We start from the raw sequence: 55,437 nt of genomic DNA, 5'->3' as shown, positions 1-55,437 counted from the left end.
ACGTTGTCCGGCATCACGATATCCATGAATGCGCGGGCCTGATCGTGGATCTCGTTCGTATCGATCAGGATTTCGCCGATATCGGGCTGGAAATAGTCCCGGATCGCGCGGATCACGAGGCTCGATTCCAGGTAGATCAGCATCGGCTGGCCGGCGTTGCCGCTTTGCGACGCCGCTTCGATCGCGCGCCACAGTTGCAGCAGGTAGTTCAGGTCCCACTGCAGTTCCTCGGCGCTGCGGCCGATGCCCGCAGTACGGGCGATCATGCTCATGCCGTCCGGAATCTGCAGTTGCGCCATCGTTTCGCGCAGTTCCTGACGCTCGTCGCCTTCGATCCGGCGCGACACGCCGCCGCCGCGCGGGTTGTTCGGCATCAGCACCAGGTAGCGGCCGGCGAGCGAGATGAAGGTGGTGAGGGCGGCGCCCTTGTTGCCGCGCTCTTCCTTCTCGACCTGGACGATCAGTTCCTGGCCTTCGCGCAGTGCATCCTGGATGCGCGCGGAGCGCATGTCGATGCCTTCCTTGAAGTACTGGCGGGCGACTTCCTTGAACGGCAGGAACCCGTGGCGGTCTTCGCCGTAATTGACGAAGCACGCTTCGAGCGACGGCTCGATGCGGGTGATGACACCTTTGTAGATATTGCCTTTGCGCTGTTCGCGCCCGGCGGTTTCGATGTCGATGTCGATGAGCTTCTGCCCATCGACGATGGCGACGCGCAGCTCCTCCTGCTGCGTCGCATTGAACAGCATGCGTTTCATGAACGGCTCCAGGCGGCTCCGCTGCCGGCGCCTCGCGGTTGTCAGTCGCGAGGGCGGGAACGACGGCAGGCCGCACCTTGTTGTGTTGTCACAAGCACGCTGGAGCGGGAACGATGGCGGGGAGAATTGCCTGAAGAGGCGCTTGGGCCCCGAAAGACGGGGCCGGCGGCCGTAGGGCACCTGCGAATACGGCTTCAAAGCACGGCGTTCACACACCGCACGCTGCAAAAGCGCGCTAAGCCTGTCCGGGCATTGCCACGGGCGCGCGCAATGCGTCGCGCGCGCCGACGGGCGGCAGATGCTGCGGCTTGGGCCGCAGCGGGGAGTATCGAATCCAGCCCGACTTTCCCGCTTGGGGTGTACTTCCCTGGTTTGACGTCGCCAAGTCCCGCACGCTTCGCGGAACCAAATCGGGCGCAACGCCGTAATTTTCGCAACCGGCAGCTTGCGGACGCACTTCGCGCCGTCGGGCTGCCGATCAAATTCTTTTCAACCAACTTTCCGTTACCGCGGCGCCTTGCCGACCGAATCCGCCTGTGGGCGCGATCCTTGCCGACGGGCGGCGCCGTGCGTGCAACTTGCTGCATCTCTTTGATTAGGGGCGAGCAGCGGACCCCCGGCGCAAGTAAAATAGCGGTTTGCGCTTGCGCCTTGCCCGATTCAGCCGGGGCCGGCCGATCAGGCCACCCACAACGTCAGGCTGGGCAAAATTATATTCAGTATGAATGAGTTAGGCAAAATATCCCAGAATTCGGTCGCAAGCGGCCAGGTATCGATGATCGAGATCGACGAAAACTCGGCCGGTCAGCGGATCGACAACTTCCTGTTGCGCGTCTGTAAAGGCGTGCCCAAAAGCCATATTTACCGGATCCTGCGCAGCGGCGAAGTGCGTGTGAACAAGGGCCGGATCGACGCGCAGTACCGCCTCGAACTGGGCGACCTCGTCCGCGTGCCGCCGGTGCGCGTCGCGGCGGCCGACCTCGCGCGCGCCGACACGCCCGTCGTGCCGCCCGCGAATTTCCACGTGCTGTACGAGGACGACGCGATGCTCGTCATCGACAAGCCGGCGGGGGTCGCGGTCCATGGTGGCAGCGGCGTCGCGTTCGGCGTGATCGAGCAGATGCGCCAGGCGCGCCCGCGCGCGAAGTTCCTCGAACTCGTGCACCGGCTTGACCGCGAGACGTCCGGGATCCTGATGCTCGCGAAGAAGCGCACGGCGCTCGTCGGCCTGCACGAGCAGATTCGCGAGAACCGGATGGACAAGCGCTACTTCGCGTGCGCGCACGGCGAATGGCAGCCCGACTGGGGCCGGCGCCGCGCGGTGAAGGCACCGCTGTTCAAGTATTCGACCCCGGAAGGGGAGCGCCGCGTGCGGGTGCAGGACGACGGGCTGCCGTCGCATACGGTGTTCAACCTCGTCGACCGCTGGCCGGACTACGCTCTCGTCGAAGCGGAACTCAAAACGGGTCGGACCCATCAGATTCGGGTGCACCTCGCGCATCTCGGCCTGCCGATCGCCGGCGACGCCAAGTATGGCGATTTCGCACTGAACAAGGCGCTGGCGCGCGCGAATGCGCAGCCGTCGCTGAAACGGATGTTCCTGCATGCGCACCGGCTGAAGCTCGCCCACCCGCTGACCGGCGAGGCGCTGCAGTTCGACGCGCCGTTGCCGGACGAATGCCGGCGCTTCCTCGACCAACTCAGCGCATTGCGCGATACCGCCTGAACCTGAACCGCATGGCTCGACAGCAATTTGACCTGATCGTCTTCGACTGGGACGGCACGCTGATGGATTCGACTGCGCACATCGCGCACAGCATCCAGGCCGCATGCCGCGATCTCGGCCTGCCCACGCCGTCCGACGAGGCGTCGCGCTACGTGATCGGCCTCGGCCTGCGCGACGCGCTGCAGATTACCGCTCCGACCCTCGATCCGTCCGACTATTCGCGGCTCGCCGAGCGCTACCGCTATCATTATCTGCTCGACGACCAGCGCATCGAGCTGTTCGCCGGCGTGCGCGAACTGCTCGCCGAGCTGCGCGACACCGGTTATCTGCTCGCCGTGGCAACCGGCAAGGGCCGGGTCGGGTTGAATCGCGTGCTCGACCAGTCGAAGCTGACGAGCCTGTTCGATGCGACGCGCTGCGCGGACGAGACTTTCTCGAAACCCCATCCGGCGATGCTGCACGAGTTGTCCCGGGAACTGGGGCAGGATCTTTCCCGCACCGTGATGATCGGCGACACGACGCACGACCTGCAGATGGCCGCGAGTGCCGGGGCAGCCGGCGTCGGTGTCGCATACGGTGCGCACACGGCCGATGCGCTGGCTGCGCTCACGCCGCGCTTCGTCGCGCCGGACGTCGAGGCGCTGGCCGCGTGGTTGCGGGAGCACGCATGAGCGCGGCGCCGGATGCGATGCGCGTGTGTGCATCGGATGCCCTGGCCGACGGCGGTGCCGGCGTGCGCGTCGACGCGACGCTGCGCGGCGAGCAGGCCGTCGTGTTCTTCGTGCGCTACGAGGGGCGCGCATACGGTTACCTGAACCGCTGCGCGCATGTGCCGATGGAGCTCGACTGGGCCGAAGGCCAGTTCTTCGAATCGTCGGGCCTCTACCTGATGTGCGCGACGCATGGCGCGATCTACGAGCCGAACACCGGCAAGTGCGTCGGCGGCCCGTGCCGCGGCGGCCGGCTGCGGCCGGTCGAGGTCGACGAGCGCGACACGGCCGACGGGCGTGCGGTATTCTGGGTGCCCGACGCCGACCTGCGTCCCGCCGTTTCCGCCAAGACCGACTGACGACAATACCGCATGGCCGACCAACCGAATTCCCCGGAATCCTCCTCCCGTCCCGACAGCCGTGAACCGAACTGGGAGCGTGCGGCGCTCGAGCGGATCGCGCTTGCGGCCGTCAAGGAGCAGCGCGCGGCACGGCGCTGGAAGATCTTCTTCCGCTTCGCGTTCCTCGGCGTGTTCGTGCTGCTTGCGTTCGCGCTGATCGATTTCTCGAGCGATGCGAAGTTCTCGGCGAGCGGGCGGCATACGGCGCTCGTGACGATCGACGGCGAGATCGCCGCCGGCGTCAACGCGAACGCCGACGACATCAACACGGCGCTCGACGCCGCGTTCGACGACGACGGTACGGCCGGCGTCGTGCTGCGGATCAACAGCCCGGGCGGCAGCCCGGTGCAGGCCGGGATGGTCTACGACGAGATCCGGCGGCTGCGTGCGAAGCATCCGGACAAGCCGCTGTACGTCGTCGTGACCGACATGTGCGCATCGGGAGGCTATTACATCGCGTCCGCGGCCGACAAGATCTTCGTCGACAAGGCGAGCATCGTCGGGTCGATCGGCGTGCTGATGGACGGGTTCGGCTTTACCGGCCTGATGGGCAAGCTCGGCGTCGAGCGGCGCCTGCATACGTCAGGTGAAAACAAGGGCTTCTACGATCCGTTCTCGCCGGAGACGCCGAAGATGGACGCGCACGCGCAGGCGTTGCTCGACCAGGTGCACGCGCAGTTCATCAAGGCAGTGAAGGATGGCCGCGGCAAGCGGCTGCACGAGACGCCCGACATGTTCTCGGGCCTGTTCTGGACCGGCGAGAAGAGCGTCGAGCTCGGGCTCGCCGACGGCTTCGGCACGACCGACACGGTCGCGCGCGACGTGCTGAAGGCGCCCGATCTCGTCGACTATACGGTGAAGGAAAGCCTGACGAACCGCGTCGCGCGCAAGTTCGGCGCGGCCGTCGGCGGCGCCGCGATGAAGGCGCTGACGGCCGGCGGCGCGGCGGTCAGCCTGCGCTGACGGAAGCGGGCGGGCCGCGATGGCCCGCCGATCGGCTGCCGGGCAGCCACCGGTCGCGGCTTCAGTTCGCCAGCAGCAGGAAGATCGCAGGGCGCTTGTGCAGATTCGGCGCAGGCGCCTTTTTCCAGTCCGTTACGGTGCGGCTCGCGATCGTCTCGGTCGCGAGGGTCAGGTCGGCCGCGACGCAGATCTGCGTGGACGGTGCGCAGGTCGCGACGAGCGTGTCGAGCATCGCCTGATTCCGGTACGGCGTTTCGATGAAGATCTGCGTCTGGCGCGCCTTGCGTGACAGCTGCTCGAGTTCGCGCAGGCGTTTCGCGCGCGCGGCCGCGTCGACCGGCAGGTAGCCGTTGAACGCGAAGCTCTGGCCGTTCAGGCCCGATGCCATCAGCGCGAGCAGGATCGAGCTCGGCCCGACGAGCGGCACGACCTTCACGCCGCGCTCGTGTGCGCGGCGCACCAGCAAGGCGCCGGGATCGGCGACGGCCGGGCAGCCGGCTTCGGATACGAGACCGGCATCCGCGCCGGCCAGCACGGGTGCGAGCAGCCGGTCGATCTGGCCGGCCGGCGTGTTGACGTTCAGTTCGCTGATCTCGATTTCCTGGATCGGGCGCGTCGTGCCGATCTTCTTCAGAAACGCGCGCGTCGTCTTCGCGTTCTCGCCGATGTAATAGCCGAGCGTGCCGGCGCGTGCCTGCACGGCCGCGGGCAGGACCGCCGCGAGCATCGATTCGTCGCCTTCGCCGAGCGTGTTCGGAACGAGATAGAGCGTGCCGGCCGTCATGCGCGGTCTCCACGGGTGGTTGCAAACAGTGGATATTCGGCGGCGCGCAGCATCCGTGTGAGCGCGACCAGCGGCAGGCCGACGAGTGCCGTCGGGTCGTTCGAGTCGATCGCGTCGAGCAGCGCGATGCCGAGCCCTTCCGACTTGGCGCTGCCGGCGACGTCGTACGGCGTTTCCGCGCGCAGGTACGCATCGAGTTCGGCCTCGGGCAGCGAGCGGAAACGCACGCGCGTGACGACGTCCTCGACCTGCGCTTCGCCCGTGCGGCTGTCATACAGGCAGAGCGCGCTGTGGAATTCGACTTCGCGGCCCTGCATCGACACGAGTTGCGCGAGCGCGCGCTCATGCGTGCCGGGCTTGCCGATCTGGAGCCCGTCGAAGGTCGCGACCTGGTCGGACCCGATCACGAGCACGCCGTCGGGCGCGTCGATCGTCGCGGCGACGGCGCGCGCTTTCGCGCCTGCAAGGCGCAGTGCGGTCGCGGCCGGCGTCTCGCCGTCGTGCGGGGTTTCGTCGAGGTCGGGCGACACGACGTCGAAGGGGATGCCGAGGCGCTCGAGGAGCGCGCGGCGGTAGCGTGAACTGGAGGCAAGAATCAGCCGCGGCGGGCGGCAAACGGTATCCGGCATGGTCGGTGGGATCGGTGAGTCGTCGGGTGTTGCGCAGCGTTGCTGCGGACGCAAGCTTAAGTGATTGACTGCAAAAGGTAAAACAGGTATGCTTTCCCGCTTTTCGTCGGCAGGCTTCCGTTGTGGTGGCGCCTGCCGGGTCTTCGGAAGTAAAGTACGGTCACCCGTACGCGAGCGGCACCAAGTCGGATCCGCAAGTCAGCCTGTAGGCAGGAGCGCACATGAACACTTCTTCTGGCAAACCTGCTGCGGCGCCACTTGATCCGCATGCAGTCGACCTGTTCGAGTTCGCCCGCAGCGGGCGGCAGGCAGCAGGCGCGGTGCACCTCTCGCAACTGCCGCGCATGTTAAACGAAGTGCCTGCGGACGCGCCAGATCGCGACACGGTCTTCACATGGCAGGCGGAAGGGTTCACCCAGAAGGAGTTGCAGGACGACGGCGCCGACGGGCAGCAGCCGTATCTGCGCCTCGCGGTGCACGGTCATGCGTGGCTCACGTGCCAGCGCTGCATGACCCCGTACGACCAGACGTTCGACGTCGACATGACGTACCGGGTCGTCGCGACCGAAGAAGAAGCTGAAGAATTTCCGCTCGACGACGATGAAGCCGATGTGATCGTGGGCTCACGCCAGTTCGATCTCGTCGACTTGATCGAAGAGGAATTGCTGCTTTCGTTGCCGCTCGTGCCCAAGCACGAGGTTTGCCCGGCAGTTCACGAAAGCCTCGTGTCGGGTGCGAGCGGTCCCGCGGAAGAGACGGACGAGGAGTCCGACGAAGCCGGGGACGAAGGCAAACGGCCGAATCCGTTCGCAGCGCTGGAAGCGCTGAAGAAGGGCGGTGACGGCACCAAGAAACACTAAGCAGTTGTGGCGCGGGAAGGCGTAAAGGCTTTGGGCCAGGGTAGTTAAGCGCCGGATCGGGCTGTGTTAGAATCCGGAAAATTATTTAGGAGTTAGTCATGGCAGTCCAGCAAAACAAGAAGTCGCCGTCGAAGCGCGGCATGCATCGTTCGCACGATTTCCTGACGGCAGCGCCGCTGGCAGTCGAGCCGAGCACGGGTGAAGTGCACCTGCGTCACCACGTCAGCCCGAACGGCTACTACCGCGGCAAGAAAGTCGTCAAGACGAAGAACGACTAAGCGTCAAGTCACGCGTTGCGCGCTACGTTTGCCGTTCGCGTGACAACTGGTTCGCTTGACACTTTCCTGGCTCAACAAAAAGGCGGCATTCAACTGCCGCTTTTTTGTGCCTGAAATTCGTCGCATTCCATGACCGTAAAGCTCACAATCGATTGCATGGGAGGCGACCACGGCCCGTCCGTGACCGTTCCCGCGGCAGTCAAGTTCGTCCGCGCGCATCCCGATGCGCACCTGATGCTCGTCGGCATCGAAAGCGCGATCCGCGCTCAGCTGAAAAAGCTGAAAGCCCTCGACGATCCCGCGCTGACCATCGTTCCCGCCACCGAAGTCGTGGCGATGGACGATCCTGTCGAAGTGGCGCTGCGCAAGAAGAAGGATTCTTCGATGCGCGTCGCACTCAACCACGTCAAGGAAGGCGCGGCGCAGGCCTGCATCTCCGCCGGCAATACCGGCGCGCTGATGGCCGTTTCCCGTTACGTACTCAAGACGCTGCCCGGCATCGAGCGGCCCGCGATCGCGTTCGCGCTGCCGAACCCGACCGGCTACACGATGATGCTGGACCTCGGCGCGAACGTCGACTGCGAACCGCAGCACCTGCTGCAGTTCGCGGAAATGGGGCACGCGCTCGTGGCCGCGCTCGAAGGCAAGGAGCGCCCGACGATCGGCCTGCTGAACATCGGCGAAGAGGTCATCAAGGGCAACGAGACGATCAAGCGCGCAGGCGAACTGCTGCGCGCCAGCACGCTCAATTTCCGCGGCAACGTGGAAGGCAACGACATCTACAAGGGCACGGTCGACGTGATCGTGTGCGACGGCTTCGTCGGCAACGTCGCGCTGAAGACGTCCGAAGGGCTCGCGCAGATGCTGTCGGACATCATCCGCGAGGAGTTCGGCCGTTCGCTGATGTCGAAGCTGATGGCGCTGCTCGCGCTGCCTGTCCTGATGCGTTTCAAGAAGCGCGTCGATCACCGCCAGTACAACGGCGCGGCGCTGCTGGGGCTGAAGAGCCTCGTGATCAAGAGCCATGGTTCGGCCGATGCCTACGCGTTTGAGTGGGCAATCAAACGCGGGTATGATGCCGTCAAAAACGGCGTGCTGGAGCGCCTCACGCGTGCGATGGCGGATAATTCGGTGTCGCTCGGCGACGGCGAACACAACGCGGGCGGCGCGGGCCATGCAAGCCCCGCCGCAGGCCATCACGCCGAACCTTCCGCTGCGCAATCCTCTAAAGCATAAATGGCCCAATCGACTCTCTATTCCCGCGTGCTCGGCACGGGCAGCTACCTGCCGCCCGACCGCGTCACGAACCAGCAGTTGACCGATCGACTTGCGACGGAAGGCATCGAGACGAGCGATGAATGGATCGTTGCGCGCACGGGCATCCATGCGCGCCATTTCGCCGCACCGGACGTCACGACCAGCGACCTCGCGCTCGAGGCGTCGCGTCGCGCGATCGAGGCCGCCGGCATCGATCCGCAGTCGATCGACCTGATCATCGTCGCGACTTCGACCCCCGATTTCGTGTTCCCGAGCACCGCGTGCCTGCTGCAGAACAAGCTCGGCATCAAGAACGGCGGCGCGGCCTTCGACGTACAGGCCGTGTGTTCGGGCTTCGCGTACGCGATGGCGACCGCCGACAGCTTCATCCGCAGCGGCCAGCACCGCACCGCGCTCGTGGTGGGGGCGGAGACGTTCTCGCGCATTCTCGACTTCAAGGACCGCACGACCTGCGTGCTGTTCGGCGACGGCGCGGGCGCGGTGATCCTGTCCGCGTCGGAAGAGCCGGGCGTGCTCGGCAGCGCGCTGCACGCGGACGGCAGCTACTCGAACATCCTGTGCACGCCGGGCAACGTCAATCGCGGCGTGATCGACGGCAGCGCGTTCCTGCACATGGACGGGCAGGCCGTGTTCAAGCTCGCGGTCAACGTGCTCGAAAAGGTCGCGATCGAAGCGCTCGCGAAGGCGAATCTCGCGCCCGAGCAGATCGACTGGCTGATTCCGCACCAGGCCAACATCCGCATCATGACCAGCACCTGCCGCAAGCTCGGCCTGCCGCAGGAGCGCATGGTCGTGACGGTCGACCAGCACGGCAACACGTCGGCCGCGTCGATTCCGCTGGCGCTCGACGCCGCGGTGCGCGACGGTCGCATCCAGCGCGGCCAGCACGTGCTGATCGAAGGCGTCGGCGGCGGCTTCACCTGGGGCGCGTCGGTCTTCCGCTACTGATCCGCGGCGCGCGACTGCTGCGCGCGGATCCCACCGGCGCGCCATTCGTGCGCGCCGTCCGAATCGATTCAATTGGGGACGATATGAAATTTGCATTCGTATTTCCGGGGCAGGGCTCGCAGGCGGTCGGCATGCTCAACGCATTCGCCGATCTGGCCGTCGTGCGCGAGACGCTCCAGGAAGCGTCCGATGCACTCAATCAGGATCTCGGCAAGCTGATCGCCGAAGGCCCGGCCGAAGAGCTGAACCTCACCGCCAACACGCAGCCCGTGATGCTGACCGCGGCCTACGCGTGCTATCGCGCGTGGCAGCAGGCGGGTGGCCCGGCGCCGTCGATCGTCGCCGGACACAGCCTCGGCGAATACACGGCGCTCGTCGCTGCCGGCGCGCTCGCGTTCAAGGATGCCGTGCCGCTCGTGCGTTTTCGCGCGCAGGCGATGCAGACGGCCGTGCCGGTCGGCCAGGGCGGCATGGCCGCGATCCTGGGTCTCGATGACGACACGGTGCGTGCGGTATGCGCGGAAGCCGCGGAAGCGGGTGTCGTCGAGGCAGTGAACTTCAATGCACCTGCGCAGGTCGTTATCGCAGGCAACAAGGCCGCGGTCGAAAAGGCCTGCGAGATCGCGAAGGCGAAGGGCGCGAAGCGCGCGCTGCCGCTGCCGGTGTCGGCGCCGTTCCATTCGTCGCTGCTCAAGCCGGCGTCGGATCAGTTGCGCGACTACCTCGCGAACGTCGACGTGAAGGCGCCGCAGATTCCGGTCGTCAACAACATCGACGTCGCCGTGGTCAGCGATCCGGCCGCGATCAAGGACGCGCTGGTGCGCCAGGCCGCGGGCCCGGTGCGCTGGGTCGAGTGCGTGCAGCACATCGCAGGCACGGGCGTCACGCACGTGATCGAATGCGGTCCGGGCAAGGTGCTCGCCGGCCTGACGAAGCGCATCGACGGCAACCTGACGGGTGCGTCGGTGTTCGATCCGGCGTCGCTCGACGAAGCGCTCAAGCTGGTGACCGCCTGACGCGGCGCCTTTTCTCAAGAGACGGATATTCGATTCATGGACAAGACTCTCGATAAACAGGTTGCGATCGTTACCGGCGCATCGCGCGGCATCGGCCGTTCGATCGCGCTCGAACTCGCGCGCCTGGGCGCGACGGTGATCGGCACGGCGACGAGTGAGTCGGGCGCCGCTGCGATCACCGCGGCGTTCGCGGAAGCGGGCGTCACGGGTCGCGGTGCGGTGCTGAACGTCAACGACGCGGCAGCCGCCGAGGCGCTGATCGACGCGACGGTGAAGGAATTCGGCGCGCTGAACGTGCTCGTCAACAACGCGGGCATCACGCAGGACCAGCTCGCGATGCGGATGAAGGACGAAGACTGGGACGCGGTGATCGACACCAACCTGAAGTCGGTATTCCGCCTGTCGCGCGCGGTGCTGCGCCCGATGATGAAGGCGCGTGGCGGCCGCATCATCAACATCACGTCGGTGGTCGGCTCGGCCGGTAACCCGGGTCAGGTCAACTATGCAGCCGCGAAGGCGGGCGTCGCGGGCATGACCCGTGCGCTCGCACGTGAAATCGGCAGCCGCGGCATCACCGTGAACTGCGTGGCGCCCGGCTTCATCGACACCGACATGACGAAGACGCTGCCGGAAGAACAGCAGGCCGCGCTCAAGACCCAGATTCCGCTCGGCCGCCTCGGCAGCCCGGAAGACATTGCCCACGCCGTCGCGTTCCTCGCATCGCCGCAGGCCGGTTACATCACCGGTACGACGCTGCACGTGAACGGCGGCATGTACATGTCGTAACGATTTTCGTTTACCATCCGCGCCGTATCCCGTTTTTCAGGCGGATCGGCGCTTGATCGACCATCAAGCCAACGCGCGTTTTGGCGTCAGCAAACCTGATAAAATGCGCGCACTTGTAAATCTGAACTTTCCCTCGGAGGGGTAATGGACAACATCGAACAACGTGTCAAGAAGATCGTCGCTGAACAACTGGGCGTCGCGGAAGCCGAGATCAAGAACGAAGCTTCGTTCGTGAACGACCTGGGCGCCGACTCGCTCGACACCGTCGAACTGGTGATGGCTCTCGAAGACGAGTTCGGCATGGAAATCCCGGACGAAGAAGCAGAGAAGATCACGACCGTTCAGCAAGCGATCGACTACGCTCGCGCAAACGTCAAGGCGTAACAGGCGCCTTTCGCGCTTGTCCGCCACGTCGCCGCGATCTTCGCGATTGACGCGCCATCCTGCCGGCCTCGCGCCGGACGGACTAACAGCCACAGGGCTCGCAGGGCTGGTTCCTGTGGCCACTGTGGCTTTTGTTTTTGTCATCCAATAATGGAAAAGAGGTTACCGTGAGCCGCCGTCGTGTTGTTGTTACAGGCCTGGGGCTGATTTCGCCTGTTGGCAATAATGTTGCCGACGGCTGGGCCAATCTCGTCGCCGGCAAGTCCGGCATTGCCACCGTCACGAAGTTCGACCCGTCGAACCTCGCCGTCCATTTCGCGGGCGAAGTGAAGGGGTTCAGCGCCGAGGAGTACATCCCGGCGAAGGAAGCCCGGAACATGGATACGTTCATCCATTACGGCATCGCCGCCGGCGTCCAGGCCATCAAGGACAGCGGGCTGGAAGTGAACGAAGCCAATGCCGAACGCATCGGCGTGCTGGTCGGTTCCGGCATCGGCGGCCTGCCGATGATCGAAGATACGCACCAGACCTACGTCGATCGCGGCGCGCGCCGGATTTCGCCGTTCTTCGTGCCGGGTTCGATCATCAACATGATCTCGGGTCACCTGAGCATCATGTTCGGCCTGAAGGGCCCGAACCTCGCGGCCGTCACGGCCTGCACGACCGGCCTGCACAGCATCGGCCTCGCGGCGCGCCTGATCCAGGCCGGCGACGCCGACGTGATGGTCGCGGGCGGCGCCGAATCGACGGTGTCGCCGCTCGGCATCGGCGGTTTCGCGGCAGCGCGTGCGCTGTCGACCCGCAACGACGATCCGGCCACCGCGTCCCGACCGTGGGACAAGGACCGCGACGGCTTCGTGCTGGGCGAAGGTGCGGGCGTGATGGTGCTCGAGGAATACGAAGCGGCGAAGGCACGCGGTGCGAAGATCTACGCGGAAGTCTCGGGTTTCGGCATGACGGGCGATGCGTACCACATGACCGCGCCGAACATGGACGGCCCGCGCCGCTGCATGGTCGCGGCACTGCGCGACGCCGGCGTGAACGCGGACGAGGTCCAGTACCTGAACGCGCATGGCACGTCGACGCCGCTGGGCGACAAGAACGAATCCGACGCGGTGAAGGCGGCCTTCGGAGAGCATGCGTACAAGATCGTCGTGAACTCGACGAAGTCGATGACGGGCCACCTGCTGGGCGGCGCGGGCGGCCTCGAGTCGGTGTTCACGGTGCTCGCGCTGCACAACAACGTGTCGCCGCCGACCATCAACATCTTCAACCAGGACCCCGAGTGCGATCTCGATTACTGCGCGAACACCGCACGTGACATGAAGATCGACGTGGCCGTGAAGAACAACTTCGGCTTCGGCGGTACCAACGGCACGCTGGTGTTCAAGCGCGTCTGACGCCGCAGTCACTTGACGAGTCCATTCGATGCGCCGGCCGGGCGTCCGCAGCGCTTTGCGTTGCGGGCCTCGGCCGTGTCATATGTCGTGCTGGCCGCGTTCGTCGCGTCGGCCGCCGCGTCGGCCTACCTGTTCTGGGCGCCGCGCGCAGGCGCCGCCGCGGGCGCATGCGTGTCGGCCGTGACGGCCGCGCTGCTGGCCGTATGCGCCGCACGGGCCTGTGCCCGCCGGCTGCCGGCCGAGCTGCGGATCGACGCGTTCGGGGAAATCGCGGCGTTCGGCCGCACCGGGCGCCTGCTGGCCCGTGGCCGCGTGACGGGGCATGCGCACTGGAGCAGCCTGCTGCTGGTGCTGTCGGTCGGGCAGGGTGCCCGGCGAGCCCGGCCGCTGCTGATTCCGGCCGATGCGCTCGACGCCGCATCGTTCAGCGCGCTTTCCGTGCTGGCGAAGACGGCGGGCGCGGTGGGGCGGGCATGACGGCGGCGCGGTTACGTACCGTAACCAGCGTCCGGCGCGGGAACGTTACAATGACGCTCCGCGTTGCATCCCTAGTTAACGGATTTGTCAGGTGAGTGAAAAAGAAATCGATCAGGCTCTGGTCGAACGCGTACAGAAGGGCGACAAGGCGGCGTTCGAACTCCTGGTCTCCAAATACCACCGCAAGATCATTCGGCTGATCTCGCGCCTCGTGCGTGATCCCGCCGAGGTCGAGGATGTGGCCCAGGACGCGTTCATCAAGGCGTATCGTGCGCTGCCGCAATTCCGCGGCGAATCGGCGTTCTATACGTGGTTGTACCGAATTGCCGTCAACACGGCGAAGAACTACCTTGCGACGCAAGGCCGCCGGGCGCCGACCTCGACCGAGGCCGATGCGGAGGAAGCGGAAACTTTCTCCGACGCAGACCAACTAAGGGATATCAACACGCCTGAGTCGATGTTGATGAGCAAGCAGATTGCCGAGACGGTCAACGCTGCCATGGCTCTGCTGCCCGAGGAACTGCGCCAGGCAATTACGCTGCGCGAGATCGAGGGCCTGAGCTACGAAGAGATCGCGGAAATGATGGGCTGTCCGATCGGGACGGTCCGGTCGCGGATCTTCCGTGCACGCGAGGCAATCGCTGCCAAATTGCGTCCGCTGCTCGATACGCCCGAAGGCAAGCGCTGGTAAGCGCGACAGGCGGAGCGACGCGGGTCGGGGTCTAGTTACGGTTAGAGTCGTGAAGTCACGACGGGGTGTGCAAGATGGGGAGCATCATGGGGTCGGTCAATACGCAGTCGCAAGCGTGCTCGCGCGGCGAGCGCCTTTCCGCGCTGGTCGACGGCGAAATGTTCGATGGCCCGGACAACGGGCAGTTTCTGGCTGAGCTCAACCGCGCGGATCGCGCTGCGTGGGCCCATTACCACCTGATCGGCGATGCGCTGCGCTCGGACGAACTGGCGCTGTCGCCCGCGCTGAGCGTCGCGTTCACCGCGCGCATGTCGGCTGCGCTCGAAAGCGAGCCGCACCTGCTCGCGCCGGCGGCCGCGCCGGTCGCGCGCAAGCTGCTGTCGCTGCGCCGGCGCGTCGTGCCCGCGTTCGCGGTTGCCGCCGCGGCGGCCACGCTGACGTGGATCGTCGTCCCGCAAATGCAGACGGCCGGTGCCCCGGGCGCCGTCCAGGTCGCGTCGGCCGGTGCGCCGCAAGGCGGCAACCTGCAGCGCGTGACGGTTGCGCAGGCATCGGCCCAGCCGGGGCTGCAGGACGTCAACATCATCCGCGACGCCAGCCTCGACCAATACCTTGAAGCGCACCAGCAATTCGCGCAGCAGCCCGTCGTCACGGGTTCGATGCCGCTGATCCGCGCTGCCGTGACCACCACGCCAGGCCAATAAACCCGATGCGGACATTGCAGTTGAATCAAGCCATCTCCGGATGGAAGCGGCTGCCGGCCCTCCTGCTTTGCGCAGCCGCCCTGTTGTCCGTTCAATCCCTTCCTGCCAGCGCCCAGCAACCGGACGATCCCGTCGCGACCCGCAAGGGTGCCGCGGACTGGCTCGACCGCGTCCAGCAAGCGGCGCAGCAGCAGAGCTACGAAGGCACGTTCGTCTATCAGCGCGGCGGGTATGTGCAGTCGTCGCGCATTGCGCACGTCGCGTCCCGCGACGGCGAGTTCGAGCGCATCGAGACGCTCGACGGCAAGCCGCGCAAGCTGCTGCGCCACAACGACGAGCTGTACACGTTCGTACCCGAGCGCAAGCTGTGCGTGGTCGAGCGCCGTCAGACGCGCGACTCGTTCCCCGCGCTGCTCGGCGCGAGCGGCGAGCACGTGATGTCCGTCTACGACGCGAAGTCGCTCGGCAAGGATCGCGTCGCGGGGATCGACGCGCAGGTCGTCGAACTCGTGCCGAAGGACGCATACCGCTTCACGTACAAGCTGTGGGCCGACGCGCGCACGGGGCTGCTGCTGCGTTCGCAGACGCTCGACGCGAACGATCATGTGCTCGAGCAGATCGCTTTCTCGCAATTGCAGACGGGCGGCGCAAGCGGCGACAAGGCCGCGATCGCGGCCGGCATGCGCAACCTGAGCGGCTGGACGGTCGTACGCCCGCCGGTCGCGACGGTCGACATGGAAGCACAGGGCTGGCAACTCGCACCGAGTGTTGCCGGTTTCCAGAAGATTCGCGAAGTGCGCCGGCCGATGGCCGCGCGCGACGCGGGTGAGCCGCCGATTCCGGTCGATCAGGCCGTCTTCACCGATGGTCTCGCGACGATCTCGGTTTTCATCGAGCCGGCCGAAAAGAATACGCGCAAGGAAGGCGCGGGCAGCACCGGTGCAACGAACGTTCTCGTGAAGCGCCGCGGCGACTACTGGATCACCGTGCTCGGCGAAGTGCCGCCGGCGACGTTGCAGCAGTTCGCGTCTGCCATAGAATACAAGGCTTCCAAGTAACGCTACGGCTTCCGACATGATGAAACTCACGCTGCGCAAATGGCTCGCGGCGGCGGCGCTGTCTGCCTGCCTGCCGCTCGTGCCACATACCGCGGTCGCGGTGACGGCTCCCGCTGCCAGCCTGCCCGACTTCGCCGATCTGGTCGAAAAGGTCGGGCCGGCCGTCGTGAACATCCGGACCACCGCCAACGTGCCGACGAGCAGCGGCCCGCGCGGGATGCTCCCGCCGGGCTTCGACAACGGCGACATGTCGGAATTCTTCCGGCGCTTCTTCGGCATTCCGCTGCCGCAGGCGCCTGGCAACGGTGGCGGCAATGGCGGCGGTAACCCGAAGAACGCGCCGGCGCCGGACAATCCCCCCGACACCGAACAGAATCGCGGCGTCGGCTCGGGTTTCATCGTGTCGGCCGACGGTTACGTGATGACCAATGCGCACGTCGTCGACGATGCGGACACCATCTACGTGACGCTGACCGACAAGCGCGAATTCAAGGCGAAGCTGATCGGCGTCGACGATCGCACGGACGTCGCGGTCGTCAAGATCCAGGCGTCGAACCTGCCGGTCGTCGCGATCGGCGATTCGAACAAGGTGCGTGTCGGCGAGTGGGTCGTCGCGATCGGTTCGCCGTTCGGCCTCGACAACACGGTGACGGCCGGCATCGTCAGCTCGAAGAGCCGCAACACGGGCGACTACCTGCCGTTCATCCAGACCGACGTCGCCGTGAACCCCGGCAACTCGGGCGGCCCGCTGATCAACATGCAGGGCGAAGTGATCGGCATCAACTCGCAGATCTACAGCCGTACCGGCGGCTTCATGGGCATCTCGTTCGCGATTCCGATCGACGAGGCGATGCGCGTGGCCGACCAGCTGAAGGCGACGGGCAAGGTCACGCGCGGCCGGATCGCGGTGGCGATCGGCGAAGTGACGAAGGACGTGGCCGATTCGATCGGGCTGCCGAAGGCGGAGGGCGCGCTCGTCAGCAGCGTCGAGCCGGGCGGGCCGGCCGACAAGGCGGGCATCCAGCCGGGCGACATTATCCTGAAGTTCAATGGCCGTTCGGTCGACACGGCGTCGGATCTGCCGCGCATGGTCGGCGACACGAAGCCGGGCACGAAGGCGACGGTCAGCGTGTGGCGCAAGGGTCAGGCACGCGATCTGCCGATCACGATCGCGGAAACGCCGGCCGAATCGACGGCGAAGGCCGAGCAGCGCAAGAACGCGCCGCAGAAGCCGCGCCAGGCCAACTCGCTCGGTCTGACGGTCAGCGACCTGACGGCGGAGCAGATGAAGACGCTGAAGCTGAAGAACGGCGTGCAGATCGATGGTGTCGACGGCCCGGCCGCCCGTGCGGGCCTGCAGCGCGGCGACATCGTGCTGCGTGTCGGCGACACCGACATCACGAACGCGAAGCAGTTCGCCGAAGTGACCGCGCAGCTCGATCCGCAGAAGGCGGTCGCGGTACTCGTGCGGCGCGGCGACAACACGCAGTTCGTGCCCGTGCGGCCGCGCCAGAAATAACGCGCCGATGTTCACGCTCTACGGCCGCGGCTGGTGCCACCTGTGCGACGACATGCGCGACGCACTGGCGCCGGTGGCGGCCGAATTCGGCGTTGCGGTCGATTACATCGACATCGATACCGATGCGGCACTCGTCGCCCGCTACGACGAGGACGTGCCCGTGCTGTTGCTGGACGGTGCGGAAGTGTGCCGCCACCGGTTCGACGCCGCGAAGGTGCACGACGCGCTCGCGGCCCGGCGCTGAAGCCGGGCTGCTGCCTTGCGGCGGCGCCTGGTACCGGGCTATGCCCGGCGGGTGGCCCCGGCAGGGTGCCGCGCGGGCCGGCGTTGGAAATACCGCCCGGCGAAGGCCTTTTCGGCTAAAATAAGCCGTTTTTTCACCGACTTACACAAGGCGTGCTCAGCGGTCGTCGAGCGCGCCTTTTTCGCTTGATCGGCACTGAATGGATCATATTCGCAATTTCTCGATCATCGCGCACATCGACCATGGCAAGTCGACGCTCGCGGATCGCATCATCCAGGTATGCGGCGGCCTCGCCGACCGTGAAATGGAAGCGCAGGTGCTCGACTCGATGGATATCGAGCGCGAGCGCGGCATCACGATCAAGGCGCAGACAGCCGCGCTGTCCTATCGCGCGCGCGACGGCAAGGTCTACAACCTGAACCTGATCGACACGCCGGGGCACGTCGACTTCTCGTACGAAGTCAGCCGTTCGCTGTCCGCGTGCGAAGGCGCGCTGCTGGTCGTCGATGCGAGCCAGGGCGTCGAGGCGCAGACGGTCGCGAACTGCTATACGGCGATCGAGCTCGGCGTCGAGGTCGTTCCCGTGCTGAACAAGATCGACCTGCCGGCCGCGAACCCCGAGAACGCGATCGAGGAGATCGAGGACGTGATCGGCATCGACGCGACCGACGCGACGCGCTGTAGCGCGAAGACGGGGCTCGGCGTCGAGGACGTCCTCGAAGCGCTGATCGCGAAGGTGCCGCCGCCGAAGGGCGATCCGGCCGCGCCGCTGCAGGCGCTGATCATCGACTCGTGGTTCGACAACTACGTCGGTGTCGTGATGCTGGTGCGCATCGTCAACGGCACGCTGCGTCCGAAGGACAAGATCAAGATGATGGCGACCGGCGCGCAGTATCCGGTCGAGCACGTCGGCGTGTTCACGCCGAAATCGCGCAATCTCGAATCGCTGTCGGCCGGGCAGGTCGGCTTCATCATCGCCGGCATCAAGGAACTGACGGCCGCGAAGGTCGGCGATACCGTCACGCATGCGACCAAGGCTGCCGCCGAGCCGCTGCCGGGCTTCAAGGAAGTGAAGCCGCAGGTGTTCGCGGGGCTGTATCCGGTTGAAGCGAACCAGTACGACGCGCTGCGCGAATCGCTCGAGAAGCTGAAGCTGAACGACGCGTCGCTGCAGTACGAGCCGGAAGTGTCGCAGGCGCTCGGTTTCGGTTTCCGCTGCGGCTTCCTCGGGCTGCTGCACATGGAAATCGTGCAGGAGCGGCTCGAGCGCGAGTTCGACATGGATCTCATCACGACCGCACCGACGGTCGTCTACGAGGTCGTGCAGAGCGACGGCTCGACGATCATGGTCGAGAACCCGGCGAAGATGCCGGAGCCCGGCCGCATTGCCGAGGTGCGCGAGCCGATCGTCACCGTGAACCTGTACATGCCGCAGGACTACGTGGGCTCGGTGATCACGCTGTGCGAGCAGAAGCGCGGCTCGCAGATCAACATGCAGTATCACGGCCGCCAGGTGCAGCTTACGTATGAGATCCCGATGGCCGAGATCGTGCTCGACTTCTTCGATCGCCTGAAGTCGGTGTCGCGCGGCTACGCGTCGATGGACTACGAGTTCAAGGAATACCGTTCGTCGGACGTCGTGAAGGTCGACATGCTGATCAACGGCGACAAGGTCGATGCGCTGTCGATCATCGTGCACCGCTCGCAGTCGCAATACCGCGGCCGCGAAGTGGCCGCGAAGATGCGCGAGATCATCCCGCGCCAGATGTACGACGTGGCGATCCAGGCCGCGATCGGCGCGCACATCGTCGCGCGCGAGAACATCAAGGCGCTGCGCAAGAACGTGCTTGCGAAGTGCTACGGCGGCGACATCACGCGAAAGAAGAAACTGCTCGAAAAGCAGAAGGAAGGCAAGAAACGGATGAAGCAGGTGGGTTCGGTCGAGATCCCGCAGGAAGCGTTCCTTGCGATCTTGCGCGTCGAAGACAAATAACAGGACTGTTCCTTTTATGAATTTTGCGCTGATTCTTTTTGTGCTCGTCATCTTGACGGGCGTAGCGTGGGTGCTGGACAAACTGGTGTTCCTGCCGCAGCGACGCAAGGCGGCCGACTCGGCGATCGAGGAGTTCGATCGCCAGCAGTCGCGCATCGACAAGCGTTTCGCGGATGAAAACGCGGTGCAGACGCGTTCGAAGCTGCGCGACGAAAAGCTGCGCCAGCCGTGGTGGCTCGAGTACACCGCGAGCTTCTTCCCGGTGATCCTGGCGGTGTTCGTCGTGCGTTCGTTCGTCGTCGAACCGTTCAAGATTCCGTCGGGCTCGATGGTGCCGACGCTGCTCGTCGGCGACTTCATCCTCGTCAACAAGTTCGAATACGGGCTGCGCCTGCCGGTGACGAACACGAAGATCACGCAGGGCAGCCCGCTGTCGCGCGGCGACGTCGTCGTGTTCCGCTATCCGAAGGACGAGTCGGTCGACTACATCAAGCGCGTGATCGGCCTGCCGGGCGATACCGTCGCATACCAGGACAAGCAGCTCACGATCAACGGCCAGCCGGTGCCCGAAACGCCGCTGCCCGATTTCTTCGACGACGAGCGCCAGAATTACGCGAAGCAGTTCGAGGAAACGATCGGCAACAAGAAGAACGCGATCCTCAACAACCCGGCCGTGCCGCCGTTCGTGATGGGCGCATACGACTATCCGTTTCGCGACAACTGCACGTACAACAGCCGCGGCGTGATCTGCAAGGTGCCGCCCGGTCACTACTTCATGATGGGCGACAACCGCGACAACAGTGCGGACAGCCGCTACTGGGGTTTCGTGCCGGACCAGAACATCGTCGGCCGCGCGTTCTTCATCTGGATGAACTTCAGCGACCTCAAGCGCATCGGTTCCTTCAACTGATCGCATCCGGGTCACTCGCAATACGCGACGCACGGGCCGCGTCGCGTATTGCCGAACTACTTTAAGAACCGGCGGTAACACCGCCTCGTCACGCCTTTTCGCGTCCGGCCGTGCCGTTTCGGCCCGACCGGCGCCCGCGTTATACTCCTGCACATGCCCTTATCCCAGTTGGAAAGCCGGCTGCGCTACGAATTTCGCAATGCGGAATTGTTGCGCCAGGCTTTGACCCATCGCAGTCACAGTGCCACGCACAACGAACGGCTCGAGTTTCTCGGCGATTCCGTTCTGAATTGCGCGGTGGCTGCCCTTTTGTTCCAGCGTTTCAGCAAGCTGGACGAAGGCGACCTGTCGCGCGTACGCGCCAACCTCGTCAAACAGCAGTCGCTGTACGAAATTGCTCAGGCCCTGAATATCTCGGACGGGCTGCGGCTTGGCGAGGGGGAGTTGCGCAGCGGCGGGTTCCGCCGCCCGTCGATCCTCGCGGACGCGTTCGAAGCCATCATCGGGGCCGTGTTCCTCGATGGCGGCTTCGAAGCCGCCCAAGGGGTCATCAAGCGCCTCTATATCCCGATTCTCGACCACATCGATCCGCGCACGCTCGGCAAGGACGCGAAGACGCTGCTGCAGGAATACCTGCAGGGGCACAAGATCGCGCTGCCGACTTACACGGTGGTCGCCACGCATGGTGCGGCGCACAATCAGCAATTCGAAGTCGAATGCACGGTGCCGAAGCTCGACGTGAAGGTGTCGGGCTCCGGTGCGAGCCGGCGCGCGGCCGAGCAGGCCGCCGCGAAGAAGGCGCTCGACGAGGTGATGGCGGCCGCGCCGATGCTGGCCGCCAAGCCGAAGCGCTCGAAAAACGCGCGCGGGTCGAAGCATGTCGAACCCGAAATCGTGCCGGGCGTGAAGGGTGTGCAGGAAGCGCTCGACCTGCGCTCGCCGGAGCGCAAGGAACGCGCGGCGGCGCGCGAGGCGAGGGCGGCCGGTGCGGCTCCCGCGGCAACCGCGGCAACCGCGGCGACCGGTAATGAGCCGGCCGCGGCGCCGATGGCCGCGATTCGCGCGGCGCATGTCGACGCAGCCGCCGAGAAGGGTGAACGGGCGGCGAAGCCGGCGGTCGACAAGGCTGCCGAAAAGCCGGCAGAGAAGCCGGCCGAGCGACCCGACAAGGCCGCGGAGAAACCCGCCGAAGCCGTGCCCGCCGCACGCGGAGCCGACAAGCCGGCTGCCCAGGCCGCCGATCCGGCCCCCGCGTCCGCCGACAAGACTTCCGCCGGTACCGACTCCGCTTCGCGCACGGCTGCGCGCACGCGCGATACGGCGGCACCGGATTCCGAGACGCCGCCGGGCGGCGTGAGCCTCGCTGCCGCGCAGGCGCGCGTGGCCGATGCCGACCACTGAATTGCCCATCGATCGTGCCGCGCGCCGCGCGGCCGTTTCCGAACCTGTCTCCCAAACGATATGAACACTCCCGCTCCTACCGGTTTCCGTTGCGGCATGATCGCGATCGTGGGCCGCCCGAACGTCGGCAAGTCGACGTTGATGAACGCACTCGTCGGCCAGAAGATCAGCATCACGTCGCGCAAGGCGCAGACGACCCGCCACCGCATCACCGGCATCAATACGTTCGACGACGCGCAATTCGTGTTCGTCGACACGCCGGGTTTCCAGACCCGCCACAGCACCGCGCTGAACCGTTCGCTGAACCGCGCGGTCACGTCGACGCTCACGTCGGTCGACGTGATCCTGTTCGTGATCGAGGCCGGCCGCTTCGGCCCCGACGACCAGAAGGTGCTCGACCTGATCCCGCCGGGCATGCCGACACTGCTGATCGCGAACAAGATCGACCGCGTGACCGACAAGGCGTCGCTGTTCCCGTTCATGCAGCAGATGAGCACGCTGCGCGAATTCACCGAGCTCGTGCCGCTGTCGGCGCAGCGTCCGGAAGACATCAAGCGCCTGCTGGACACGATCAAGCTGTACCTGCCGGAAGGCGAGCCGATCTATGGCGAGGACGAGCTGACCGACCGCAGCTCGCGTTTCCTCGCCGCCGAAATCCTGCGCGAGAAGGTGTTCCGCTGGACCGGCGACGAACTGCCGTACACGAGCACCGTGCTGATCGACAAGTTCGAGGAGGAAGGGCGCCTGAAGCGCATCTTCGCGACGATCCTCGTCGAGCGCGATTCGCACAAGGCGATGGTGATCGGCAAGAAGGGCGAGAAGCTCAAGCAGATCAGCACCGAGGCGCGGATGGACATGGAGAAGCTGTTCGACGGCCCCGTGTACCTCGAGACCTTCGTGAAGGTGAAGAGCGGCTGGGCCGACAACGAGGCGGGGCTGCGTGCCTATGGGTACGAATGACGCACTGACGTCGACCGAAGACGCGGTGACGGCCGGCGCGAACGACGCGCCGCTGCCGGCACCGCCCGAACCGCCGCGCAAGGCGCGGCGCGCGACGTCTCGCACGTCCGATTTCCGCGTCGCCGAGCAGCCGGCGTTCGTGCTGCACAGTTACCCGTATCGTGAAACGAGCCTGATCGTCGACGTGCTGACGCGCGATCACGGCCGGCTCGCGCTCGTTGCGAAGGGCGCGAAGCGCCCGCACTCCGCGCTGCGCGGTGTACTGCAGACTTTCCAGCCGCTGCTGCTGTCGTGGTCGGGCAAATCCGAGGTGCGCACGCTGACGGGCGCCGAGTGGGTCGGCGGGATGCTGCCGCTCGGCGGCGACGGGCTGCTGTGCGGCTTCTACGCGAACGAGCTGCTCGTGAAATTCTGCGCGCGCGAGGATCCCCAGCCGCCGCTCTTCAACCACTACGTGCTGACCCTCACGCGCCTCGCCCACGGCGAGCCCGCGGTGCAGGTACTGCGCTCGTTCGAGCGCGTGCTGTTGCGCGAGACCGGCTACGCGATGGCGCTGAACCGCACGGTCGCGCGCCGCGCGGTCGAGCCTGACCGCCGCTACGTGTTCGATCCCGAGCGGGGCGTGCGCAACGCGGACGACGAAGTTCCGTCGCACTGGCCGGTCATTTCCGGGCAGACGTTGCTCGACATGGAGCAGGACGATTACCATCGAGCCCAGACGGTTGCGCAAAGCAAGACGCTGATGCGCTTCCTGCTGAACACCTATCTCGGCGGTACGCCGCTTGCCACGCGTCAGATCCTGATCGACCTGCAAAACCTATGAGCTTCTTCCTGACAACGCCCACCGCCATCGACCTCGGCGTGAACATCGACCACGTCGCGACGCTGCGCAATGCGCGCGGCACGACCTATCCCGATCCGATCCGCGCGGCGCTCGCCGCCGAGGAAGCCGGCGCCGACGCGATCACGCTGCATCTGCGCGAGGATCGCCGCCACATCGTCGATGCGGATGTGCGCAAGCTGCGCCCGCTGCTGAAGACGCGCATGAATCTCGAATGCGCGGTGACGGCCGAGATGCTCGATATCGCCTGCGAAGTGCGCCCGCACGACGCGTGCCTCGTGCCCGAGAAGCGCGAGGAACTGACGACCGAAGGCGGTCTCGATGTCGCCGGCCGCTTCGAGGCCGTGCGTTCGGCGTGCAAGCAGCTTGCCGACGTGGGCGTGCGCGTGTCGCTGTTCATCGACCCGGACGAGACGCAGATCCGTGCCGCGCACGAAGCAGGCGCGCCGGTGATCGAGCTGCATACGGGCCGTTATGCCGAAGCGCACGACGAAGCCGGGCAGCAGCGCGAATACGAGCGCATCGTCGCGGGCGTACAGGCCGGTGCGCAGCTCGGCCTGAAGGTCAATGCCGGTCACGGGCTGCACTACACGAACGTGCAGCAGATCGCCGCGATCGACGGCATCGTCGAGCTGAACATCGGCCATGCGATCGTCGCCCACGCGATTTTCGCGGGCTGGGACAACGCGGTGCGCGAAATGAAGGCGATCATGGTCGCCGCACGCGTTGCCGCGCTGCATGGCGGCGCGCGGTGAAGATGAAAGGCCGCTGCGCATCGCACGTCATGCGTGACCCGGCCCAGCCGGGCCACACCGGCGCGTACTGACATGGCGATCTACGGCATCGGTACCGACATCGCACAGGTGAGCCGCGTCGCGGCCGTGCTCGAACGCACGGGCGGCCGGTTTGCCGAGAAGGTGCTGGGCCCCGACGAACTGCGCGTGTTCCATGCGCGCCGCGCCCGCTCCGAGGCGCGCGGCATCGCGTTCCTCGCGACGCGCTTTTCCGCGAAGGAAGCGTTCTCGAAGGCGATCGGGCTCGGCATGCACTGGCCGATGACGTGGCGTGCGCTGCAGACCCTCAACCACCCGAGCGGTGAGCCGTACGTGGTCGCGTCGGGCGAGCTGGCCGACTGGCTTGCCGCCCGCGGCATCACGGCGCGCGTGACGGTCAGCGACGAGCGCGACTACGCGGTGTCGTTCGTGATCGCCGAGACGGACGCCGCGCCTGCCCCTGTTTCCCGAACCTCCTCCTGACGGAATTCCCGATTCGATGAAAACGACTCCCGGCCCGGTCATGCTCGACGTCGTCGGCACGGCCCTGTCGCGCGACGATGCGCGGCGCCTCGCGCATCCGAATACCGGCGGCGTGATCCTGTTCGCGCGGCACTTCCAGAACCGTGCGCAACTGACCGCGCTGACCGACTCGATCCGCGCGGTGCGCGAAGACATCCTGATCGCCGTCGATCACGAAGGCGGGCGCGTGCAGCGTTTCCGCACCGACGGCTTCACCGTGCTGCCCGCGATGCGGCGCCTCGGCGAGCTGTGGGATCGCGACGTGCTGCTCGCGACGAAGGTCGCGACGGCCGTCGGCTATATCCTGGCCGCGGAATTGCGCGCATGCGGGATCGACATGAGTTTCACCCCCGTGCTCGACCTCGATTACGGGCACTCGAAAGTGATCGGCGATCGCGCGTTCCATCGCGATGCGCGCGTCGTCACGCTGCTCGCGAAGAGCCTGAACCATGGGCTGTCGCTCGCCGGGATGGCGAACTGCGGCAAGCATTTCCCGGGGCACGGTTTCGCGGAGGCCGACTCGCACGTCGCGCTGCCGACCGACGACCGCACGCTCGATGCAATCCTCAAGCAGGACGTCGCGCCTTACGACTGGCTCGGCTTGTCGCTGTCCGCGGTGATTCCCGCGCACGTGATCTACACGCAAGTCGACAAGCGGCCGGCCGGTTTCTCGCGCGTGTGGCTGCAGGACATCCTGCGCGGGCGGCTCGGCTTCACCGGCGCAATCTTCAGCGACGACCTGTCGATGGAAGCGGCGCGCGAAGGCGGTACGCTCACGCAGGCGGCCGACGCCGCGCTCGCTGCCGGCTGCGACATGGTGCTCGTCTGCAACCAGCCGGACGCGGCCGAGGTCGTGCTGAACGGGTTGAAGGCGCGGGCAACGGACGAGTCGGTGCGACGCCTCAAGCGGATGCGCGCGCGCGGCAAGGCACCGAAGTGGGACAAGCTGATCGCGCAGCCCGAATACCTGCAGGCGCAGGCGCTGTTGAGCAGCGCACTGGCATGAGCGGGGAGGGGATGGCGCGACGTGTGCCATTCCCCGGTCGCCGAAACAAAAAGCCGCGCAACTGCGCGGCTTTTTCATGGGTTACTGCAAGTGCGAAACGGGTAGCGTCACGAGTCAAGCGGGCCGGGACGGTGATGCTCTTGGCGCAACTAACGGTCTGACTCCGCCAGTGCCTGCAAGCATCGACGCCCGCTCAGTTCACCTTCATCCGCTGCAGCTTGTTGTACAGCGTCTTCGGGCTGATGCCGAGCAGCGTGGCCGCGCGGTGGCGCGTACCGCCGACCGCATCGAGCGTCGCGCGGATCAGCAGATCCTCGACGTCGGACAGCGGCGTGCCGACCTTGATCTGCACGCTGCTGCCGTTCAGCGCGGCGCCGGCCGAGAAACTCGGCTCGCCCGCGCGCAGCGTCTCGATGAAATCGCCCGATGCGTCGTACGCGAAGCGCACGCGTTCCTGCAGTTCGCGCACGTTGCCCGGCCATTCGTAGGACAGGCATTCGCGCACGAAGCCCGGTGCCGCGCGCTTGTCGGTCGTGCTGCGGCCGGTTGCGCGCGCTTCGCGGTTCAGCTCGTCGATCAGCGCGTCGCCGATCGCGAGTGCATCGCCGTCGCGCTCGCGCAGCGGCGGCATCGTGATCGACGCCGCGTCGAGGCGCAACCACAGATCCTCGCGCAGCGTACCGTTCGCGACCGCTTCGCGCGCCGGGCGGCGCGTGGTCGCGATCAGCCGGAAATCGCTCGTGATCGAACTCGTGCCGCCGATCCGCATGAAATTCTGCGAATCGAGTGCATGCAGCAGCGCTTCCTGCAGCACGAGCGGCAGCGCGGTGATTTCGTCGAGGAACAGCGTGCCGCCGCCGGCCTGCTCGAACAGGCCCGATTCGCGGCGCTCGGCGCCGTCGAACGCGCCGCGCTCATGGCCGAACAGTACGCTGTCGAGCGATGCGCCGTGCCGGCCGGCCTGCGCGATCGTCCTGCAGTCGAACGACACGAACGGCCCCTTGCGGCGCCGGCTCAGGTCGTGCAGCGTGCGCGCGGCCAGCTTCTTGCCGGTACCGGCTTCGCCGGAGAACAGGACGGCCGTTTCGGTGCGCGCGTTGTGCTCGATCATGTCGTACACGTGCTGCATCGCGTCGCTGCGGCCGACCAGCGCGCCGAAGCGGCCGAGATGGCGCAGCGATGCGCGCAACGACTGCACTTCGTCGATCAGTTCGTACGGGCGGGGGATCCGCGCGAGCAGGCTGCGCAGGCGCGGAATGTTGATCGGCTTCAGCAGGTAGTCCCAGATACCGTGACGCAGGCCCTCGATGGCGCTCTCGACCGTCGCATTGCCCGTCAGCACGATGACGGGCAGCGAGCCGTTCGGCTGTTGCTGCGGCAGGTGCTGGAGCAGGTCGAACCCGCTGCCGTCCGGCAGGTTCAGGTCGACGAGCACGACATCGGGAATCGAGCGGCCGAGCGCCGTGCGCGCTTCGGCGAGCGACGTGGCCGTGTCGACCGAGAAGCCGTCCGCGGCGAGCAGCGCGGTGAGACCGGACAGACTGTTGGGATCGTCTTCGACAATCAGGGCGTGTGGCATGGTGGACGCGAGTCGAGTCAAGAGAGGCGGGCTGTCGGTCATCTGGGCCGCAGCCGCATGTCAGATTAAAAACTGATTTTATGCCCCGCTGAACGCGTAACGAGCATTATTTCTCCGGCGCTATAAAACAGTTACCGATGATACAAATTGAATATCTTTACCGGTGGATTTTGTGCTTTACATGAGCCTTGCCCGCGCTCGCTTGTTGGCGCAAGACAAACAAAAAGCGCCCCGAAGGGCGCTTTGTTCGATGCGGGCATCGCTGGCGATTACGCGCGGCTGCGGTATTCGTTCGTGCGCGTATCGATTTCGATCTTGTCGCCGGTGTTGCAGAACAGCGGCACTTGCAGTTCGAAGCCCGTTGCGAGCTTGGCGTTCTTCAGCACCTTGCCCGACGACGTGTCGCCCTTGACTGCCGGTTCCGTGTAGGTGATCTCGCGAACGAGGACCGTCGGCAGTTCGACCGAGATCGCCTTCTCGTTGTAGAACACGACTTCGCAAGCCATGCCGTCTTCGAGGTAGTTCAGCGCTTCGCCCATCATTTCGGCTTCGACTTCGAACTGGTTGTAGTCGGCGTCCATGAACACGTACATCGGGTCGGCGAAGTACGAATACGTCACTTCCTTGCGGTCGAGCACGACGACGTCGAACTTGTCGTCAGCCTTGTAGACCGCTTCCTGGCCTGCATTCGTCAGCAGGTTCTTCATCTTCATCTTGACGACGGCGGAGTTACGGCCCGACTTGTTGTATTCAGCCTTGGCGATGACCCATGCGTCGCTGCCGATCTGCACGACGTTGCCTACGCGGAGTTCCTGTGCGGTTTTCATAAAAAACTGTCCTGATCAAATCAAATAAATAGGTGCCTGAGCGTTGCACAACGGGTGAGGCGCCAAGCAGACGCGTTCCGGTGGGCGCCAAAAGCAAGCGCTTGCGTGGTCGGCCGTCGGATAACCGCTTATTTTAACTGAGATTTTGCGTATTCCGCCAGCTTTCCCGTGAGATCGCCGACGGCCGCGAGCGCATCGGCCCAGCGGGCCGCGTTGGCGTCCAGTGCGGCGCGGTGCTGCCAGAAATCCGCCCAGTCGGGCGTGCCGGCGCCGTTCCAGGCATGCCAGAACCGCTCGAGCGCCGCGCGCGGCGCGTCGGCGAGGCCGGCCGACAGGTGCGCGAGCGCGGCGTCGAGCTTCGGCAGGTGCACGTCGTCGGCCTGCGGATAGATGTGCCACACGAACGGCTTGCGTGCCCACTGCGCGCGGACGAACGAATCCTCGCCGCGCACGAAATTGATGTCGGCCGCCCACAGCAATGGATCGTAGTCAGCCTGGGGGACGAACGCGAGCCCGTGAGCCGTCAGGTTGCCGCTGTGCGCATGCGTGCCCGCGTCGAACGACTCGACCCCGAAAAAACGCGCGACGGCAGGCGACACGCGGCCGGCCGGCACGAGCGCGACGACCGGCGACGGGCCGTCGCGCCACTGCGCGAGCAGCGCGTCGACGGCGGGATTCTCGTACGCGAACAGGCTGACGACCGTCGTGCCGGCGGCCGGCGGCGCGCCGCCGGTCGCGCGCCGCCACCATGCGTCGCGCGCCGCCGCGTCGGCTTCGAAGGCCGTGCGGCGCGAATCGAGGTCGTGCTCCTTCAGGACGCCGCCGGTGCCGGCCGACAGGCCGGGGAAGAAGAACGTCTTCAGCAGCGAGTAGCGCGGATGCGGCGACGGGCGCAGATGGAAGTCGGCGACCCAGTCCTCGGCGCTCAGGTATTCGAGGTTGATCCACACGGGGCGGCGCGCGCGACGCGCCATCGCCGCGAGATACGCGCCGGGCAACTCGCACGCGAACGCTTCGATCACGACATCGGCGATCTCCAGCGCGTCGCCGACTTCCGCATGCCAGTGCTCGACCACGATCGTGTCGACCGTCTGCCGACCCGCGTCGGGATCGACGCCAGGCAGCAGGCGCGAGAACGTGCGCAGGTCGTCGATGAACAGGCGAACCTGCCAGCCGTGCTCGTGCGCGAGCTGGCGCGCAAGGCGCCAGCAGACGCCGATGTCGCCGAAATTGTCGATCACGGTGCAGAAGAGGTCGCAGGCGATCGGTTCGCCCGGCGCGGCGGGCAGGGGGGAAGCGGTGGTGCGTGGCATCGAAGCGGGCCGGTGAATGCTCTAAACTGGCGATTCTAATAGACCCGTTCCGCGTTACAAGGCGCCCGGATCACGCATGACATCCCCTGAAGCTCCCGATACCCCGTTCGAACCGAAGAAGATCCTTGCGCAGTTGCCGCACATGCCGGGCGTCTATCGCTATTACGACACGACGGGCGCCGTGCTCTATGTCGGCAAGGCACGCGACCTGAAGAAGCGCGTATCGAGCTATTTCACGAAGACGCAGCTGTCGCCGCGCATCGCGATGATGGTCACACGCATCGCGCGCATCGAGACGACCGTCACGCGTTCGGAGGCCGAAGCGCTGCTGCTCGAGAACAACCTGATCAAGGCGCTCGCGCCGCGCTACAACATCCTGTTTCGCGACGACAAGTCGTATCCGTACCTGAAGCTCACCGCACACCGCTTTCCGCGCATGGCCTATTACCGCGGCTCGGTCGACAAGCAGAACCAGTATTTCGGGCCGTTCCCGAGCGCCTGGGCCGTGCGCGAGAGCATCCAGATCCTGCAGCGCGTGTTCCAGTTGCGTACCTGCGAGGATTCGGTCTTCAACAACCGCACGCGGCCGTGCCTGCTGCATCAGATCGGGCGCTGCACGGCGCCGTGCGTCGGCGCGATCTCCGACGAGGATTACGCGATCGACGTGTCGAACGCCGCGCGTTTCCTGCTCGGCCGGCAGTCCGAAGTGATGAAGGAGCTCGAGCAGAAGATGCACGCGTTCGCGTCCGAGCTGAAATTCGAGCAGGCGGCGGCCGTGCGCAACCAGATGAGCTCGCTCGCGACGGTGCTGCACCAGCAGGCGATCGAGGTCGGCAGCGACAGCGACGTCGACATCCTGGCGGTGGTCGCGCAGGGCGGGCGCGTGTGCGTGAACCTTGCGATGGTGCGCGGCGGCCGGCATCTCGGCGACAAGGCGTATTTCCCGACGCACGTCGAAAGCGCGCTGACGCTCGCCGAAGGCGGTCTCGGCGACGAGTCCGAACTGGCGGAGGCGGCCACCGCGCCTGCCGATGCACCGGCCGACGCATTACCCGACCTGCCCGCCGAAGAATCCGGCCGCGCGCGCGGCGACGCGGCGGCGTCGGTCGAGGCCGAGGTGCTCGACGCGTTCATCGCTCAGCACTATCTCGGCAATCGCGTGCCGCCCGTGCTGGTCGTGAGCCATGCGCCCGCGAGCCGCGACCTGCTCGAATTGCTGTCCGAGCAGGCCGGCCACAAGGTGTCGCTGGTGCGGCAGCCGCAGGGGCAGCGGCGCGCGTGGCTGTCGATGGCCGAACAGAATGCGCAGATCGCGCTCATGCGGCTGCTGTCCGAGCAGGGCTCGCAGCAGGCGCGCACGCGCGCGCTCGCGGAAACGCTCAGCTACGAATGCGACGATCTCGCGACGCTGCGGATCGAATGCTTCGACATCAGCCATACGATGGGCGAGGCGACGCAGGCGTCGTGCGTCGTCTACCACCATCACAAGATGCAGTCGGGCGAGTACCGCCGCTACAACATCACCGGGATCACGCCGGGCGACGACTACGCGGCGATGCGGCAGGTGCTCACGCGCCGCTACGAGAAGATGGTCGAGCAGGCGGCCCAGGCGGCGGCTGTCGACGAAGCGGCCGGCATCGACGGCGAGTCGACGCGCCAGGCCGAGGCGTCGAGCCTGCTGCCGAACATCGTGCTGATCGACGGCGGCAAGGGTCAGGTCGAAATCGCGCGCCAGGTGTTCACCGAGCTCGGCCTCGATACGTCGATGCTGGTCGGCGTCGCGAAGGGCGAGGGGCGCAAGGTCGGCCTCGAGACGCTCGTGTTCGCGGACGGCCGCACGCCGCTCGAACTCGGCAAGGAGAGCGCCGCGCTGATGCTCGTCGCACAGATTCGCGACGAGGCGCATCGCTTCGCGATCACCGGCATGCGCGCGAAGCGGGCGAAGGCGCGCCAGACGTCGCGGCTCGAGGAACTCGAAGGCGTGGGCGCGAAGCGCCGGCAGCGGCTGCTCGCGCGGTTCGGCGGGTTGCGCGGCGTGGTGGCCGCGAGCGTCGAGGAACTCGCGAGCGTCGAGGGCATCTCGCACGCGCTCGCCGAGCAGATCTACAAGCAGCTTCACTGACGCGGCCGTGCGGCCGGCTGCCTCGCCAGCGTTCTTGTGGCAGGCCGGTCGACACGGCACAATTGCGAATCCTTTACTGTCCCGCATGCCATGCCGTTCAATTTCCCGATTTTCCTGACGTGGGTACGGATCGTGCTGATCCCGCTCGTCGTCGGCGTGTTCTATCTGCCGGACACGGTGATGGGCGGCGCGCACCGCAACCTCGCGGCGGCGGCGATCTTCATTCTCGCGGCGCTGACCGACTGGTTCGACGGGTTTCTAGCCCGCAAGTGGAACCAGACGTCGTCGTTCGGCGCCTTTCTCGATCCGGTCGCGGACAAGCTGATGGTGACGGCGGCGCTGCTGATCCTCGTGCAGATTTCGCGCGTCGATGCAGCGATCGCGCTCGTGATCGTCGGCCGCGAGATCGCGATTTCGGCGCTGCGCGAATGGATGGCACAGATCGGCGCGTCGAAGAGCGTGGCGGTGAATCAGCTCGGCAAGTTCAAGACCGCGTGCCAGATGGTCGCGATTCCGATGCTGCTGTTCTACGGGCCACTGCCGCTCGGCATCGCCACGATCGATACGCGCGTATGGGGCGAGTGGCTGATGTATCTCGCGGCGGTGCTGACGATCTGGTCGATGCTGTACTACATGAAGCTCGCGTGGCCGCAAATTCGCGAGCGCGGCGGCGCGTGATGCGTGTCACGCGTTCGGTCGAGCAGGTTTTTTGGAAAAAGGGCTGGAAAAGCCCTTGACACACGAATGTGCCTTCGACATAATCTCGCTTCTCCGCTGCACGACGAAGTAAGTGTGTGACGGGGAAGCAGCAGCATGCGGGAGTAGCTCAGTTGGTAGAGCGCAACCTTGCCAAGGTTGAGGTCGCGAGTTCGAGACTCGTCTCCCGCTCCAGATTTTTTCTGGCAGCGTGTAGTACGGCAAAGCGCTGCAGATGCAGGACACATGCGGGAGTAGCTCAGTTGGTAGAGCGCAACCTTGCCAAGGTTGAGGTCGCGAGTTCGAGACTCGTCTCCCGCTCCAGATTTTTCTGGCAGCGTGTGGTACGGCAAAGCGCTGCAGGTGCAGGACAATGCGGGAGTAGCTCAGTTGGTAGAGCGCAACCTTGCCAAGGTTGAGGTCGCGAGTTCGAGACTCGTCTCCCGCTCCAAGTAATGGGGAAGCCACGCTTCCCTTTTTATTTGATGGACCTCCGGTCCTCGAATAAAAAATCTGTCTCTTGCCTCACGGCATCCGGACAGTCCGCTTTTGGCGCGATAGCAAAGCGGTTATGCAGCGGCCTGCAAAGCCGTTTAGGCCGGTTCGACTCCGGCTCGCGCCTCCAGGTAGGAAAAGAAAAGCCCCGCTTCGGCGGGGCTTTTCTTTTTTCCACGCCCGTTGCGGAGATGGCTCGTGAGACGGGCGGGATGGATGCGGTAGCATGACGCGACCCGCGGGCGTTTGGACCCTGCGCGAAACGTCGAGGCTGTCGATGCAGAAACCTGGTGAGGCGGATTGAACACCCCGGAGCCCGAAACGAGGGACGCGCGGCTTTCCGATTGCGCCGCAATCGCGAGGCTGTTGCGCCAGCTCGGATATGACGTCACGCCCGCGCTGATCCATGAAAAATTGCTGTCGCTGGCCGACAAGCCGAGTGACCGGGTCTGCGTGGCGATTCTGAATGGCGAGATTGTCGGCAGTATCAGCCTGCACATCCTTCCGCTCTTTCACGCACCCGGGAATCTCGGGCGCATCACGAGTTTGGTCGTCGACGAGCGTCACCGGGGATGCGGAATCGGCGGTGCGCTGATGGCGGACGCGCAACGTTGGTTCGAGCGCGGCCGATGTGTGAAGCTGGAGGTGACGAGTGGTGACCAACGTCCGGACGCCCACCGTTTTTACGCGCATCACGGTTTCGCGCGCGACGGGCAGCGTCTTTCCAGGAAAATGCGCACGTAGCGCGTGTTTGAAAACAAAAGCCCGCTGCGAGCGGGCTTTTTGATTTCGGCAGATGCAGCGGGATTCTCGAACGGGCTTCGGTCATGCGATGCCGCTTGTCCGTCGCGACATCCGCTCAGCCGTCCACCGGCTGCGCAGGCGTGTCGAGCGTCAACTGATAGAACGCCGCATCGAGCCAGCGGCCGAACTTGAAGCCCGCTTCCTTGATCGTGCCCGAATGCACGAATCCCAGCTTCGCATGCAGTGCGATGCTCCCCGCGTTGGCCGCATCGATGCAGCCGACCAGCACGTGTACTTCCGCTTCCCGCGCGCGCCGGACGACTTCGCGCAGCAGCACTTCGCCAAGCCCGCGGCCGCGCTGGTCGCGATGCACGTACACGCTGTGTTCGACCGTGTACTTGTAAGCGGGAAACGCGCGGAACGTGCCCCAGCTCGCGAAGCCGAGCAGCGTGCCCGACGCGTCGACCGCGCCGATGACCGGGAAGCCGCCTGCACGTTTCGCCGCGAACCACGCGACCATCGCTTCCGGCGGGCGCGGCTTGTAGTCGTACAGCGCGGTCGAGTTCGCGATCGCGTCGTTCAGGATCTCGAGGATGGCCGGCGCATGCTCGGCCTCGCTGCAATCGATCAGGCGCACGTCTTCGCGCTGTTTCGGGGAATTCATACGGACTCCTGTGGACAGTAAGTGGGGCGCGCGCACGGCTGCTGCGACGACGCGTTCATCAGGGGTTGCGCACGCCGGCGGAGGACGCATCGCAGATCACGACGACATAACGTGCGGCGTGCGGCGACGGATTGCTGAAAATCAGCGGCTGGTCGAGCCGCATGGCCAGGCAGTCGCCTTCGTGAAGTTCGTGAAGCGTTTCGCCGAACGTGACGTCGACGCGGCCGCTGATGATCCACACCTGCTGATGCAACGCGCTTTCGCGTCCGCCACTGTCGTACGCGACGCGCGCACCGGGCGGGAAATCCACCTCGACGAGCTGGATCGGCGACGGCCAGCCAGCCGGGGAGAGGTTGCGGCGCACATAACCGGACGCCGGATCCCGCCATTCGGCCTGCTGCGCGCGGCGTGCCAGCGGCTGCGCGGGCGCGTCGTCCTGGTCGCCGCCGAACAGCCCGGCCAGCGACACGCCGAGCCCGGCTGCCAGCTTGTCGAGCACGACGGCCGTCGGGCTGGCCGATGCACGTTCGATGAGCGAGATCATCGAACGGCTGACGCCGGAGCGCGCAGCCAGCGCATCGAGCGTGTAGCCTCGCACGGTGCGCAGGTCGCGCACGCGCCGGGCGATGCGTTCGTTGATGCCGGTGTCGTCGGCCGCGGCGGTGACGGATTCTTTCATGGTGGATTTATTTTCCAGCAAACTGGAATTCGGTGTCAACGCCGGTGACGGCCCGGCAGCCGGCCGACGGCTCGACGGAATCCGCATGGCTTGCCCGCCAGCCGACCGCAGCGTAATATACGAACCGACTACGTTTCGTTTAATTGGGGATATATGGGCATCATCAAGATTTCCGAGCACATGCACGAGCGGCTGCGCTCGACCAGCACGGCGCTGAGCCGCTCGATCAACGCACAGGCCGAGCACTGGCTGCGCGTCGGGATGCTGGCGGAACTCAATCCGGCGCTGTCCTACGGCGACATCTGCCGGATGCTGATCGAGGCCGAAGCACGGGGCGGCGACGCGGGGCCGGCGGAACCGGTCGAACACGGCATCGAGCAGGTGGCGTAATGGCGAAGCGAGAAATCCCGATCCGCGGCATGGCGGAAATCGCGAAGTCGCGCGAAGCCGCGAAGCTGGCGTCGCAGGTACTGACGATGATCACCGAGCACGTGAAGCCCGGCGTCACCACCGACGAACTGGACGCACGCTGCCGCGAATACATCGTCGACGTGCTCGGCGCGATCCCGGCGAACATCGGCTACCACGGTTATCCGAAGACGCTGTGCACGTCGGTCAACCACGTGGTGTGTCACGGTATCCCGACGTCGCGGCCGTTGCGCGACGGCGACATCGTGAATCTCGACATCGCGGTGATCAAGGACGGCTGGTTTGGCGATACGAGCCGCATGTATTTCGTCGGCGAACCGAACGAACTCGCGCGGCGCCTCGTCGCGACGACCTATGAGGCGATGCATGCGGGCATCCGCGCGGTACGCCCGGGTGCCACGCTCGGCGACGTCGGCTACGCGATCCAGCAGGTCGCGCATCGCGAAGGATTCAGCGTGGTTCGCGAGTACTGCGGGCACGGCATCGGCGACGTCTATCACGACGAGCCGCAGGTGCTTCACTACGGCCGCCCGGGCACCGGCGTACCGCTGCGGCCTGGGATGATCTTCACGATCGAGCCGATGCTCAACGCGGGCAAGCGCGATACGCGCATGCTGGCGGACGGTTGGACGGTCGTCACGAAGGACCATTCGCTGTCGGCTCAATGGGAGCACATGGTCGTGGTGACGGAAACGGGCTTCGAGGTGCTGACCGAGGATGTGAAGCCGCAAGCGTCCCCGGCGCTGTCCGGCACGCACGCTGCCTGACGCGTAAAGTGCGCCGCAAAGGGCGGTGCGGCGGCACAGTGAAACGGGCTCCTTTGCGGGGCCCGTTTCGTTCGAGGTCATGCGGCGCGATTCATGCGTGAACGCGGCGACCTGCCGCGCGCCGCGCGGTGGATGAACGCGGCTCAGCCGCCGCTCAACCGCGCGCCTTCTGCCATGCGGATTCGACGAATACGCGGCAGAGCGCCTCCATCCCCTGGCGGTCTTCTTCGTCGAAGCGCGCGGCGACCGGGCTGTCGACGTCCCACACGCCGATCAGCGTGCCGTCGCCGGCCACCAGCGGCACGACGATTTCCGATTCCGACGCGGCGTCGCACGCGATATGGCCGGGGAAGTCGTGCACGTCGCGCACGACCTGCGTCTCGCGCGTCTGCGCAGCCGTGCCGCACACGCCCTTGCCGAGCGCGATCCGCACGCAGGCGGGCTTGCCCTGGAACGGCCCGACCACGAGCTCCGTCCCGTCGAAGAAGTAGAAGCCGGCCCAGTTGAGACGGTCGAGCGAGTGGTAGACCAGCGCGGCGAAGTTGGCCGCGTTCGCGGTCAGGTCGCGTTCGGATTCGACGAGCGCGCGTGCTTGCTCGACGAGCGTCGCGTATTGATCGGCCTTGGAGGCGTTGGGGTCGTTGGACAGCGTGAACATGGCGGAAAAGCGATCAGGGTTGTGGGATGCGCGATGCGCGTACCGCAGTCTACGGCACGCGCGCACGGTTTGCAGCGCGCGGTTGCGCGTGACGCGGCAAGCTCAGTCGGGTTCGAGTTCGGCAAACCGCGCGGCCAGAAAATCGAGCAGCGCGCGCACCGCAGGCAGCAACCCCCGGCGCGACGCGAACACCGCATGCACGATCTCGCGGCGCGGTGCCCAGTCGGGCAGCACGGTTACCAGCGCGCCGCGCGCGACCTCGTCGCGCACCATCATCGTCGGCAGCTGTACGATGCCGACACCCGCGACGGCCGCCGCGCGCAACGCGAGCATGCCGCCGGTCACAAAGCGCGGCAGGTGGTGGATTTCCGCATGCGCGCCGTCGGGCCCGCGCAGCCGCCACACGTGCGTGGACTGCGGGACGCCGTGATCGAGGCTCGGCAGGCGCGCGAGATCGGCGGGAACGGCCGGTGCGCCATGCTCGCGCAGCAGCGCGGGGCTCGCGACGAGGCACTGGCCGCGCTCGGCCAGCACGCGCAGCGCGAGATCGCTGTCCTCGAGCGGCGGCGGGCGTACGCGGATCGCGACGTCGATCCCTTCGCCGACCACGTCGACGCGCCGGTTGGTCGCTTCCAGATGAATCTCGACGCGCGGGCACGCGACCATGAACGCGGCGATCATCTCGCCGACGAGCGAATCGAGCAGCACGATCGGGCAACTGACGCGCACGATGCCACGCGGCTCGTCGTGCAGCAGCGCGATCGCCTCGTCGGCCGCATCGGCCTCGACGAGCATCGCGCGGCAATGCGCGTAGTAGGTCTGGCCGACGTCGGTAACGGTGAAGCGGCGCGTCGAGCGCTGGATCAGCCGCATCCCGAGCCGCGCCTCGAGCAGCGCGATGCGGCGGCTCAGCTTCGATTTCGGCATGTCCAGCGCACGCCCGGCCGGTGCGAAGCCGCCGTGTTCGACGACCTGCACGAAATAATAGAGATCGTTCAGATCCCGCGCTTTATCGTTCATGAAATGGAACGCTGAGTGCAATTTTGGCAGTCTACCGGATCGATCGTTCCACCTCTATATTCCTGTCCAGGATGCGAAACACGTGTTTCGCCGCAATTCGGAGAAGGCAATGAAGAAGATCCAGGGTGTGTACAGTGCGCCGCGCGGCCATTGGGTCGGCGACGGTTTCCCGGTGCGTTCGATGTTCAGCTACCAGTCTCACGGCGCGCATCTGAGCCCGTTCCTGCTGCTCGACTACGCCGGCCCGGCCACGTTCGAGCCGGGCTCGGCCTCGGCGCCGCGCGGTGTCGGCCAGCATCCGCACCGCGGGTTCGAGACGGTGACGATCGTCTATGACGGCGAGGTCGCGCACCGCGACTCGACCGGCGCGGGCGGCGTGATCGGCCCGGGTGACGTGCAGTGGATGACGGCCGCGAGCGGGATCCTGCACGAGGAATTCCACTCGGAAGGGTTCACGAAGCGTGGCGGCCCGCTCGAGATGGTCCAGCTGTGGGTGAACCTGCCCGCCAGGGACAAGATGGGGGCGCCCGGCTACCAGACGCTGCTGGATGCCGACATCCCCGTGGTCGAGCTGCCGGACGGCGCGGGGCGTGCGCGGATCATCGCGGGCGAGCTCGACGGGCGGCGCGGCCCGGCCCGCACGCATACGCCGATCGACGTATGGGACGTGCGGCTCGTGGCCGGCGGCCATGCGCGGTTCCCGGTCGCCGAAGGGCGCACGCTCGCGGTGGTCGTGCTGAGCGGTACCGTGCAGGTGAACGGCGAGACGGTCGCCCGCGAAGCGCAGTTCGTGCAGCTCGGCCGCGACGGCAGCGACGTCGAGATCGAAGCGAACGGCGACGCGAAGCTGCTGATCCTGAGCGGCGAACCGATCGACGAGCCGGTCGTCGGGTATGGGCCGTTCGTGATGAACTCGCAAGCGGAGATCCGCACCGCGATCGAGGACTTCAACAACGGCCGTTTCGGCCAGATGCCGGCATGACGGACAGGCCCCGCGTTATGCGGGGCCTTTTTTCGGGTGCGGGCGGCCGGTCGCGCGGCGCGTGCGCTTCGGGGCATAATCGACGGTTGCCGCGCGCCGGCCGGCGCGCCCGAATCAGGACCGACCATGAACGCATCCGCCGCATCCCCGAGCGCCGCCGATCTCGACTGGCGCTGGAAATCCTTCGACGCGCTGACGGCGCGCGAAGTCTATTCGATCCTCGAAGCCCGCAGCGCCGTGTTCGTCGTCGAGCAGAACTGCGTGTATCGCGACATCGACGACGCGGACCAGGCCGCCTGGCATCTGGCCGCATTCGATCCGGCCGGGCGCCTCGCCGGCTATCTGCGCGTGCTGTTGCCGGATGCGCAGAACACCGATGTCCGCATCGGCCGCGTGCTGACGACCGCCGCGTTTCGCGGCGCCGGCCTGGGCAACGGGCTGCTGTCGCGCGCGCTCGAGCATATTCGCGCGCAGTGGCCGGATACGCCGGTGAGCCTGCATGCGCAGGCCCACTTGCAGCGTTTTTACGGGGCATTCGGCTTCACGCCGAGTTCGGACGTGCACGACGAGGACGGCATCCCGCACGTGTGGATGAGCAGCGCACGCGCGTAATGCGCACCGCGCCGCGCCGCGCGGCAGTCAGTGCGCGGCGCGCGCGACCGACGGCGCGTCCGCGCGTTGCGCGGCCCGTTCGCCGATCAGGCGGCCGCGGGCGGACAGCCGCAGCCAGTGCCGCAGCGCGATCAGCGCGCCGATCACGCTCATCATCGAGCCGGGAATCCACAGCAGCAGGCCGCCGATCTGCTGGTCGCGCAGCGGGCTCAGCCACGTGAACGCGCGGCCGCAGATCGAATAGATCGGATACAGCTCGTGCGGCGTGAAGAAGATCAGCGCGCCGAGTGCGATCTGCGGCGGGATCGCCGCGACGACGATCAGGATCCGGCGGCCCGGCGACAGCCGGGCAGGCGGCGCGGGGCGCGGATCGACGACGAGCCACCAGAACAGCAGCCCGTCGATCACCATGCTCCAGTTCATCACGCGATAGAGACGCCAGTCGAGCATCGCGATGAAGTGGATCGGCGACAGCAGCCAGAAATAGATCAGCCCGACGAACAGCACGACCGCGACGACGGGATGGAATACCACGTCGAGCGTCGCGCGCACGGGCGCCCACGCGAGGGCGGGGCGCACGAAGCGCTGCCGCCAGCGAAACGGGATGCCCGCGCGAATTGCCGCGCCCGGATAGGACAGCGCGATGAAGAACGGCCCGAGGTGGTGCAGCACGAGGTGCTGCGCGCGGTGCAGGAAGAACTCGTGCTCGAAGAAATAGTCGAGCCGCGTATGCAGTGCGATGTAGAGCGCCGTCAGCCCGAACCAGAACGAGAACTGCCGCAGCGGCGACACCTTCGCCTTCTTCACGCCGCGCGCGAACAGCACGGCAGCGGTGAGCACCGCGATCACCACGGTCGGCGACGGTTCCCACGGATCGAGCCAGTACAGGAGGTTCATCGCGCGCGTATCACTTCGCCTGGGCCGGCGATTTCACGGCGAACGGCGCATCGACCGTTTCGCCGTCGGAGAATTTCAGGCGCAGATGCACGGTGTCGCCCGGCTTGATCGCGTGCTTCGGCTCCTCGAGCATGAAGTGGTAGCCGCCCGGCGCGATGTCGACCTTGCCGCGTGCGGGGATCGTCAGCTTGTCGACCATTTCCATCTTCTGCGTCGAGCCGTTCGAGACGGTCTGGTGCAGCATCGCCATCCCGTAGTCGGGGCTGTCGACGTCGACGAGATCGACCGGCTTGTCGCCCGTGTTCACGATCGTCACGTAGCCGCCGGCCGGCAGCTTGTTCGGCAGCCAGCGCACCCATGCGTTCTGCGCGGTGATCGCACCGGCGGCATAGGCGTGGGTGCCAGCGCACAGCGCGGCGAGGAGGGCGAGCGTCTTGAGTGTCGTCTTCGTCTTCATGTCGTGAGAGGAATTCAGGTGGTGGAGGCGGTGTCGATGATCCGGCGCACATCGGCGGCGATGGCGTCGGGCGAGTCGCGGTCGGTCGCAAGCAGGCGGGCGCGGCCGGTCGCGTCGAAGATGTAGACGGCCGAGCTGTGCGTGACTTCGTAGCCGCCGGACGGATCGCGCTGTTCCATCTGGTACGCGACGCGATAGCGCTTCGCGAGCGATTCTATCTGGCGGTCGGTGCCGGTCAGGCCGCGCGCATGCGCGGCGTCGAACGCGGCGACATACGATTGCATCGCCTGCGGCGTGTCGCGTGCAGGATCGACCGAGACGAACAGGATGCGCACGTCGTTGGCCTGCGGGCCGAGCTTCGCCAGCACTTCCATCAGCCGTGCCATCGTTTCGGGGCAGACGTCGGGGCAGTGCGTGTAGCCGAAGTAGACGAGCGCGACCTGGCCGTGGAACGCATCGGCGTCGATGGGATGGCCGTCGCCGCCCGTCAGCGTGAACGACAGGTCGGGCAGGTGGCCGGTGACGTTGGTCAGGTTCCAGCGCGGCTCGTCGTGCGTGCACGCGGCGAGCGCCACGGCGGCGGCGAAGGCCGCGGCCGTGCGGATGAAGCGGGAGAAGCGCCGGTGCGGCGCTGGGCGGGCAGACGACATCCTGGGGCTCGATCGGACGGAAAGGTGACCGGCCGGCGCGATGCCAGGCGTCGCGCGGCAGGCGGTTGCGACTGTAGCGCAATTCGCGCGCCCGCGTCCTTTCGAAACCCGTACGGGGCGGACGAGCGGGGCAATATGTCGCAGTTGACGCAATCGGCGGCGCGCGGCTGGCGATGCGCCGGTTTCGCCCATCTCGGTGCGCAGGCGCGGTAAGATGCGCACAATTCCATTCGCGCAGCGGCGGTGCGGCGTTTGCCGGCCGGCCCTCAGACTATCGAATCGATGCAATCCGTTCCGGCTTCCCTGTCCCTGACCGATACCGCGTTCTTCTTCGACTTCGACGGCACGCTCGTCGAACTGGCGCCGACGCCCGACAGCATTCACGTTCCGCCGTCGCTGCTGACGCTGCTCGACGAGCTGCGGCACCGCTCGCACGGTGCGGTCGCGGTCGTGTCCGGGCGCGGTATCGACAACCTCGACGCGTTCCTCAAGATGCCCGGCCTGCCGATCGCAGGCCTGCACGGCGCGGAGCGCCGCGATGCGAACGGCGACACGCAGCGCATCGGCTTCAACGACGAACGCCTGCTGCGCATCGAGCGCGAGCTGGCGGCCGTCGTCGACCGTCATCCGGGCATGCTGCTCGAAATCAAGGGTGCGGCCGTTGCGCTGCATTACCGCAACGCGCCCGAGCGCGAGGCGGCTGCGCGCGCGGCCACCGAGCGCCTCGTCGCCGACTACGCCGATGCGTATGTGCTGCAGCCCGGCAAGATGGTGTTCGAGATCAAGCCGAAGGGTGTCGACAAGGGGCGCGCGCTGGCCGCGTTCCTCGACGAGCCGCCGTTCGCGGGCCGCGTGCCGCTGTTCGCGGGCGACGACCTGACCGACGAGAAGGGCTTCGCGGTGGTCAACGCGCGCGGCGGCCTGTCGATCAAGGTCGGCGCGGGCGAGACGTCCGCCCGCATGCGGCTCGATTCGGTCGACGCGCTGCATGAGCAGATCGCGCACTGGCTCGGTGCGGGGCAGCCGCACGCATGAGTCGCCTCATCATCGTTTCAAACCGCGTCGCACCGATTTCGGAAGGCGAACCGGCGGCAGGCGGCCTCGCGATCGGTGTCTACGATGCGCTGAAGGAGACGGGCGGCATGTGGTTCGGCTGGAGCGGCGAGGTCGTCGCGTCCGGCGCGCCGCAGATTCGCGTCGAGGAGCACGGGCCGGTCACGTTCGCGACCATCGGCCTGTCGCGGCGCGACTACGACCAGTATTACCGCGGCTTCTCGAACGCGACGCTGTGGCCCGCGTTTCACTACCGCACCGACCTGATCCAGTACGACCGTCACGAGTTCGAAGGCTACAGCCGCGTGAACGTGTGGCTCGCGCAGCAGCTCGTGCCGCTGCTGCAGGACGACGACGTGATCTGGGTGCACGACTATCACCTGATCCCGTTCGCGCGCGCGCTGCGCGCGGCCGGCGTGAAGAACCGCATCGGCTTCTTCCTGCACATCCCGTTTCCCGCCGCGCAGGTGCTCGTCAACGTGCCGCCGCATCGCGACCTGGTCGAGTCGCTGTGCGCGTTCGACCTGCTTGGTTTCCAGACCGAACCCGACCTGCGCGCATTCTGCGATTACGTCGAATCCGAAGCGGACGGCGTGATCGAGCGCGACGGCCGCCTGGTGACGGTGCGCGCATTCGGCCGGACGCTGCGCGCGGCCGCGTATCCGATCGGCGTGCATCCGGACGAGATCGCGGCGCTCGCGCAGGCCGGCGAGCACGGCAAGGCGGTGCGCACGCTCGCGGCGTCGCTGCGTGGCCGCAAGCTGATCATGAGCGTCGACCGGCTCGATTACTCGAAAGGGCTCGTCGAGCGCTTCCGCGCGTTCGAGAAGCTGCTCGAGCACGAGCCGTCGCATCGCAATCGCGTGTCGTTCCTGCAGATCGCGCCGTCGACGCGAGCGGAGCTGCGCGCGTACCAGGACATCCGCCTGCAGCTCGAAGGAGAGTCGGGGCGCATCAACGGACGCTTCGCCGAGCTCGACTGGGCACCGATCCTCTATATCCATCGCCAGTACGACCGCCAGCTGCTCGCGGCGCTGTACCGGCTCGCGCGGGTCGGCTACGTGACACCGTTGCGCGACGGGATGAACCTCGTCGCGAAGGAGTACGTATCCGCGCAGGATCCGGACGATCCGGGCGTGCTCGTGCTGTCGCGCTTCGCGGGCGCCGCGCGCGAGCTGACGGGGGCGCTGATCGTCAATCCGATCGATATCGACGGGATGGCCGATGCGTTGTCGCAGGCGCTGACGATGCCGCTCGCCGAGCGGCGCGCGCGTTATACCGACATGATCGCGCAGCTTCGCGAGAACAACGTGTCGGTGTGGCGCGACAACTTCCTGCGCGATCTGCAGCAGGCGTAACCGACACCTCCCGCCGGAAATGAAAAAGCCGCAGTGCGAGCAGCACTGCGGCTTTTTTTGCCGGCTGCGGGCCGGTGCTTCAGGCCACGCGTTCGCCGGTCGGCGTGCTGCCGTCGGGCGCCGCGTGATGGCGGCCGTGCTGTTTCGCGAGCAGGTCGCGGTACAGGCCGGGGCGGTTGCGCAGCACGTCGGGCGGCCCGTCGTCGATGACCTTGCCGTTGTTCATCACGATGATCCGGTCGAAGTTGCGCAGCGTCGACAGGCGGTGCGCGATCGCGATCACCGTGCGACCGACCATCAGGCGGTCGAGCGCGCTCTGGATCGCTTCCTCGGACGCGCTGTCGAGCGCGGACGTCGCTTCGTCGAGCAGCAGGATCGGCGCGTTCTTCAGGATCGCGCGCGCAATCGCGATGCGCTGGCGCTGGCCGCCCGACAGCTTGACGCCGCGGTCGCCGACGATCGTGTCATAGCCTTCCGGCATCGCTTCGATGAACTCCGCGCAGCGCGCGTCGCGCGCGGCCGCGAGCACTTCGTCGCGGGTCGCTTCGGGGCGGCCGTACGCGATGTTGTCGTAGATCGTCCGGTGCAGCAGCGAGATGTCCTGCGGCACGAGCGCGATCGCGTGGCGCAGGCTGTCCTGCGTGATCGACTTCACGTCCTGGCCGTCCACCTGCACGACGCCGTCCTGCGTGTCGTAGAAGCGCTGCAGCAGCGCGAGCACGGTCGACTTGCCGGCGCCCGACTTGCCGATCAGGCCGACGCGTTGGCCCGGCTCGATATGGAGATCGAAGTGGTCGAGGATCGCGCGGCGGTGCGGATACGCGAACGTCACGCGCTCGAAGTCGACGCGGCCGCCCTTGGCCGACAGCGGCTGGGCGTCCGAACGATCGGGCATCCCGTGCGGCTCGAGCAACGTCTTGACGGCTTCGGACAGGCGCGCGACGTGCTGGGTGACGTCGACGAGCGCGACCGCGAGGTCGCGCGTGCCGTGCAGGATCGTGAAGCCGAGCGAGCTGACGAGCACGATGTCGCCGGACGTCGCGCGGCCCTGGTCCCACAGCCACAGCGCCCAGCCGAGCAGGCCGGCGGACAGCATCGCGGTGATCACCGCGTGCAGCAGGCGCAGCTTTTCGAGATAGAGCAGGCTTTGCTGGCGCGCATCCATCTCGGCCTTGACCGTTGCGCCGAAGCGCTTCTGTTCGCGCAGCGTCATCCCGAACGCACGCACGAGGCCCATGTTGCCGATCACGTCGACGAGTTCGCCGTCGACCGCGGCGGCCTTCGCCGCGAACGCATGGTGGCGGGCCGAGCCGCGCCCGGCGAGCTTGAACAGGATCACCGACAGCACGGCCGAACAGCCGAGCAGGCCGGCGGCCATCATCGGATTGACGACGATGATCATCAGGATCGCGCCCATCACCGCGATGCACGGCGGCAGCACGTTCCACGCCATCGTGTTCTCCGACGTGTAGACGGCGTTCGACGTGGCCGTGATGCGGCTCGCGAGCGTGCCCGGCTGCTTTTCGGAGTAGTAGGTCGGCGAATGGCCGATCAGGTACTGGAACAGGTCGCGCCGCAGGTCGCCGGTGACCGCGACGAACGTATGCGCGGCGACCCAGCCGCCGACACGCCACAGCAGGTTGTCGGCCGCGATCAGCCCGACGAGCAGCGCGAATGCGCTCCACAGCGGGCCGGGGTGATGACGCCCGGTCGCCAGCACGTCGATCAGGTGCTTGATCGCGTATTGCGAGCCGAGCGCGCAGCCGACGGCGGCCAGCACGCTGCAGAGCACGATCAGGTGGGCAACGGGATGCAGGCGGATGTAGCGGAACAGGAACGCGATCGGCCGGTGCGCGTAGCTCGACAGCTTCGCGTTGTGGGCGTTGCGCTGGGCAGGGGTGAGAGATTCCAAAATATGCGTGCGGTGATTCGGTGATTGAGCGTTGCGGCGGGATCGCTTGCCGGCGTTCGCCCGGACTGAATAATCCGGCATTGTAAACAAGGCCGTGCGCTGCGCTGCGCGAATCTTGCCTCGGCCAAGGGTGCTCGATCGATTTTGAGATAAAATCCGGCATCCCGTCCTGTCTCATGTGCCGGAATCACGCTGCCGGCAGTCACGGGGGCAAGGAATGCCAAAAGGGCCTTCCACTCTAGAACGGACGCCCAAGTCCGCGGGTTGCAAAGTGTTGCACCTTTGTAACAAAGTAAAGTGTTTGAAATGTTGTGCGCCGTATCGGGATTAACCCTAGATAATCGGCTCCGGGTTCGATTCCAGGTTTTTTACGAACCCCTGTCAACGGGTCTTCGTTTCAAACGTTCTATGCCTGTCGCGTCGCCGACGCTCCTTGAGCAGCGCGGGTTTGACGCCCCCGGCAGGCTGATTCGTCCGACTTTTCGGACGAAATGCATCCAGCCCGGACCGCCGGCAGGTTGCCGACCCATACCTGGTTTTTAGCCGATTTTTTAGGAGTTACGCATGCGAATCGCCCAAATCGCTCCGTTGCACGAAGCGGTGCCCCCGAAACTGTACGGTGGTACCGAGCGAGTGGTGTCCTACCTCACCGAAGCACTTGTCGAGATGGGGCATGACGTTACGCTCTTCGCGAGCGGCGATTCGCAAACCTCCGCGAAGCTCGAAGCGTGCTGGCCGCAGGCGCTGCGCCTCGACCCGACGATCCGTGACGTGATGGCCCCGCACATGCTGCTCCTCGAGCAGGTGCGCCGCCGCGCGGAAGAGTTCGACGTCCTGCACTGCCACATCGACTACTACCCGTTCTCGCTGTTCTCGCGCCAGCCGGTCCCGCATCTGACGACGATGCACGGCCGTCTCGACCTGCCGGAACTGCAGCCGATCTTCAATGCATTCAGCGACGTGCCGGTCGTGTCGATCTCCGACAACCAGCGCATCCCGCTGCCGCAGGCGAACTGGCTGTCGACCGTTTACCACGGCCTGCCGGAAAACCTGCTGACGCCGATTCCGAACGTGAAGCCGAGCTATCTCGCGTTCCTCGGCCGCATCTCGCCGGAGAAGCGCGTCGACACGGCGATCCGCATCGCCGAGCAGGCCGGCCTGCCGATCAAGATCGCCGCGAAGCTCGACAAGGCTGACCGCGCGTACTACGAAGAGAAGATCAAGCCGCTGTTCGCGCTGCCGCACGTCGAGTACATCGGCGAAATCAGCGAAGCCGAAAAGACGGAATTCCTGGGCAACGCGCACGCGCTGCTGTTCCCGATCGACTGGCCGGAGCCCTTCGGCCTGGTGATGATCGAGGCAATGGCCTGCGGCACGCCGGTGATCGCGTTCAAGCGCGGCTCGGTGCCGGAAGTGATCGACAACGGCGTGTCGGGCTTCGTCGTCGAAGACGAACTGTCGGCCGTCGCGGCGCTCAAGCGCCTCGATACGCTGCCGCGCGAGAAGGTCCGCGCCGCGTTCGAAGCACGCTTCTCGTCGAAGGTGATGGCGCAGAACTACGTGAAGGGCTACGAGGAACTGCTGCGCCAGAAGCGTCGCACGGTGCTCCGCGAAGTCAACGCAGGCTGATTGCGGGCCGCCGCCTGGCGGCGCGCGGCTTGCCAACGACGCCCCGTCCGGGTCTCCGGCGGGGCGTTGTCACATCCGCGGCGCGGATCTGTTGTATTCTCGCCGCGCCCGACGCCGCGAACGGCCCCCGAAGCGGGCCGGCATGGCATCCAGCCGTCTGTCCAGACGGTAATGTCCCTATAATGGCCGTGCCGTGAAATCCGGCCCCGCACGAATATCCAGAGGAGAGCAGTCTTGGCGAGAACGAAATCCACGCGCGCAGCGCCGGCCCCCGGCGCCGGTGTCATCTTCGCGTTGCGTGCGATCGGTCTCGTGCTGCTCGCGCGCTGGCTGTTCTCGATGTCCCAGATGGGCTATCGCTCGTCGCTGTCCGCGATGGTGTCGTCGCCCTGGGCGTTCGTCTACCTCCTGCTGATCTTCCTGCTGCTCGCGCTGCCGGGTGCCGTCGCGCGCGCCGAGCGGCCGTTCCATCCGCTGCCGCAGTGGCTGCGCCAGGCGCTGCGCGTCTTCGCGCTGATCGGTTTCCTGTTCGCGGTCTGGTCGATCGGCATGTTCGTCTGGGTGGATGGCTGGCGCCTCGCGCTGCATGCCGTGACGGCGACCAACGGCTGGCTCGTTGCCGCCCCGGCGCTTTATGCGGCGATCGTCTGGATCTGCCGCCCGCGGCCGCTGTGGCGGACCAACGTGGCGGCCCGCCGCTTCGCGGTCGGCCGTTATGCGATTTCGCTCGACGTGCTGACGCGCACCGCGATCGTCTGGATGGAAAGCCGCAAGGTCGGCCAGTACGACGCGCGCGAACTGTCGGTGCGCTGGCCCGGCCGTACGGCGCCTGCCGCCGGCGAAGGGGCGACGGGCGGACAGTCCTCGGTCGTGCCGCCGCGCCGCGGCGGCCTGTTCAATCGACCGAAGGTCGAGCTGCTGTGGGATTCGCCGGCGGCCGTCGGCCATAACCGGCAGATCGTCATGCGCGCGCCGCTCGCGACCGAAGGCGATCGCGTCGCGGTGCTCGCGCTCGACGCCGCGCTCAAACAGATCGTCTGACAAGTCCCGCGCACGGCGTGCGGGCGCGGGGGATTGGGGCGGACGGTCAGGAATGGCCGGACAGGTGCGGCCGGCCAAGTCCGGCCGAGTCTCGATCTGGCCGGCCGGATTCCCATCGCCATCCCGATCGCGATCCTGTCCGACACGAACAGCGTTTTCCGCCAGACACCCGCCAGCCGCGCCTCGCCGCTCGTCTTGAGCCCGGCCCGGCCGGGCGAATCAGCCGCCCGGTCCGTTTCGCGCTCAGCGCACGAGGCAGGGGCGCTTGTTGTTGAAAGTCCACCCCGGAATCAGGTACTGCATCGCCGCCGCGTCGTCGCGGGCACCGAGCCCGTGCTGCTTGTACAACTCATGCGCGACCGCGACGGCATCCATGTCGATATCGATGCCGAGACCCGGCCGCTTCGGCACGTCTACCAGCCCGTTTTCGATCTTCAGCGGCTCGCGCGTCAGCCGCTCGCCGTCCTGCCAGATCCAGTGCGTGTCGATCGCGGTGACCTGGCCCGGTGCGGCGGCCGCGACATGCGTGAACATCGCGAGCGACACGTCGAAGTGGTTGTTCGAGTGCGAGCCCCACGTGAGGCCCCAGTCGCGACACATCTGCGCGACGCGCACCGAACCCTGCATCGTCCAGAAATGCGGATCGGCGAGCGGGATGTCGACGGCCTGCAACTGCACCGCGTGGCCCATCTGCCGCCAGTCGGTCGCAATCATGTTGGTTGCCGTCGGCAGCCCCGTCGCGCGGCGGAATTCGGCCATCACCTCGCGGCCCGAGTAGCCGTTCTCGGCGCCGCACGGATCTTCCGCGTAGGCGAGCACGTGATGCTGGTCGCGACACAGCCGCACGGCCTCGTCGAGCGACCATGCGCCATTCGGGTCGAGCGTCACGCGCGCGTCCGGGAAGCGCTCGGCGAGCGCCGTCACGGCCTCGATCTCGCTCGCACCTTCGAATACGCCGCCCTTCAGCTTGAAGTCGTTGAAGCCGTAGCGCGCATGCGCGGCTTCGGCGAGCCGCACGACGGCCTCGGGCGTCAGCGCGGCTGCGTCGCGCACACGCGTCCAGTCGTCGGTCGCGCCGCTGCCGTCGCGGTAGGGCAGCGCGGTCTTCGTTCGATCGCCGACGTAGAACAGGTAGCCGAGCATTTCGACGCGCTCGCGCTGCTGGCCCTCGCCGAGCAGCGCGGCGACCGGCACGCCGAGATGCTGGCCCAGCAGGTCGAGCAGCGCGGCCTCGAGCGCGGTGACCGCGTGGATCGTCGTGCGCAGGTCGAAGGTCTGCAGACCGCGGCCGCTCGCGTCGCGGTCGGCGAAGGTGCGCCGCACGTCGTTGAGCACCGCATGGTAATTGCCGACCGGCTGGCCGACGACGAGCGCACGCGCATCGTCGAGCGTGCGGCGGATGCTTTCGCCGCCGGGCACTTCGCCGACGCCGGTCCGGCCCGCGCTGTCCTTCAGGATCACGAGGTTGCGGGTGAAGAACGGGCCGTGTGCGCCGCTCAGGTTGAGCAGCATGCTGTCGTGGCCGGCGACCGGAATCGCTTGCAGGTCGACGATGCGCGGCGTGTCGTGGGAGGGCGAGGCAGTGACGGCGTTCATGGGCGGCGATGGCAGAAGGGTGGGCAATGCCGTGCGGCAAAAGCTTTGCCGCGCGCGGCAGGAGGTGCGATCATTCGACAACCGACGTGCGCGGCGCGCAAGCCCCCGCAGGTCGACGCAACCCGGAACGGGGTGGGAGCGACAACCTGACCAGCGGAGCGCAGAACGCGAAAGCTGGCTGATCGTAAGGCATGGGACCAGGCAGTGCCGGCGTGCGCGCTTGAGTCGACAGGAGATCCGTGTTTTGATCATCAGTCGTCGGATGACTTGTGACGCAGTATAATGAATCATCGGCTTTCGCTCAAACCCCGCGTAAACCCTCGGCTCACATTACGATCATTCAAAAAGGAACCGGCCTCATGTCCGTGCCTACGCTTCCCGCAGCGCCGCGCCGTCGCGCACGCAGCCTCGCACAAGATGTCGTCGACGCGCTGACCGCGCAGATCGAAAACGGCACGCTGCGTCCCGGCGACAAGCTGCCGACCGAAACCGAAGTCATGGCGGCGCAGGGCGTGAGCCGTACGGTCGTGCGGGAGGCCATCTCGCGGATGCAGGCGAGCGGCCTGATCGAGACGCGCCACGGCATCGGCAGCTTCGTGCTGGAGCCGTCGCGCCGCCAGACGCTCGGGATCGACCCGGCGACGATCACGACGCTGCGCGACGTGCTCGCGGTGCTGGAACTGCGCATCAGCCTCGAGAGCGAATGCGCGAGCCTCGCCGCGCAGCGCGCGAACGATACCGACCTGGTCGCGCTGCGGCGCGCGCTCGACGCGATCGCAACGGGGGCGGGCGGCGGCCGCGACACGGCGCAGCTCGATTTCCAGTTCCACCTGCAGATCGCGCAATCCACCGGCAACCGCTATTTCGTCGACATCATGACGCAGCTCGGCACGTCGATCATCCCGCGCACGCGCGTGAATTCGGCCCGTTTTGCCGGTGACGATCTGGAGCGATACGTCGGCCGGCTGAACCACGAACACGAGGACATCTACGAGGCGATCGCGCGCCACGACCCGGAGGCCGCACGCGCCGCGATGCGCACGCACCTCACCAACAGCCGCGAGCGGCTGCGCCGTGCGCACGAGGCGGCCGAAGCCGAGCGCGACACGCAGGCCGGCTGATGCGCCGGGCGGTGCGTCCGCCCGGTCGAATCGCATCAACATCAGTCGTCATACGAGATCGATATCCGTTCATCGCTCTCCGCGGCCGGGCGGCCTGTCCGCCGCCGGCCGCCGGCACCGCCGATCAGCCTCCCTTCGTCGTGATCGTCTTCCACGCGCCGCTCTTCACCTGGTACAGCGTCGACATCCCGCTCTTCAGCGAACCGTCGCTCGCGAACGAGATGCGGCCGGTGACGCCTTCGAAGTCGATCTTCTTCAGCGCCGGACGGTAGACCTTCGGGTCGGTCGAGCCGGCCGCCTGCATCGCCTTGATCGCCGCCCACGCGGCGTCGTAGCCGAACTGCGCGTACGACAGCACGTCGACGCCGAAGCGCTTCTTGAAACGCTGCTCGAAATCCTTCCCTTGCGGCAGCTCGTCGAGCGGCCGGCCGTATTCCCATGCCATCGCGCCTTCGGCGGCCGGGCCCGCGATCTTGATGAACTCGTTGTCCTTCACGCCGCCGCCGCCGACGAACTGCGCGTTCAGCCCGAGCTGGCGCATCTGCTTGATGAAGTTCGCGGCGAGTGAATCGAGGCCGCCGAAGAAGATCAGGTCGGGATTCTTGGCCTTCAGGCTCGTGATCTGCGCGCGAAAGTCGACCGCCTGGTTGCTGGTGAATTCACGGCCGATGAGGTTCCCGCCGGCGGCCTTCACGGCCTTCTCGAACTCGTCGGCCTCGCCCTGGCCGAACGCGGTGCGGTCGTCGATGATCGCGATGCGCTTCGCCTTCGTCACGTCGACCGCGTACTTGCCCGCGTTGCCGGCGTTCTGGCCGTCGGTCGCGATCACCATGAACATGTTCGCCAGCCCGCGCGAGGTGAGCGTCGGGTTGGTCGCCGCCGGATCGATCACCGGGATGCCGGCCTTGTCGTAGACGACCGAGGCCGGAATCGTCGTCCCCGAGTTGAAATGGCCGACCACGACCGACACGTTCTGGTCGACGAGCGCCTGCGCGGCCTGCACGCCGATGCGCGGGTCGGCCTGGTCGTCCTGCACGACGAGATTGAAGTGCGCGGGCTTGCCGGCGATCTGCACCTTCTGCGCGGCGGCATCGTCGAGCGCGAGCTGCACGCCGTTCTGCAGGTCCTTGCCGTAGCCGGCGTTCACGCCCGTGAGCGGCGCGGCGAAACCGACCTTCACGTCGGTCGTGTCGGCGGCCCGGGCGGCCTGTTGCGAGAGGAGGGCAAGCGCGGATGCAATCGACACCGACAGCAGGGAATGACGGAATTTCATGTTGTTCCTCTTGTTCGATACCTGCGAGTAAGTACCGCACACGCTCGGGATGGTTGAACGCGTGCGACGGGCGGGCGGTTCGACCGCTTCTCGGAATCGGGCGGGGAGGTCGGCATCGTGATCCTCGGAAGAATCTCCCGTCAGGCTCGGCGAAGAGCCCCGATCGTTTCGATATATAGGTCGCCGATATGCGTGGGTCTTGGCAATTTGCCGCGCATTCGATGCGGATTTGCGCATAGCTTCCGCGCGTGCGGAGGCAGCCGGTATCGGGAGTTTCCCGTCGCGAACGGAGCGGGCGGAGAGGAGGAGCGGAGGTGAGGGGAGGCAGCGCGGCCCGCCGGGGCCGCGCCGCCTCACATGAGGCCGTCAGTCGGACAGCGCGTCCGATGCGGCTTCGGCATCGTCGTGCGATGCGTGTGTGCGGATCAACGGATCGCTGGTGCTCGGGCGCCCCGTCTCGACGTGGCCCGCGAAGCGGCGCAGGAAGCCGAGCAGCCGGCCGTCGCTGACGGTCAGGTCGTACCAGCCGTGGCTGCCGCGCAGATCCCAGTAGTCGTCGATCTGCTGGCCCGGCGCGAGATCGAACGTGCGCGCGCGGCCGTGGCCGTATGCGTTCGTGACCTTGAGCCGCACCGCCTTGTGGCCGCGGTTCATCAGGCGCAGCGTGATGTTGCCGTTCGCGACGTCATAGCCGTAGATCACCTCGGGGTTCACGTTCGCGCTGCCGACGCCGGTCGCGAACGGGCCGCGGAAATGGCAGTAGAAGCCGTTCGGGCCGTACACGTCGAGGTCGTACAGGCCGAGCGACGCCGCGGCGCTCCACGTGTCGGCGATCCGCTTGCCGGCTTCGACGGTGTACGCCCACGGGCCGTCGAGGCGGTTGCGTGACTGCACCTGGAACGCGGCGCCCGCCCGGCCCGTGTTCGCGAAGGTCAGCCGGAACTGGCCGTTGACCGATTCGACGCGGCCGTGCACGAACAGCTCGTAAGGCAGCGCGCGCGCCGGCCGCAGTCCGGCCTCCTGCTTCGGCAGCTTCTGCAGCACCGGCGGCACGGGGATGTAGTCCGGGTGGCGCAGGCGGTCGGGCGGCGCGTAGCCGCTCGTATCCGGCAGCGTCGGCCAGCCGGCGTCGGCCGTCGCGAAATCGAACGCGGCGGTCAGGTCGCCGCACACCGCGCGACGCCACGGCGACACGTTGGCCGCCTTGACCGGGTATTGCGCGCCGAAACGGGCCTCGATGAATTGCAGCAGCGACGTGTGATCGAAGGTCTGCGAGCAGACCCAGCCGCCTTTCGTCCACGGCGACACGACGAGCATCGGCACGCGCGGCCCGAGGCCGTACGGGCCGGCCATGTGCGATGCGTCGCCGGGGAACACCTCGTTGGTCGTCGCGACCGTCGACAGCCCGTTGTCGCGCGACTGCGGCGCGAACGGCGGCTGCACGTGGTCGAAGAAGCCGTCGTTTTCGTCGTACGTGATGAAGAGCGCGGTTTTGCTCCATACGTCCGGATTCGACACGAGCGCCTTCAGCACCTGCTCGATGTACCACGCACCGTAGTTCGCCGGCCAGTTCGGGTGCTCGGAATACGCTTCCGGCGCGCAGATCCACGACACCTGCGGCAGCGTGCCGTTCTTCACGTCCTGCTGCAGGACGTCGAACAGCGTGCCGCCGGCGCTGATGTTGGTGCCGGTGCGCGCCTTGTCGTACAGCGGCGTGCCGGGCAACGCGGTGCGGTACTGGTTGAAGTAGAGCAGCGAGTTGTCGCCGTAGTTGCCGATGTACGGGTTCTGCGTCCAGCCCCACGAGCCGTTCGCGTCGAGCCCCGTGCCGATGTCCTGGTAGATCTTCCACGACACGCCGGCCTGTTCGAGCACTTCCGGATAAGTCGTCCAGCCGTAGCCCTTTTCCTCGTTGCCGAGCACCGGGCCGCCGCCCGTGCCGTCGTTGCCGACGTAGCCCGTCCACATGTAGTAGCGGTTCGGGTCGGTCGAGCTCGGGATCGCGCAGTGGTACGCGTCGCAGATCGTGAACGCGTCGGCGAGCTGGTAGTGGAACGGGATGTCGTCGCGCTTCAGGTACGCCATCGTCGTGGTGCCCTTGTTCGGCACCCACTGGTCGTAGCGGCCCTTGTTCCATGCCGCGTGCATGTCCTGCCAGCCGTGCGGCAGGTCCTGCAGGAACTGCAGGCCGAGCTTGTCCGCGCCCGGATGGAACGGCAGCAGTTCGGCCGGGCCGACCGGCTGGTGGAACACCGACTTGCCGTTCGCGAGGCGCAGCGGGCGCGGGTCACCGAAGCCACGGACACCGCGCATCGTGCCGAAGTAGTGGTCGAACGAGCGGTTCTCCTGCATCAGGATCACGATGTGTTCGATATCGCGGATGGTGCCGGTGCGGCGGTTCGCGGGAATCGCGAGCGCATCGCGGATCACGGGCGGGAACAGGTTCAGCGCGGCGGCACCGGCGGTGCCGGCAGCGACGCGCAGGAAGTCACGACGGTTCGATCGGGTCATGGTCGTTATCGTGGGGTAAAGAGGGAGCCGATTGGCGGGACCAGCGGGAACGGCGCACACCGGGTCGCAGGATGCGGCTGCGTTGGTGCGTGCCGCCGCGAGCATAGCGAGGAATCGGTGTCATTCATGTGAAGTCCGGAAACGTTTGCATCCGCATCGAAGCGATATCGACGCAGCGTCGGGGCATATCGCGAACGGTCGTGGTGACGCAGGGTGAGAGCGGGAAAGCGGGACAACAGGAAAGCGGGAAAGCGGGAAAGCAGGAAAGCGGGAAAGCAGGAAAGCAGGAAAGCAGGAAAGCAGGAAAGCAGGAAAGCAGGAAAGCGGGAAAG

General features: G+C 66.5%; 56 protein-coding genes and 4 tRNA genes (1 of these 60 only partly in view). 42 read left to right on the top strand and 18 right to left on the bottom strand.

What is annotated here, in order from left to right:
* Positions 1–758, bottom strand: the 5' portion of a protein-coding gene (locus tag VK92_RS28585; protein WP_048022958.1) for an Rne/Rng family ribonuclease. 2,377 nt of this gene lie to the left of the window's left edge; the window shows 758 of its 3,135 coding nt (coding positions 1–758); its start codon is at positions 756–758; its stop codon lies off the left edge, out of view.
* A gap of 721 nt (positions 759–1,479) precedes the next feature.
* Here VK92_RS28585 and VK92_RS28580 point away from each other — a divergent pair.
* Genes VK92_RS28580 through VK92_RS28565 form a run of 4 tightly spaced genes read left to right on the top strand, consistent with a single transcriptional unit; the run spans position 1,480 to position 4,558 of the window.
* Positions 1,480–2,484, top strand: a complete 1,005-nt coding sequence (locus tag VK92_RS28580; protein WP_048022960.1) for an RluA family pseudouridine synthase — start codon at positions 1,480–1,482, stop codon at positions 2,482–2,484.
* 11 nt (positions 2,485–2,495) lie between these two features.
* Positions 2,496–3,155 (top strand): HAD-IA family hydrolase, encoded by a 660-nt coding sequence (locus tag VK92_RS28575; protein WP_027788016.1) that lies wholly within the window; start codon positions 2,496–2,498, stop codon positions 3,153–3,155.
* Positions 3,152–3,553: a Rieske (2Fe-2S) protein gene (locus VK92_RS28570; RefSeq protein ID WP_048022961.1), complete on the top strand. Its 402-nt coding sequence runs from the start codon at positions 3,152–3,154 to the stop codon at positions 3,551–3,553. The genes VK92_RS28575 and VK92_RS28570 overlap by 4 nt, the downstream gene beginning before the upstream one ends.
* A 12-nt stretch (positions 3,554–3,565) precedes the next feature.
* Positions 3,566–4,558 carry a S49 family peptidase gene (locus VK92_RS28565; protein ID WP_048022963.1) on the top strand — a complete coding sequence of 331 codons (993 nt, stop codon included), beginning with the start codon at positions 3,566–3,568 and terminating at the stop codon, positions 4,556–4,558.
* 61 nt (positions 4,559–4,619) lie between these two features.
* Here VK92_RS28565 and VK92_RS28560 read toward each other — a convergent pair whose 3' ends face one another.
* A complete protein-coding gene (locus VK92_RS28560; protein WP_027788014.1) occupies positions 4,620–5,342 on the bottom strand; it encodes an SAM-dependent methyltransferase in 723 nt (240 codons plus the stop codon).
* Positions 5,339–5,971, bottom strand: a complete 633-nt coding sequence (locus VK92_RS28555) for a Maf-like protein (RefSeq protein ID WP_048022964.1) — start codon at positions 5,969–5,971, stop codon at positions 5,339–5,341. Before VK92_RS28555 ends, VK92_RS28560 begins: the two co-directional genes overlap by 4 nt.
* 221 nt (positions 5,972–6,192) lie before the next feature.
* On the opposite strand from VK92_RS28555, the gene VK92_RS28550 reads away from it, so the two are divergent.
* The 22 genes from VK92_RS28550 (at position 6,193) to nagZ (ending at position 26,020) form a co-directional block, all read left to right on the top strand.
* Positions 6,193–6,831, top strand: coding sequence for a DUF177 domain-containing protein (locus VK92_RS28550; RefSeq protein ID WP_021159702.1), 639 nt, complete (start codon positions 6,193–6,195; stop codon positions 6,829–6,831).
* Positions 6,832–6,929: 98 nt separating this feature from the next.
* Positions 6,930–7,109 carry a 50S ribosomal protein L32 gene (rpmF, locus tag VK92_RS28545; RefSeq protein ID WP_006051932.1) on the top strand — a complete coding sequence of 60 codons (180 nt, stop codon included), beginning with the start codon at positions 6,930–6,932 and terminating at the stop codon, positions 7,107–7,109.
* 129 nt (positions 7,110–7,238) lie between these two features.
* Complete coding sequence (gene plsX / locus VK92_RS28540) at positions 7,239–8,345, top strand: phosphate acyltransferase PlsX (protein ID WP_042975164.1); 1,107 nt, start codon at positions 7,239–7,241, stop codon at positions 8,343–8,345.
* Positions 8,346–9,335: a beta-ketoacyl-ACP synthase III gene (locus VK92_RS28535; RefSeq protein WP_048022966.1), complete on the top strand. Its 990-nt coding sequence runs from the start codon at positions 8,346–8,348 to the stop codon at positions 9,333–9,335.
* Positions 9,336–9,418: 83 nt separating this feature from the next.
* Positions 9,419–10,351, top strand: a complete 933-nt coding sequence (gene fabD / locus VK92_RS28530) for an ACP S-malonyltransferase (RefSeq protein WP_042975162.1) — start codon at positions 9,419–9,421, stop codon at positions 10,349–10,351.
* A 36-nt stretch (positions 10,352–10,387) separates the two neighbouring features.
* Positions 10,388–11,137, top strand: coding sequence for a 3-oxoacyl-ACP reductase FabG (fabG, locus tag VK92_RS28525; protein WP_006476504.1), 750 nt, complete (start codon positions 10,388–10,390; stop codon positions 11,135–11,137).
* A 144-nt stretch (positions 11,138–11,281) separates the two neighbouring features.
* Positions 11,282–11,521, top strand: a complete 240-nt coding sequence (gene acpP / locus VK92_RS28520; RefSeq protein ID WP_004197638.1) for an acyl carrier protein — start codon at positions 11,282–11,284, stop codon at positions 11,519–11,521.
* A 167-nt stretch (positions 11,522–11,688) separates the two neighbouring features.
* Entirely contained in the window at positions 11,689–12,921 is a 1,233-nt protein-coding gene (gene fabF, locus VK92_RS28515) for a beta-ketoacyl-ACP synthase II (RefSeq protein WP_031400020.1), read from the top strand.
* A gap of 12 nt (positions 12,922–12,933) precedes the next feature.
* Positions 12,934–13,398 carry a hypothetical protein gene (locus VK92_RS28510; protein ID WP_048022972.1) on the top strand — a complete coding sequence of 155 codons (465 nt, stop codon included), beginning with the start codon at positions 12,934–12,936 and terminating at the stop codon, positions 13,396–13,398.
* A 91-nt stretch (positions 13,399–13,489) separates the two neighbouring features.
* On the top strand, positions 13,490–14,089 hold the full coding sequence (rpoE, locus tag VK92_RS28505) for an RNA polymerase sigma factor RpoE (protein ID WP_006490873.1): 600 nt from the start codon (positions 13,490–13,492) through the stop codon (positions 14,087–14,089).
* A gap of 86 nt (positions 14,090–14,175) precedes the next feature.
* Complete coding sequence (locus VK92_RS28500; RefSeq protein ID WP_027788009.1) at positions 14,176–14,793, top strand: sigma-E factor negative regulatory protein; 618 nt, start codon at positions 14,176–14,178, stop codon at positions 14,791–14,793.
* A 5-nt stretch (positions 14,794–14,798) separates the two neighbouring features.
* Complete coding sequence (locus tag VK92_RS28495) at positions 14,799–15,851, top strand: MucB/RseB C-terminal domain-containing protein (protein ID WP_021159694.1); 1,053 nt, start codon at positions 14,799–14,801, stop codon at positions 15,849–15,851.
* Between the two features lie 16 nt (positions 15,852–15,867).
* Entirely contained in the window at positions 15,868–17,370 is a 1,503-nt protein-coding gene (locus tag VK92_RS28490; RefSeq protein ID WP_021159693.1) for a DegQ family serine endoprotease, read from the top strand.
* 7 nt (positions 17,371–17,377) lie between these two features.
* The gene (locus VK92_RS28485; protein ID WP_027788006.1) at positions 17,378–17,614 is read left to right on the top strand and encodes a glutaredoxin family protein; all 237 of its coding nucleotides are present in this window, start codon (positions 17,378–17,380) and stop codon (positions 17,612–17,614) included.
* A 199-nt stretch (positions 17,615–17,813) separates the two neighbouring features.
* The gene (gene lepA / locus VK92_RS28480) at positions 17,814–19,607 is read left to right on the top strand and encodes a translation elongation factor 4 (RefSeq protein ID WP_021159691.1); all 1,794 of its coding nucleotides are present in this window, start codon (positions 17,814–17,816) and stop codon (positions 19,605–19,607) included.
* Between the two features lie 16 nt (positions 19,608–19,623).
* On the top strand, positions 19,624–20,517 hold the full coding sequence (lepB, locus tag VK92_RS28475; protein ID WP_027788005.1) for a signal peptidase I: 894 nt from the start codon (positions 19,624–19,626) through the stop codon (positions 20,515–20,517).
* Between the two features lie 153 nt (positions 20,518–20,670).
* Positions 20,671–21,918: a ribonuclease III gene (rnc, locus tag VK92_RS42080; protein ID WP_048022974.1), complete on the top strand. Its 1,248-nt coding sequence runs from the start codon at positions 20,671–20,673 to the stop codon at positions 21,916–21,918.
* A 60-nt stretch (positions 21,919–21,978) separates the two neighbouring features.
* Positions 21,979–22,878 (top strand): GTPase Era, encoded by a 900-nt coding sequence (gene era / locus VK92_RS42075; protein WP_048022976.1) that lies wholly within the window; start codon positions 21,979–21,981, stop codon positions 22,876–22,878.
* A complete protein-coding gene (recO, locus tag VK92_RS28460) occupies positions 22,865–23,701 on the top strand; it encodes a DNA repair protein RecO (RefSeq protein ID WP_021159687.1) in 837 nt (278 codons plus the stop codon). The genes era and recO overlap by 14 nt, the downstream gene beginning before the upstream one ends.
* A complete protein-coding gene (gene pdxJ, locus VK92_RS28455; RefSeq protein ID WP_048022978.1) occupies positions 23,698–24,474 on the top strand; it encodes a pyridoxine 5'-phosphate synthase in 777 nt (258 codons plus the stop codon). The genes recO and pdxJ overlap by 4 nt, the downstream gene beginning before the upstream one ends.
* A 72-nt stretch (positions 24,475–24,546) precedes the next feature.
* Positions 24,547–24,975 carry a holo-ACP synthase gene (gene acpS, locus VK92_RS28450; RefSeq protein WP_021159685.1) on the top strand — a complete coding sequence of 143 codons (429 nt, stop codon included), beginning with the start codon at positions 24,547–24,549 and terminating at the stop codon, positions 24,973–24,975.
* Between the two features lie 16 nt (positions 24,976–24,991).
* Positions 24,992–26,020 (top strand): beta-N-acetylhexosaminidase, encoded by a 1,029-nt coding sequence (nagZ, locus tag VK92_RS28445; RefSeq protein WP_021159684.1) that lies wholly within the window; start codon positions 24,992–24,994, stop codon positions 26,018–26,020.
* Between the two features lie 193 nt (positions 26,021–26,213).
* On the opposite strand, the gene VK92_RS28440 is transcribed toward nagZ, so the two are convergent.
* From VK92_RS28440 to earP, 3 genes are all read right to left on the bottom strand, one after another.
* Complete coding sequence (locus VK92_RS28440) at positions 26,214–27,599, bottom strand: sigma-54-dependent transcriptional regulator (protein ID WP_027788001.1); 1,386 nt, start codon at positions 27,597–27,599, stop codon at positions 26,214–26,216.
* A gap of 269 nt (positions 27,600–27,868) precedes the next feature.
* Positions 27,869–28,426: an elongation factor P gene (efp, locus tag VK92_RS28435; RefSeq protein ID WP_011351421.1), complete on the bottom strand. Its 558-nt coding sequence runs from the start codon at positions 28,424–28,426 to the stop codon at positions 27,869–27,871.
* 128 nt (positions 28,427–28,554) lie between these two features.
* Positions 28,555–29,739 carry an elongation factor P maturation arginine rhamnosyltransferase EarP gene (gene earP / locus VK92_RS28430; protein WP_048022979.1) on the bottom strand — a complete coding sequence of 395 codons (1,185 nt, stop codon included), beginning with the start codon at positions 29,737–29,739 and terminating at the stop codon, positions 28,555–28,557.
* Positions 29,740–29,815: 76 nt separating this feature from the next.
* Between earP and uvrC the strand changes: the two genes are divergently transcribed.
* The 7 genes from uvrC to VK92_RS28395 all read left to right on the top strand — a co-directional run bounded on the left by uvrC (position 29,816) and on the right by VK92_RS28395 (position 33,796).
* Positions 29,816–31,861, top strand: a complete 2,046-nt coding sequence (uvrC, locus tag VK92_RS28425; protein WP_021163084.1) for an excinuclease ABC subunit UvrC — start codon at positions 29,816–29,818, stop codon at positions 31,859–31,861.
* A gap of 90 nt (positions 31,862–31,951) precedes the next feature.
* Positions 31,952–32,539, top strand: coding sequence for a CDP-diacylglycerol--glycerol-3-phosphate 3-phosphatidyltransferase (gene pgsA / locus VK92_RS28420; RefSeq protein ID WP_021163085.1), 588 nt, complete (start codon positions 31,952–31,954; stop codon positions 32,537–32,539).
* Between the two features lie 137 nt (positions 32,540–32,676).
* Positions 32,677–32,752 (top strand) — tRNA-Gly (locus VK92_RS28415).
* 53 nt (positions 32,753–32,805) lie between these two features.
* Positions 32,806–32,881, top strand: a tRNA-Gly gene (locus VK92_RS28410).
* 51 nt (positions 32,882–32,932) lie between these two features.
* Positions 32,933–33,008 (top strand) — tRNA-Gly (locus VK92_RS28405).
* A 100-nt stretch (positions 33,009–33,108) separates the two neighbouring features.
* Positions 33,109–33,182, top strand: a tRNA-Cys gene (locus VK92_RS28400).
* 170 nt (positions 33,183–33,352) lie between these two features.
* Entirely contained in the window at positions 33,353–33,796 is a 444-nt protein-coding gene (locus VK92_RS28395) for a GNAT family N-acetyltransferase (protein WP_042977606.1), read from the top strand.
* A 115-nt stretch (positions 33,797–33,911) separates the two neighbouring features.
* On the opposite strand, the gene VK92_RS28390 is transcribed toward VK92_RS28395, so the two are convergent.
* Both VK92_RS28390 and VK92_RS28385 read right to left on the bottom strand, forming a co-directional pair.
* Positions 33,912–34,460, bottom strand: coding sequence for a GNAT family N-acetyltransferase (locus VK92_RS28390; RefSeq protein WP_048022981.1), 549 nt, complete (start codon positions 34,458–34,460; stop codon positions 33,912–33,914).
* 58 nt (positions 34,461–34,518) lie between these two features.
* Positions 34,519–35,139, bottom strand: coding sequence for a helix-turn-helix domain-containing protein (locus tag VK92_RS28385; protein ID WP_048022982.1), 621 nt, complete (start codon positions 35,137–35,139; stop codon positions 34,519–34,521).
* A 153-nt stretch (positions 35,140–35,292) separates the two neighbouring features.
* On the opposite strand from VK92_RS28385, the gene VK92_RS28380 reads away from it, so the two are divergent.
* Positions 35,293–35,529 (top strand): ParD-like family protein, encoded by a 237-nt coding sequence (locus VK92_RS28380; RefSeq protein ID WP_021163089.1) that lies wholly within the window; start codon positions 35,293–35,295, stop codon positions 35,527–35,529.
* Positions 35,529–36,335, top strand: a complete 807-nt coding sequence (gene map / locus VK92_RS28375; RefSeq protein WP_021163090.1) for a type I methionyl aminopeptidase — start codon at positions 35,529–35,531, stop codon at positions 36,333–36,335. The genes VK92_RS28380 and map overlap by 1 nt, the downstream gene beginning before the upstream one ends.
* A gap of 154 nt (positions 36,336–36,489) precedes the next feature.
* Here map and VK92_RS28370 read toward each other — a convergent pair whose 3' ends face one another.
* Both VK92_RS28370 and VK92_RS28365 read right to left on the bottom strand, forming a co-directional pair.
* Complete coding sequence (locus VK92_RS28370; RefSeq protein WP_021163091.1) at positions 36,490–36,993, bottom strand: GAF domain-containing protein; 504 nt, start codon at positions 36,991–36,993, stop codon at positions 36,490–36,492.
* 102 nt (positions 36,994–37,095) lie between these two features.
* Positions 37,096–38,013, bottom strand: coding sequence for a LysR family transcriptional regulator (locus VK92_RS28365; RefSeq protein WP_048022983.1), 918 nt, complete (start codon positions 38,011–38,013; stop codon positions 37,096–37,098).
* A 109-nt stretch (positions 38,014–38,122) separates the two neighbouring features.
* Between VK92_RS28365 and VK92_RS28360 the strand changes: the two genes are divergently transcribed.
* On the top strand, positions 38,123–38,995 hold the full coding sequence (locus tag VK92_RS28360; protein WP_027787992.1) for a pirin family protein: 873 nt from the start codon (positions 38,123–38,125) through the stop codon (positions 38,993–38,995).
* A gap of 126 nt (positions 38,996–39,121) precedes the next feature.
* Entirely contained in the window at positions 39,122–39,607 is a 486-nt protein-coding gene (locus VK92_RS28355) for a GNAT family N-acetyltransferase (RefSeq protein WP_021163094.1), read from the top strand.
* A gap of 27 nt (positions 39,608–39,634) precedes the next feature.
* Here the strand turns inward: VK92_RS28355 and VK92_RS28350 are convergent, their stop codons facing one another.
* From VK92_RS28350 to VK92_RS28340, 3 genes are read right to left on the bottom strand one after another with little or no spacing between them, the layout of a single operon-like run.
* Positions 39,635–40,504 carry a cytochrome c oxidase assembly protein gene (locus VK92_RS28350; RefSeq protein ID WP_021163095.1) on the bottom strand — a complete coding sequence of 290 codons (870 nt, stop codon included), beginning with the start codon at positions 40,502–40,504 and terminating at the stop codon, positions 39,635–39,637.
* A gap of 10 nt (positions 40,505–40,514) precedes the next feature.
* Entirely contained in the window at positions 40,515–40,961 is a 447-nt protein-coding gene (locus VK92_RS28345) for a copper chaperone PCu(A)C (protein ID WP_021163096.1), read from the bottom strand.
* A 14-nt stretch (positions 40,962–40,975) separates the two neighbouring features.
* Positions 40,976–41,611, bottom strand: a complete 636-nt coding sequence (locus tag VK92_RS28340; RefSeq protein WP_048022986.1) for an SCO family protein — start codon at positions 41,609–41,611, stop codon at positions 40,976–40,978.
* A gap of 282 nt (positions 41,612–41,893) precedes the next feature.
* Between VK92_RS28340 and otsB the strand changes: the two genes are divergently transcribed.
* Positions 41,894–42,646 carry a trehalose-phosphatase gene (otsB, locus tag VK92_RS28335; RefSeq protein WP_021163098.1) on the top strand — a complete coding sequence of 251 codons (753 nt, stop codon included), beginning with the start codon at positions 41,894–41,896 and terminating at the stop codon, positions 42,644–42,646.
* Positions 42,643–44,022 carry an alpha,alpha-trehalose-phosphate synthase (UDP-forming) gene (otsA, locus tag VK92_RS28330; RefSeq protein ID WP_048022987.1) on the top strand — a complete coding sequence of 460 codons (1,380 nt, stop codon included), beginning with the start codon at positions 42,643–42,645 and terminating at the stop codon, positions 44,020–44,022. The genes otsB and otsA overlap by 4 nt, the downstream gene beginning before the upstream one ends.
* A gap of 79 nt (positions 44,023–44,101) precedes the next feature.
* Here the strand turns inward: otsA and VK92_RS28325 are convergent, their stop codons facing one another.
* Positions 44,102–45,934 (bottom strand): ABC transporter ATP-binding protein, encoded by a 1,833-nt coding sequence (locus VK92_RS28325; protein WP_042977612.1) that lies wholly within the window; start codon positions 45,932–45,934, stop codon positions 44,102–44,104.
* 564 nt (positions 45,935–46,498) lie between these two features.
* Here VK92_RS28325 and VK92_RS28320 point away from each other — a divergent pair.
* Both VK92_RS28320 and VK92_RS28315 read left to right on the top strand, forming a co-directional pair.
* The gene (locus VK92_RS28320) at positions 46,499–47,563 is read left to right on the top strand and encodes a glycosyltransferase family 4 protein (RefSeq protein ID WP_027787985.1); all 1,065 of its coding nucleotides are present in this window, start codon (positions 46,499–46,501) and stop codon (positions 47,561–47,563) included.
* Between the two features lie 234 nt (positions 47,564–47,797).
* Complete coding sequence (locus VK92_RS28315; RefSeq protein WP_048022989.1) at positions 47,798–48,604, top strand: hypothetical protein; 807 nt, start codon at positions 47,798–47,800, stop codon at positions 48,602–48,604.
* A 243-nt stretch (positions 48,605–48,847) separates the two neighbouring features.
* Here the strand turns inward: VK92_RS28315 and gudD are convergent, their stop codons facing one another.
* A complete protein-coding gene (gene gudD / locus VK92_RS28310; RefSeq protein ID WP_048022991.1) occupies positions 48,848–50,200 on the bottom strand; it encodes a glucarate dehydratase in 1,353 nt (450 codons plus the stop codon).
* 359 nt (positions 50,201–50,559) lie between these two features.
* Between gudD and VK92_RS28305 the strand changes: the two genes are divergently transcribed.
* Positions 50,560–51,321 carry a FadR/GntR family transcriptional regulator gene (locus tag VK92_RS28305; protein ID WP_021163105.1) on the top strand — a complete coding sequence of 254 codons (762 nt, stop codon included), beginning with the start codon at positions 50,560–50,562 and terminating at the stop codon, positions 51,319–51,321.
* 124 nt (positions 51,322–51,445) lie between these two features.
* Here VK92_RS28305 and VK92_RS28300 read toward each other — a convergent pair whose 3' ends face one another.
* The 3 genes from VK92_RS28300 to VK92_RS43165 all read right to left on the bottom strand — a co-directional run.
* A complete protein-coding gene (locus VK92_RS28300) occupies positions 51,446–52,594 on the bottom strand; it encodes a branched-chain amino acid ABC transporter substrate-binding protein (RefSeq protein ID WP_042977615.1) in 1,149 nt (382 codons plus the stop codon).
* A gap of 366 nt (positions 52,595–52,960) precedes the next feature.
* Positions 52,961–55,105, bottom strand: a complete 2,145-nt coding sequence (locus tag VK92_RS28295) for a phosphocholine-specific phospholipase C (RefSeq protein ID WP_021163108.1) — start codon at positions 55,103–55,105, stop codon at positions 52,961–52,963.
* 124 nt (positions 55,106–55,229) lie between these two features.
* A partial coding sequence (locus tag VK92_RS43165) for a hypothetical protein (protein ID WP_231616484.1) occupies positions 55,230–55,437 on the bottom strand: 208 nt, incomplete at its 5' end.

The sequence above is a fragment of the Burkholderia sp. LK4 genome, from assembly GCF_001043615.1.
Lineage (GTDB): Bacteria > Pseudomonadota > Gammaproteobacteria > Burkholderiales > Burkholderiaceae > Burkholderia > Burkholderia cepacia.
Note: the sequence above shows the minus strand (reverse complement) of the source record. Positions and strands in the feature narration are given on the sequence as shown.

What these genes read in the sequence shown, in the direction of transcription:
- VK92_RS28500 (WP_027788009.1), top strand. Translation starts at nt 14,176, where the DNA reads ATGGGGTCGGTCAATACGCAGTCGCAAGCGTGCTCGCGCGGCGAGCGC.
- pgsA (WP_021163085.1), top strand. Translation starts at nt 31,952, where the DNA reads ATGCCGTTCAATTTCCCGATTTTCCTGACGTGGGTACGGATCGTGCTG.
- otsA (WP_048022987.1), top strand. Translation starts at nt 42,643, where the DNA reads ATGAGTCGCCTCATCATCGTTTCAAACCGCGTCGCACCGATTTCGGAA.
- VK92_RS28495 (WP_021159694.1), top strand. Translation starts at nt 14,799, where the DNA reads ATGCGGACATTGCAGTTGAATCAAGCCATCTCCGGATGGAAGCGGCTG.
- VK92_RS28295 (WP_021163108.1), bottom strand. Translation starts at nt 55,105, where the DNA reads ATGACCCGATCGAACCGTCGTGACTTCCTGCGCGTCGCTGCCGGCACC.
- VK92_RS28345 (WP_021163096.1), bottom strand. Translation starts at nt 40,961, where the DNA reads ATGAAGACGAAGACGACACTCAAGACGCTCGCCCTCCTCGCCGCGCTG.
- VK92_RS28570 (WP_048022961.1), top strand. Translation starts at nt 3,152, where the DNA reads ATGAGCGCGGCGCCGGATGCGATGCGCGTGTGTGCATCGGATGCCCTG.
- VK92_RS28390 (WP_048022981.1), bottom strand. Translation starts at nt 34,460, where the DNA reads ATGAATTCCCCGAAACAGCGCGAAGACGTGCGCCTGATCGATTGCAGC.
- VK92_RS28440 (WP_027788001.1), bottom strand. Translation starts at nt 27,599, where the DNA reads ATGCCACACGCCCTGATTGTCGAAGACGATCCCAACAGTCTGTCCGGT.
- plsX (WP_042975164.1), top strand. Translation starts at nt 7,239, where the DNA reads ATGACCGTAAAGCTCACAATCGATTGCATGGGAGGCGACCACGGCCCG.
- uvrC (WP_021163084.1), top strand. Translation starts at nt 29,816, where the DNA reads ATGACATCCCCTGAAGCTCCCGATACCCCGTTCGAACCGAAGAAGATC.
- VK92_RS28565 (WP_048022963.1), top strand. Translation starts at nt 3,566, where the DNA reads ATGGCCGACCAACCGAATTCCCCGGAATCCTCCTCCCGTCCCGACAGC.
- fabD (WP_042975162.1), top strand. Translation starts at nt 9,419, where the DNA reads ATGAAATTTGCATTCGTATTTCCGGGGCAGGGCTCGCAGGCGGTCGGC.
- VK92_RS28385 (WP_048022982.1), bottom strand. Translation starts at nt 35,139, where the DNA reads ATGAAAGAATCCGTCACCGCCGCGGCCGACGACACCGGCATCAACGAA.
- VK92_RS28360 (WP_027787992.1), top strand. Translation starts at nt 38,123, where the DNA reads ATGAAGAAGATCCAGGGTGTGTACAGTGCGCCGCGCGGCCATTGGGTC.
- VK92_RS28300 (WP_042977615.1), bottom strand. Translation starts at nt 52,594, where the DNA reads ATGAAATTCCGTCATTCCCTGCTGTCGGTGTCGATTGCATCCGCGCTT.
- era (WP_048022976.1), top strand. Translation starts at nt 21,979, where the DNA reads ATGAACACTCCCGCTCCTACCGGTTTCCGTTGCGGCATGATCGCGATC.
- VK92_RS28490 (WP_021159693.1), top strand. Translation starts at nt 15,868, where the DNA reads ATGATGAAACTCACGCTGCGCAAATGGCTCGCGGCGGCGGCGCTGTCT.
- map (WP_021163090.1), top strand. Translation starts at nt 35,529, where the DNA reads ATGGCGAAGCGAGAAATCCCGATCCGCGGCATGGCGGAAATCGCGAAG.
- acpP (WP_004197638.1), top strand. Translation starts at nt 11,282, where the DNA reads ATGGACAACATCGAACAACGTGTCAAGAAGATCGTCGCTGAACAACTG.
- VK92_RS28580 (WP_048022960.1), top strand. Translation starts at nt 1,480, where the DNA reads ATGAATGAGTTAGGCAAAATATCCCAGAATTCGGTCGCAAGCGGCCAG.
- acpS (WP_021159685.1), top strand. Translation starts at nt 24,547, where the DNA reads ATGGCGATCTACGGCATCGGTACCGACATCGCACAGGTGAGCCGCGTC.
- VK92_RS28320 (WP_027787985.1), top strand. Translation starts at nt 46,499, where the DNA reads ATGCGAATCGCCCAAATCGCTCCGTTGCACGAAGCGGTGCCCCCGAAA.
- VK92_RS28575 (WP_027788016.1), top strand. Translation starts at nt 2,496, where the DNA reads ATGGCTCGACAGCAATTTGACCTGATCGTCTTCGACTGGGACGGCACG.
- VK92_RS28380 (WP_021163089.1), top strand. Translation starts at nt 35,293, where the DNA reads ATGGGCATCATCAAGATTTCCGAGCACATGCACGAGCGGCTGCGCTCG.
- VK92_RS28535 (WP_048022966.1), top strand. Translation starts at nt 8,346, where the DNA reads ATGGCCCAATCGACTCTCTATTCCCGCGTGCTCGGCACGGGCAGCTAC.
- nagZ (WP_021159684.1), top strand. Translation starts at nt 24,992, where the DNA reads ATGAAAACGACTCCCGGCCCGGTCATGCTCGACGTCGTCGGCACGGCC.
- gudD (WP_048022991.1), bottom strand. Translation starts at nt 50,200, where the DNA reads ATGAACGCCGTCACTGCCTCGCCCTCCCACGACACGCCGCGCATCGTC.
- VK92_RS28350 (WP_021163095.1), bottom strand. Translation starts at nt 40,504, where the DNA reads ATGAACCTCCTGTACTGGCTCGATCCGTGGGAACCGTCGCCGACCGTG.
- lepB (WP_027788005.1), top strand. Translation starts at nt 19,624, where the DNA reads ATGAATTTTGCGCTGATTCTTTTTGTGCTCGTCATCTTGACGGGCGTA.
- recO (WP_021159687.1), top strand. Translation starts at nt 22,865, where the DNA reads ATGGGTACGAATGACGCACTGACGTCGACCGAAGACGCGGTGACGGCC.
- pdxJ (WP_048022978.1), top strand. Translation starts at nt 23,698, where the DNA reads ATGAGCTTCTTCCTGACAACGCCCACCGCCATCGACCTCGGCGTGAAC.
- efp (WP_011351421.1), bottom strand. Translation starts at nt 28,426, where the DNA reads ATGAAAACCGCACAGGAACTCCGCGTAGGCAACGTCGTGCAGATCGGC.
- VK92_RS28370 (WP_021163091.1), bottom strand. Translation starts at nt 36,993, where the DNA reads ATGTTCACGCTGTCCAACGACCCCAACGCCTCCAAGGCCGATCAATAC.
- VK92_RS28340 (WP_048022986.1), bottom strand. Translation starts at nt 41,611, where the DNA reads ATGTCGTCTGCCCGCCCAGCGCCGCACCGGCGCTTCTCCCGCTTCATC.
- VK92_RS28560 (WP_027788014.1), bottom strand. Translation starts at nt 5,342, where the DNA reads ATGACGGCCGGCACGCTCTATCTCGTTCCGAACACGCTCGGCGAAGGC.
- rpmF (WP_006051932.1), top strand. Translation starts at nt 6,930, where the DNA reads ATGGCAGTCCAGCAAAACAAGAAGTCGCCGTCGAAGCGCGGCATGCAT.
- earP (WP_048022979.1), bottom strand. Translation starts at nt 29,739, where the DNA reads ATGCCACGCACCACCGCTTCCCCCCTGCCCGCCGCGCCGGGCGAACCG.
- VK92_RS28555 (WP_048022964.1), bottom strand. Translation starts at nt 5,971, where the DNA reads ATGCCGGATACCGTTTGCCGCCCGCCGCGGCTGATTCTTGCCTCCAGT.
- otsB (WP_021163098.1), top strand. Translation starts at nt 41,894, where the DNA reads ATGCAATCCGTTCCGGCTTCCCTGTCCCTGACCGATACCGCGTTCTTC.
- VK92_RS28485 (WP_027788006.1), top strand. Translation starts at nt 17,378, where the DNA reads ATGTTCACGCTCTACGGCCGCGGCTGGTGCCACCTGTGCGACGACATG.
- lepA (WP_021159691.1), top strand. Translation starts at nt 17,814, where the DNA reads ATGGATCATATTCGCAATTTCTCGATCATCGCGCACATCGACCATGGC.
- VK92_RS28355 (WP_021163094.1), top strand. Translation starts at nt 39,122, where the DNA reads ATGAACGCATCCGCCGCATCCCCGAGCGCCGCCGATCTCGACTGGCGC.
- VK92_RS28305 (WP_021163105.1), top strand. Translation starts at nt 50,560, where the DNA reads ATGTCCGTGCCTACGCTTCCCGCAGCGCCGCGCCGTCGCGCACGCAGC.
- rnc (WP_048022974.1), top strand. Translation starts at nt 20,671, where the DNA reads ATGCCCTTATCCCAGTTGGAAAGCCGGCTGCGCTACGAATTTCGCAAT.
- VK92_RS28365 (WP_048022983.1), bottom strand. Translation starts at nt 38,013, where the DNA reads ATGAACGATAAAGCGCGGGATCTGAACGATCTCTATTATTTCGTGCAG.
- VK92_RS28550 (WP_021159702.1), top strand. Translation starts at nt 6,193, where the DNA reads ATGAACACTTCTTCTGGCAAACCTGCTGCGGCGCCACTTGATCCGCAT.
- fabG (WP_006476504.1), top strand. Translation starts at nt 10,388, where the DNA reads ATGGACAAGACTCTCGATAAACAGGTTGCGATCGTTACCGGCGCATCG.